At 64.7% G+C, this 56,210-nt stretch carries 56 protein-coding genes; 18 read left to right on the forward strand and 38 right to left on the reverse strand.

Annotated features, from left to right (window positions below; all coding sequences use genetic code 11):
• Window positions 1-1,951, reverse strand: a 1,951-nt coding sequence (locus IC50_RS15225) for a putative bifunctional diguanylate cyclase/phosphodiesterase (protein ID WP_035705944.1), incomplete at its 3' end; no start/stop codon positions are given.
• Entirely contained in the window at window positions 1,951-3,099 is a 1,149-nt protein-coding gene (locus tag IC50_RS15230) for an ABC transporter substrate-binding protein (protein ID WP_035705946.1), read from the reverse strand. The genes IC50_RS15225 and IC50_RS15230, both read right to left, overlap by 1 nt.
• Before the next feature lie 193 nt (window positions 3,100-3,292).
• On the opposite strand from IC50_RS15230, the gene radA reads away from it, so the two are divergent.
• From radA to IC50_RS15255, 5 genes are all read left to right on the forward strand, one after another.
• On the forward strand, window positions 3,293-4,738 hold the full coding sequence (gene radA, locus IC50_RS15235; RefSeq protein ID WP_035705948.1) for a DNA repair protein RadA: 1,446 nt from the start codon (window positions 3,293-3,295) through the stop codon (window positions 4,736-4,738).
• Window positions 4,739-4,906: 168 nt separating this feature from the next.
• Window positions 4,907-5,536: a CvpA family protein gene (locus IC50_RS15240; protein WP_035705950.1), complete on the forward strand. Its 630-nt coding sequence runs from the start codon at window positions 4,907-4,909 to the stop codon at window positions 5,534-5,536.
• Between the two features lie 28 nt (window positions 5,537-5,564).
• Window positions 5,565-7,088 (forward strand): amidophosphoribosyltransferase, encoded by a 1,524-nt coding sequence (purF, locus tag IC50_RS15245; protein WP_035705952.1) that lies wholly within the window; start codon window positions 5,565-5,567, stop codon window positions 7,086-7,088.
• Window positions 7,089-7,227: 139 nt separating this feature from the next.
• The gene (locus IC50_RS15250) at window positions 7,228-7,968 is read left to right on the forward strand and encodes an SDR family NAD(P)-dependent oxidoreductase (RefSeq protein WP_035705954.1); all 741 of its coding nucleotides are present in this window, start codon (window positions 7,228-7,230) and stop codon (window positions 7,966-7,968) included.
• 270 nt (window positions 7,969-8,238) lie between these two features.
• Window positions 8,239-9,465 (forward strand): ABC transporter substrate-binding protein, encoded by a 1,227-nt coding sequence (locus IC50_RS15255; protein ID WP_035706075.1) that lies wholly within the window; start codon window positions 8,239-8,241, stop codon window positions 9,463-9,465.
• 147 nt (window positions 9,466-9,612) lie between these two features.
• Here the strand turns inward: IC50_RS15255 and der are convergent, their stop codons facing one another.
• From der to IC50_RS15290, 7 genes are all read right to left on the reverse strand, one after another.
• The gene (der, locus tag IC50_RS15260) at window positions 9,613-10,995 is read right to left on the reverse strand and encodes a ribosome biogenesis GTPase Der (RefSeq protein WP_035705956.1); all 1,383 of its coding nucleotides are present in this window, start codon (window positions 10,993-10,995) and stop codon (window positions 9,613-9,615) included.
• Between the two features lie 47 nt (window positions 10,996-11,042).
• Window positions 11,043-11,594 (reverse strand): hypothetical protein, encoded by a 552-nt coding sequence (locus IC50_RS15265; protein WP_035705958.1) that lies wholly within the window; start codon window positions 11,592-11,594, stop codon window positions 11,043-11,045.
• Window positions 11,595-11,641: 47 nt separating this feature from the next.
• Window positions 11,642-12,295: a tetratricopeptide repeat protein gene (locus tag IC50_RS15270; protein ID WP_035705961.1), complete on the reverse strand. Its 654-nt coding sequence runs from the start codon at window positions 12,293-12,295 to the stop codon at window positions 11,642-11,644.
• A 168-nt stretch (window positions 12,296-12,463) separates the two neighbouring features.
• A complete protein-coding gene (locus IC50_RS15275) occupies window positions 12,464-14,062 on the reverse strand; it encodes a class I adenylate-forming enzyme family protein (protein WP_035705963.1) in 1,599 nt (532 codons plus the stop codon).
• Between the two features lie 73 nt (window positions 14,063-14,135).
• On the reverse strand, window positions 14,136-14,720 hold the full coding sequence (locus IC50_RS15280; protein WP_035706078.1) for an NnrU family protein: 585 nt from the start codon (window positions 14,718-14,720) through the stop codon (window positions 14,136-14,138).
• Window positions 14,721-14,916: 196 nt separating this feature from the next.
• Window positions 14,917-15,459, reverse strand: a complete 543-nt coding sequence (locus tag IC50_RS15285) for a hypothetical protein (protein WP_035705965.1) — start codon at window positions 15,457-15,459, stop codon at window positions 14,917-14,919.
• A 158-nt stretch (window positions 15,460-15,617) separates the two neighbouring features.
• Entirely contained in the window at window positions 15,618-17,240 is a 1,623-nt protein-coding gene (locus tag IC50_RS15290) for a peptide chain release factor 3 (protein ID WP_035705967.1), read from the reverse strand.
• A gap of 156 nt (window positions 17,241-17,396) precedes the next feature.
• On the opposite strand from IC50_RS15290, the gene sugE reads away from it, so the two are divergent.
• The gene (gene sugE, locus IC50_RS15295) at window positions 17,397-17,711 is read left to right on the forward strand and encodes a quaternary ammonium compound efflux SMR transporter SugE (protein ID WP_035705969.1); all 315 of its coding nucleotides are present in this window, start codon (window positions 17,397-17,399) and stop codon (window positions 17,709-17,711) included.
• On the opposite strand, the gene IC50_RS15300 is transcribed toward sugE, so the two are convergent.
• From IC50_RS15300 to IC50_RS15330, 7 genes are all read right to left on the reverse strand, one after another.
• On the reverse strand, window positions 17,704-18,711 hold the full coding sequence (locus IC50_RS15300; protein WP_035705971.1) for an inorganic phosphate transporter: 1,008 nt from the start codon (window positions 18,709-18,711) through the stop codon (window positions 17,704-17,706). The genes sugE and IC50_RS15300 overlap by 8 nt on opposite strands.
• A 69-nt stretch (window positions 18,712-18,780) precedes the next feature.
• Complete coding sequence (locus tag IC50_RS15305; protein WP_035705973.1) at window positions 18,781-19,425, reverse strand: DUF47 domain-containing protein; 645 nt, start codon at window positions 19,423-19,425, stop codon at window positions 18,781-18,783.
• Window positions 19,426-19,581: 156 nt separating this feature from the next.
• Entirely contained in the window at window positions 19,582-20,550 is a 969-nt protein-coding gene (locus IC50_RS15310) for a branched-chain amino acid ABC transporter permease (RefSeq protein ID WP_035705976.1), read from the reverse strand.
• Between the two features lies 1 nt (window position 20,551).
• Window positions 20,552-21,415, reverse strand: coding sequence for a branched-chain amino acid ABC transporter permease (locus IC50_RS15315; RefSeq protein ID WP_035705977.1), 864 nt, complete (start codon window positions 21,413-21,415; stop codon window positions 20,552-20,554).
• A gap of 89 nt (window positions 21,416-21,504) precedes the next feature.
• Window positions 21,505-22,728: an ABC transporter substrate-binding protein gene (locus IC50_RS15320; protein ID WP_035705979.1), complete on the reverse strand. Its 1,224-nt coding sequence runs from the start codon at window positions 22,726-22,728 to the stop codon at window positions 21,505-21,507.
• A gap of 45 nt (window positions 22,729-22,773) precedes the next feature.
• Entirely contained in the window at window positions 22,774-23,520 is a 747-nt protein-coding gene (locus tag IC50_RS15325; RefSeq protein ID WP_035705983.1) for an ABC transporter ATP-binding protein, read from the reverse strand.
• Entirely contained in the window at window positions 23,513-24,268 is a 756-nt protein-coding gene (locus IC50_RS15330; RefSeq protein WP_035705986.1) for an ABC transporter ATP-binding protein, read from the reverse strand. The genes IC50_RS15325 and IC50_RS15330 overlap by 8 nt, the downstream gene beginning before the upstream one ends.
• Window positions 24,269-24,575: 307 nt before the next feature.
• Here IC50_RS15330 and IC50_RS15335 point away from each other — a divergent pair, with 307 nt between their 5' ends.
• Window positions 24,576-25,256, forward strand: coding sequence for a hypothetical protein (locus tag IC50_RS15335; protein ID WP_035705989.1), 681 nt, complete (start codon window positions 24,576-24,578; stop codon window positions 25,254-25,256).
• Between the two features lie 3 nt (window positions 25,257-25,259).
• Here the strand turns inward: IC50_RS15335 and IC50_RS15340 are convergent, their stop codons facing one another.
• Window positions 25,260-25,619, reverse strand: coding sequence for an ArsC family reductase (locus tag IC50_RS15340; protein ID WP_035705992.1), 360 nt, complete (start codon window positions 25,617-25,619; stop codon window positions 25,260-25,262).
• A 104-nt stretch (window positions 25,620-25,723) separates the two neighbouring features.
• On the opposite strand from IC50_RS15340, the gene IC50_RS15345 reads away from it, so the two are divergent.
• A complete protein-coding gene (locus tag IC50_RS15345) occupies window positions 25,724-26,095 on the forward strand; it encodes a tRNA-binding protein (RefSeq protein ID WP_035706081.1) in 372 nt (123 codons plus the stop codon).
• Window positions 26,096-26,097: 2 nt separating this feature from the next.
• Here IC50_RS15345 and IC50_RS15350 read toward each other — a convergent pair whose 3' ends face one another.
• From IC50_RS15350 to IC50_RS15375, 6 genes are all read right to left on the reverse strand, one after another.
• The gene (locus IC50_RS15350; protein ID WP_035705995.1) at window positions 26,098-26,802 is read right to left on the reverse strand and encodes a glutathione S-transferase family protein; all 705 of its coding nucleotides are present in this window, start codon (window positions 26,800-26,802) and stop codon (window positions 26,098-26,100) included.
• Window positions 26,803-27,020: 218 nt separating this feature from the next.
• The gene (locus IC50_RS15355; RefSeq protein ID WP_035705997.1) at window positions 27,021-27,686 is read right to left on the reverse strand and encodes a DUF429 domain-containing protein; all 666 of its coding nucleotides are present in this window, start codon (window positions 27,684-27,686) and stop codon (window positions 27,021-27,023) included.
• Between the two features lie 68 nt (window positions 27,687-27,754).
• Entirely contained in the window at window positions 27,755-28,939 is a 1,185-nt protein-coding gene (locus IC50_RS15360) for a serine hydrolase domain-containing protein (RefSeq protein ID WP_085973759.1), read from the reverse strand.
• 69 nt (window positions 28,940-29,008) lie between these two features.
• Window positions 29,009-29,701 carry a GNAT family N-acetyltransferase gene (locus IC50_RS15365; protein ID WP_035706002.1) on the reverse strand — a complete coding sequence of 231 codons (693 nt, stop codon included), beginning with the start codon at window positions 29,699-29,701 and terminating at the stop codon, window positions 29,009-29,011.
• Window positions 29,702-29,705: 4 nt separating this feature from the next.
• Window positions 29,706-30,053 carry a Lin0512 family protein gene (locus IC50_RS15370; protein WP_035706005.1) on the reverse strand — a complete coding sequence of 116 codons (348 nt, stop codon included), beginning with the start codon at window positions 30,051-30,053 and terminating at the stop codon, window positions 29,706-29,708.
• Window positions 30,054-30,264: 211 nt separating this feature from the next.
• Complete coding sequence (locus IC50_RS15375; protein WP_035706008.1) at window positions 30,265-31,929, reverse strand: acetolactate synthase large subunit; 1,665 nt, start codon at window positions 31,927-31,929, stop codon at window positions 30,265-30,267.
• 139 nt (window positions 31,930-32,068) lie between these two features.
• On the opposite strand from IC50_RS15375, the gene IC50_RS15380 reads away from it, so the two are divergent.
• Together IC50_RS15380 and IC50_RS15385 are read left to right on the forward strand one after the other, a co-directional pair.
• Window positions 32,069-32,941 carry a bifunctional helix-turn-helix transcriptional regulator/GNAT family N-acetyltransferase gene (locus IC50_RS15380; RefSeq protein ID WP_035706011.1) on the forward strand — a complete coding sequence of 291 codons (873 nt, stop codon included), beginning with the start codon at window positions 32,069-32,071 and terminating at the stop codon, window positions 32,939-32,941.
• A 55-nt stretch (window positions 32,942-32,996) separates the two neighbouring features.
• Window positions 32,997-33,383, forward strand: a complete 387-nt coding sequence (locus IC50_RS15385) for an ester cyclase (RefSeq protein WP_035706014.1) — start codon at window positions 32,997-32,999, stop codon at window positions 33,381-33,383.
• A 21-nt stretch (window positions 33,384-33,404) separates the two neighbouring features.
• On the opposite strand, the gene IC50_RS15390 is transcribed toward IC50_RS15385, so the two are convergent.
• Together IC50_RS15390 and IC50_RS15395 are read right to left on the reverse strand one after the other, a co-directional pair.
• Window positions 33,405-34,625 (reverse strand): MFS transporter, encoded by a 1,221-nt coding sequence (locus IC50_RS15390; protein WP_035706017.1) that lies wholly within the window; start codon window positions 34,623-34,625, stop codon window positions 33,405-33,407.
• A 269-nt stretch (window positions 34,626-34,894) separates the two neighbouring features.
• Complete coding sequence (locus IC50_RS15395) at window positions 34,895-38,227, reverse strand: DEAD/DEAH box helicase (RefSeq protein WP_050991009.1); 3,333 nt, start codon at window positions 38,225-38,227, stop codon at window positions 34,895-34,897.
• Between the two features lie 177 nt (window positions 38,228-38,404).
• Between IC50_RS15395 and IC50_RS15400 the strand changes: the two genes are divergently transcribed.
• On the forward strand, window positions 38,405-38,866 hold the full coding sequence (locus tag IC50_RS15400) for a cupin domain-containing protein (protein ID WP_035706019.1): 462 nt from the start codon (window positions 38,405-38,407) through the stop codon (window positions 38,864-38,866).
• 18 nt (window positions 38,867-38,884) lie between these two features.
• Here the strand turns inward: IC50_RS15400 and IC50_RS15405 are convergent, their stop codons facing one another.
• A complete protein-coding gene (locus tag IC50_RS15405; RefSeq protein WP_035706022.1) occupies window positions 38,885-39,463 on the reverse strand; it encodes a hypothetical protein in 579 nt (192 codons plus the stop codon).
• A gap of 88 nt (window positions 39,464-39,551) precedes the next feature.
• Window positions 39,552-40,136 carry a TetR/AcrR family transcriptional regulator gene (locus tag IC50_RS15410; protein ID WP_035706025.1) on the reverse strand — a complete coding sequence of 195 codons (585 nt, stop codon included), beginning with the start codon at window positions 40,134-40,136 and terminating at the stop codon, window positions 39,552-39,554.
• Window positions 40,137-40,215: 79 nt separating this feature from the next.
• On the opposite strand from IC50_RS15410, the gene IC50_RS15415 reads away from it, so the two are divergent.
• A complete protein-coding gene (locus tag IC50_RS15415; protein WP_035706027.1) occupies window positions 40,216-40,716 on the forward strand; it encodes a peptide deformylase in 501 nt (166 codons plus the stop codon).
• A gap of 78 nt (window positions 40,717-40,794) precedes the next feature.
• On the opposite strand, the gene IC50_RS15420 is transcribed toward IC50_RS15415, so the two are convergent.
• The 6 genes from IC50_RS15420 to guaA form a co-directional block, all read right to left on the reverse strand.
• Entirely contained in the window at window positions 40,795-41,157 is a 363-nt protein-coding gene (locus IC50_RS15420; RefSeq protein ID WP_035706030.1) for an ArsR/SmtB family transcription factor, read from the reverse strand.
• The gene (locus IC50_RS15425) at window positions 41,157-41,819 is read right to left on the reverse strand and encodes an SRPBCC family protein (protein ID WP_035706033.1); all 663 of its coding nucleotides are present in this window, start codon (window positions 41,817-41,819) and stop codon (window positions 41,157-41,159) included. Before IC50_RS15425 ends, IC50_RS15420 begins: the two co-directional genes overlap by 1 nt.
• 65 nt (window positions 41,820-41,884) lie before the next feature.
• Window positions 41,885-43,144 (reverse strand): serine hydrolase domain-containing protein, encoded by a 1,260-nt coding sequence (locus IC50_RS15430; protein ID WP_035706035.1) that lies wholly within the window; start codon window positions 43,142-43,144, stop codon window positions 41,885-41,887.
• A gap of 159 nt (window positions 43,145-43,303) precedes the next feature.
• Complete coding sequence (locus IC50_RS15435; RefSeq protein ID WP_244429594.1) at window positions 43,304-43,759, reverse strand: MAPEG family protein; 456 nt, start codon at window positions 43,757-43,759, stop codon at window positions 43,304-43,306.
• A gap of 13 nt (window positions 43,760-43,772) precedes the next feature.
• Window positions 43,773-44,153, reverse strand: a complete 381-nt coding sequence (locus IC50_RS15440) for a hypothetical protein (protein WP_035706038.1) — start codon at window positions 44,151-44,153, stop codon at window positions 43,773-43,775.
• A gap of 43 nt (window positions 44,154-44,196) precedes the next feature.
• Window positions 44,197-45,795, reverse strand: a complete 1,599-nt coding sequence (gene guaA, locus IC50_RS15445; protein ID WP_035706090.1) for a glutamine-hydrolyzing GMP synthase — start codon at window positions 45,793-45,795, stop codon at window positions 44,197-44,199.
• Window positions 45,796-45,942: 147 nt separating this feature from the next.
• Here guaA and IC50_RS15450 point away from each other — a divergent pair, with 147 nt between their 5' ends.
• The 3 genes from IC50_RS15450 (at window position 45,943) to IC50_RS15460 (ending at window position 47,298) form a co-directional block, all read left to right on the forward strand.
• On the forward strand, window positions 45,943-46,314 hold the full coding sequence (locus IC50_RS15450; RefSeq protein ID WP_035706040.1) for a nuclear transport factor 2 family protein: 372 nt from the start codon (window positions 45,943-45,945) through the stop codon (window positions 46,312-46,314).
• 182 nt (window positions 46,315-46,496) lie between these two features.
• On the forward strand, window positions 46,497-46,829 hold the full coding sequence (locus tag IC50_RS15455) for a DHCW motif cupin fold protein (RefSeq protein ID WP_035706043.1): 333 nt from the start codon (window positions 46,497-46,499) through the stop codon (window positions 46,827-46,829).
• 259 nt (window positions 46,830-47,088) lie between these two features.
• Complete coding sequence (locus IC50_RS15460) at window positions 47,089-47,298, forward strand: cold-shock protein (protein WP_015686739.1); 210 nt, start codon at window positions 47,089-47,091, stop codon at window positions 47,296-47,298.
• A gap of 225 nt (window positions 47,299-47,523) precedes the next feature.
• Here IC50_RS15460 and IC50_RS15465 read toward each other — a convergent pair whose 3' ends face one another.
• Together IC50_RS15465 and IC50_RS15470 are read right to left on the reverse strand one after the other, a co-directional pair.
• A complete protein-coding gene (locus tag IC50_RS15465) occupies window positions 47,524-48,825 on the reverse strand; it encodes an RsmB/NOP family class I SAM-dependent RNA methyltransferase (protein WP_035706045.1) in 1,302 nt (433 codons plus the stop codon).
• A 68-nt stretch (window positions 48,826-48,893) separates the two neighbouring features.
• Window positions 48,894-49,316, reverse strand: coding sequence for an MAPEG family protein (locus tag IC50_RS15470; protein ID WP_035706094.1), 423 nt, complete (start codon window positions 49,314-49,316; stop codon window positions 48,894-48,896).
• Between the two features lie 155 nt (window positions 49,317-49,471).
• On the opposite strand from IC50_RS15470, the gene IC50_RS15475 reads away from it, so the two are divergent.
• Window positions 49,472-50,101, forward strand: coding sequence for a hypothetical protein (locus IC50_RS15475; RefSeq protein WP_035706047.1), 630 nt, complete (start codon window positions 49,472-49,474; stop codon window positions 50,099-50,101).
• A gap of 69 nt (window positions 50,102-50,170) precedes the next feature.
• On the forward strand, window positions 50,171-51,013 hold the full coding sequence (locus IC50_RS15480; RefSeq protein ID WP_035706049.1) for a metallophosphoesterase family protein: 843 nt from the start codon (window positions 50,171-50,173) through the stop codon (window positions 51,011-51,013).
• A gap of 9 nt (window positions 51,014-51,022) precedes the next feature.
• On the opposite strand, the gene IC50_RS15485 is transcribed toward IC50_RS15480, so the two are convergent.
• The 3 genes from IC50_RS15485 to guaB form a co-directional block, all read right to left on the reverse strand.
• Entirely contained in the window at window positions 51,023-51,319 is a 297-nt protein-coding gene (locus tag IC50_RS15485; RefSeq protein WP_035706050.1) for a hypothetical protein, read from the reverse strand.
• 153 nt (window positions 51,320-51,472) lie between these two features.
• Window positions 51,473-52,495 (reverse strand): NADP-dependent oxidoreductase, encoded by a 1,023-nt coding sequence (locus IC50_RS15490; protein WP_035706052.1) that lies wholly within the window; start codon window positions 52,493-52,495, stop codon window positions 51,473-51,475.
• A 267-nt stretch (window positions 52,496-52,762) separates the two neighbouring features.
• Window positions 52,763-54,256: an IMP dehydrogenase gene (gene guaB, locus IC50_RS15495; protein ID WP_035706054.1), complete on the reverse strand. Its 1,494-nt coding sequence runs from the start codon at window positions 54,254-54,256 to the stop codon at window positions 52,763-52,765.
• Window positions 54,257-54,644: 388 nt separating this feature from the next.
• Here guaB and IC50_RS15500 point away from each other — a divergent pair, with 388 nt between their 5' ends.
• Window positions 54,645-56,135, forward strand: coding sequence for an MFS transporter (locus IC50_RS15500; protein ID WP_035706057.1), 1,491 nt, complete (start codon window positions 54,645-54,647; stop codon window positions 56,133-56,135).
• Window positions 56,136-56,210 lie beyond the last annotated feature (75 nt).

Here is a 56,210-nt window from a genome sequence, read left to right on the forward strand (position 1 = left end):
ATCCCTGCCCGAGCCTCACGCCCATCTCGCGCATGGCTTCGGCCTGCTCGGCGCGCTCGACGCCTTCGGCGACGAGGGTCAGCCCCAGCGTGCCGGCGAGAGATGCGATGACGCCGACGATGGCCTTGTCTTCCGCGCTGTCGGGAATCTCGCGGATGAACGCCTTGTCGATCTTGACCTTGTCGAGCGGGAAACGCCTGAGATGCGCGAGCGAGCTGTAGCCGGTGCCGAAATCGTCGAGCGCGATCGTGGCACCGAGGCGCCGCAGGCGATGCAGCGTTTCGGAGGCGCTGGCGATATTGTTGATCAGCGATCCCTCGGTGATCTCGAGCTCGAGTGATGCGGCCGCGACATCGAAGCGCGAGCAGGTGGCGCGCAGCTCGGCGGCGAGCGAATGGTCGGCAAGTTCGGATGGCGGCAAATTGATCGCGATCCGGATCTGCGCCCTGCCGGCGGCGGCCAATTGTTGCAACGCCCGGCAGGCATCGGTCAGCACGTAGCGGGTCAGTCGCGCATTGTTGCCGCTGCGCTCGATCAGCGGCAAGAATTCGCCGGGGCCGATCACGCCATGTTCAGGATGGCGCCAGCGGATCAGCGCTTCCAGACCGACGACCTCGCGGCTTTCGAGATCGACCTGGCTCTGGTACCAGACCTCGAACTGCCCCTCGGCGAAGCCGGCGGGAATGGCGAGCTCGAGATCCCTGCGGCGGCGATAGTCGCGCTGGAGCGCTTCGTCCAGCACGGCGACCGTGCCGGGGGCCTTGCTCTTGGCATGATAGAGCGCGATGTCGGCGAGCGTCGGCAGGTGCGACAGCTCCGGATCGTCGGCGCGGCGCACGGCAAGGCCGATGCTGGCGCGCGGCATCACTTGCTTGTCGTGGAGGCGGATCGGCTCGGAAATGGCGTCCAGCACCTGCTGAGCGAATGCGTGCGCTGCCTGCTCGTCGCTCACCTCGGGACGAATGACGACGAACTCGTCGCCGCCGAGCCGGGCAACCCAGTCCTCCGCTTCGACCGCGCGACGAAGACGCTCCGAAATCTGAACCAGGAACTCGTCGCCGGCCTCATGGCCGAAGGTGTCGTTGATGCCCTTGAAGTCGTCGAGATCGATGAAGCAGAACGCGACCAGCGTGTCAGGCGAGCCCCCGTCCCGGCTTACCACGGCAAGGCGCTCGGTCAGGGAGCGCCGGTTCGGCAGCCCGGTGAGCGGATCGTGTGTGGCCATGTGCCCGAGCCGGTCCAGCGCGCCCGACGTCGTGTGCTGCATGGCGTTGAAGGCGCGCGCGAGCTGGCCGAATTCGTTCGACGATGTGACATCCGCCGGATAGGCCCGACCGTCCTGCTTGCTGCGCTGGATCGCCGACATCATGGCCGCAAGCGGCCTGCCGATGAAGATGTTGGCGGAGATCCGCATGGCGATCAGAGTCGCAAACGTTGCGAGCAGGCCGACGACCAGCAGCAGCACCAGGCGGCTGCCCGCATCCGCGTACAGCGTCGATCGGGAATAGGCGATGGCGATGCGGCCGGCTTGAACGGCCATGTTGCCGTTGCTGTAATGGATCGGGCGCGAGACCTCCGCGACCGACTGGCCTTCGGGGCGCGCGACTACGCGGGCAATGGCGGCGCCGGTATCGTCATAGACGGCCGCCGCCGCGATGGTCTCGTCGTGCATGATCTCGTTGAGCACGCCCGTGACCTGGTCGTAGCGCATCTTCCAGAGCGGCTCGGCAATCAGCTCGGCCCGGCTCTCGGCGACGCGGGCCATGCGGGCGTCGAGCTGCCTGACCTGCGACCAGAAGCTCGATGCCTCGACGCCAGCGGAGGCGAGCAGTTGCACCAGCAGCAGAACGGGCACGGTGGCCCAGATCATCGCGTGGACGACCGAGCCCAAGCGCGGTGGCGCTGCCCGCTGGCTGCGATCCGGATCGGTCATCGCCTCATCCTTGCGCATCAGTCCGCGACGCCTTCGGGAAGCGGCAGCGACGAGATGAGCGCATCGAGCGAGAAGTCATATCGTCCGCAGCGCCCGGCCTTTGCCCGGAACCGAGTGAAGTCGATCCGGTCGAACGCACGCGTCCTGATGAGGTCGCCGACCGAAGCGAGATTGTCGCGCGTGATCGCCGACGTCTTGACCTCCACGTCGGGCGAAACGGCTGCGAAATCGCAGCCATCGGCATAGTCGCGCAGGAGAACGATCGACCAGCCGCCGAGCAGGAAATGCCCGCCGTCGGTCAGCAGCAGGCGGCCGGCCTCGATCTCGCGCAGCGCGTCCTCGGACCAGTTGAGACCCACCACCTCGATGTTCCGACCGGGCACAAGGCCGGCAGCGATCGCCGCACGTAACGCGCCAAGCGCCATCGGATCGTTTCCCGCCCATATGCCGGCGGGCCGGATCTCCTTGCGGGAGGCCCAGCCCAGATAATTCGTCGTGACCTGCTCGGCCTCCGACTGCGTCCAGTTGGCGAACAGCAGCCGGTCCACCACGACGTCAGGCGCGGCATCCACCGCGAGTTTGAGGCCGGTGTTACGCGCGATCGAGGCGGGCGTGATCTCGTCGCCGCCGATGCCGAGAATATGGATCTTGCCGTCCGCGCTCTGCCGTTTCTCGGCACGTGCCGCCGCGATCAGGGCGTTGGCCATCCGCGCGCCCGCGGTCTGAAGATCGGTCGTGATGTCGCCGAGCCAAGTCTTGAGCTTTTGCCGCGGCGGCCCAAGACGCGCCGCATCCTCGCCGATCAGTGTGTTGGAGAGCAGCAGCGTCTTGACGCCTGCGGCCTCGGCGGCCTCCAGGATCGGAACGGCGGCGGATTCCTCGTTCGACAGGATGAGGAAATCGGGCTTGTCGCGGCGTGCCACCACGCCGAAGCCGAGCTCCTGCATGGTGCGGTAATTGCGCTCGCTGGTCAGCACTTCGACACGCATGTCGAGCTTGCGGCCGGCGGCCTGCATGCTCTGCGCGACCATATCCCAGAACACCTCGCCGGTCTTGCCGGGACTGACGAAAACCACGTCGAGGGGCTTGGCAAAGCCGTGGCCGGCGGACGCGACGAGGCCGCAGGCCGTGCCTGCAACCAGCAATATTCGCAGAAATCCCGTCATTTCTCTTCGCCGCCCCTGATGGTTCCCAGACTGGACCGCCGTCCGCTAACACTTCGCAAAATCCGTCCGGCCACGGCGGCACAGAGCTAATGAAAGGTTATTTGTCGTGACGAATTGAGATATTCGGAGCGCCGGCGATCGCCCCGTCATTCCGTGCTATCAGCAAGCCGAACCCTCGACTCAACCGGTCCCCATGGCCAAGAACACGCTTTCCTTCGTCTGCCAGAACTGCGGCGCGGCCTACAACCGCTGGCAGGGCAAGTGCGAGTCCTGTGGCGAGTGGAATACGCTGGCGGAGGAAGACACCAGCGGCAGCGTGCCGGTCTCGATCCGCTCCAAGCGCAAGGGCCGGACGTTCGCGCTCGAGAGCCTCTCCGGCAGGAGCCCGGATGCGCCGCGCCTGTCGTCGGGGATGGCCGAGCTCGACCGCGTCACCGGCGGCGGCTTCGTCCGCGGCTCGGTGCTGCTGGTCGGCGGCGATCCCGGCATCGGCAAGTCGACGCTGCTGACGCAGGCCACCAGCCTGCTGGCGCGCGCCGGCCACCGCGTCGTCTATATTTCCGGAGAGGAGGCGGTCGCGCAGGTGCGCCTGCGCGCCGAGCGGCTCGGCCTGTCGGACGCGCCGGTGCAGCTCGCCGCCGAGACCTCCGTCGAGGACATCGTCTCGACGCTGTCGGAGGGCGCGGTGCCCCGGCTGATCGTGATCGACTCGATCCAGACGATGTGGACCGATACGGTGGAATCGGCGCCCGGCACGGTGACGCAGGTGCGCGCCTCGGCGCAGGCGCTGATCCGCTTTGCCAAGAAAACCGGCGCGGCCATCATCCTGGTCGGCCACGTCACCAAGGACGGCCAGATCGCCGGTCCCCGCGTGGTCGAGCACATGGTCGACGCGGTGATGTCGTTCGAAGGCGAAGGCTCGCAGCAATTCCGCATCCTGCGCGCCGTGAAGAACCGTTTCGGCCCGACCGACGAAATCGGGGTGTTCGAGATGACCGGTCTGGGCTTGCGCGAAGTCACCAATCCATCCGAGCTGTTCCTGTCCGAGCGCGATCTCGGCACGCCCGGCACTGCAGTCTTCGCGGGCATCGAGGGCACGCGGCCCGTTCTGGTCGAATTACAGGCGCTGGTGGCTCCGACCTCGCTCGGCACGCCGCGGCGCGCGGTGGTCGGCTGGGACCCGAGCCGGCTGTCGATGGTGCTGGCGGTGCTGGAGGCCCATTGCGGGGTCAAGCTGTCCGGCCACGACGTCTATCTGAACGTCGCCGGGGGCTTGCGCATCCACGAGCCGGCGGCGGACCTTGCCGCCGCCGCGGCGCTGGTGTCGTCCTTGGTTAATGCGCAATTGCCGACCGATGCGGTCTATTTCGGCGAGATCTCGCTGTCCGGCGTGGTGCGCCCGGTGGCACAGACCCCGGCTCGGCTGAAGGAAGCGGCAAAACTGGGCTTTCAGCGCGCCGTGCTGCCTGAATCGGCACGGGGCGAGCCCGGCGGCGATGCCGGATTGTCGCTGAATGCGGTGAACAGCCTGACGACATTGGTGGCCGAGATCGCCGCCCGCGGCTCCCGCCGGGGCGAATCGACCCCACCGGCAGAGAAAAATGCCACACCGGCAAGATTCCGCCGTGGAGAGGGTTAGCCGGAGGTGACGCCGGAGGCCCCCGCCGCTATACAGCCGTCACAAAAGCAGCATGGGATTGCGTGGTTGCGGCCTTGCCGGGAACGCCGTCTGCCCTTCCTTTAGGGCAGCGGCCAAACACCGATTCGGCTAGAGCACCTTCGAAGTACGAGCGGACCAGACCAGCCGATGCCAGTAACACTCCTCGACCTGATCCTGCTCGGTGTGATGCTGATCTCGGGCCTGCTCGCCATGGTCCGCGGCTTCATGCGCGAAATCCTGTCGATCGCGGCCTGGGGCGCGGCGGCGATCGTGACGCTCTACTCGTTCTCGAAACTGCTGCCGACCGCTAAGACCTATTTCAACAACGACACGGTGGCGAGCGTGGTCGTCGTCGCCGGTGTGTTCGTCGGCACCCTGGTCGTGGTCTCCGTGATCACGGTCCGGATTTCCGACATGATCCTGGATTCGCGGATCGGCGCGCTGGACCGCACTCTGGGTTTCCTGTTTGGCCTGGCTCGCGGGCTTTTGATCGTCGTCGTCGCCTTCCTGTTCTTCACCTGGCTGGTTCCGGACAAGCAGCGCCCGGACTGGGTCACGGCGGCCAAGTCCCGCGTGGTGCTCCAGGGAACCGGGGACTGGCTGATGGCCCTCTTGCCTGACGACCCCGAGAACACCATCTTGAAGAGATTCAAGAAAAACAAACCAGATGATGACCAAGCTGAATCCGAGCAGCAGCCTTCGGGCAGTGGCGACGGGTACAGTAAATCTGCTCGCGACGGCATGAAGAAGCTGATCGAGAAACCTGCGGCGCGTTGATAGAGCCCTAGAGAGAGGCGCGGACGAGATGCGACACCCTGACCAGGACGCCCAACTTGATCTCGATCCAAACGCCGGTCCGGGCCCGGCCGCACTGGAGGTTCAGGACGATCTGGAGGGAGATACGCTGCGCGAGGAGTGCGGCGTATTCGGCATCTACGGCCACCCTGATGCAGCCGCCATCACCGCGCTCGGCCTTCACGCCCTCCAGCACCGCGGCCAGGAAGCCGCCGGCATCGTCTCCTACGACGGCAGCCGCTTTCACTCGGAACGCCGCCTCGGCCTCGTCGGCGACACCTTCTCCCGCCGCGAGGTGATCGACCGCCTGCCCGGCAATGTCGCGGTCGGCCATGTCCGCTATTCCACCACCGGCGCCACCATCCTGCGCAACGTGCAGCCGCTGTTCGCCGAGCTCAATGCCGGCGGCCTGGCGGTCGCCCACAACGGCAACCTCACCAACGGCCTGACGCTGCGCCGCGAGCTCGTAAGGCATGGCGCCATGATGCAGTCGACCACCGACACCGAGGTGATCCTGCACCTGGTCGCGCGCTCCAGGCGCGCCCGCTTCATCGAGCGCTATATCGACGCGCTGCGCGAGATCGAAGGCGCCTATGCGCTGGTCTCGCTGACCAACAAGAAGCTGGTCGGCGCGCGCGATCCGCGCGGCATCCGCCCGCTGGTGCTCGGCGAGCTCGACGGCTGCCCGATCCTGACCTCCGAGACCTGCGCGCTCGACATCATCGGCGCGCGCTTCGTGCGCGACATCGAGCCCGGCGAAGTCATCGTGTTCGACGAGAACGGCCAGGACATCCACAAGCCGTTCCCGCCGATGGCGCCGCGTCCCTGCATCTTCGAATACATCTACTTCTCGCGGCCGGATTCCATCGTTCACGGCCGCTCGGTCTACGAGGTGCGCAAGGCCTTCGGCGCCCAGCTCGCGCGCGAGAGCCACGTGCCGATCGACGTCGTGGTGCCGGTGCCGGATTCCGGCGTGCCCGCCGCGGTCGGCTACAGCCAGCATTCGGGCGTGCCGTTCGAGCTCGGCATCATCCGCAACCACTATGTCGGTCGCACCTTCATCCAGCCGACCCAGGCGATCCGCGAATCCGGCGTGCGCATGAAGCATTCGGCCAACCGCGCCGCGATCGAGGGCAAGCGCATCATCCTGATCGACGACTCGCTGGTGCGCGGCACCACCTCGAAGAAGATCGTGCGCATGATGCGCGATGCCGGCGCCAAGGAAGTCCATTTCCGCCTCGCCTCGCCGCCGATCCTCTACCCCGATTATTACGGCATCGACCTGCCCGATCGCGGCGGTCTTCTGGCGGCGACGCATTCGCTGGAGGAGATGCGCGAGATCATTGGCGCCGACTCGCTCGCCTTCCTGTCGATCGACGGCATGTACCGCGCCATGGGCGAGCCCGGCCGCGACCCCGCCAATCCGAAATTCTCGGATCACTGCTTCACCGGCGCCTATCCGACCCACCTCACCGACCAGACCCAGACCGAGCAGCAGCCGCGGCAATTGTCGCTGCTGGCGGAGGCGAGCTGACGGCGCAGCCGTCATCCCGGGGCGGTCCGCAGGATCGAACCCGGGATCTCGAGATTCCGGGTCTGGTGCTTCGCACCATCCCGGAATGACGACCCAAGCGGGGGCTTGTCCCGGCCATCCACGCCTGTAAAACGCGGCCATGACAAAGCCTCTCGCCGACCGCATCGCTCTCGTCACCGGCGCCTCACGCGGCATCGGTTTCGCCACGGCACTCGCGCTCGCCAAAGCCGGCGCCCACATCGTCGCGACGGCGCGGACGCAAGGCGGGCTGGAAGAGCTCGACGACGAGATCCGCAAGGACGGCGGCAGCGCCACCCTGGTGCCGCTCAACCTCACCGATTCCGACGGCATCGCGCGTCTCGGCGCCGGCCTGCACGAGCGCTACGGCAAGCTCGACATCCTCGTCGGCAATGCCGGCGTGCTCGGCCCCTCCTCGCCGATCGGCCATATCGAGCTGAAGACCTTCAACGACGTGATGGCCGTCAACGTCTCCGCAAACTTCCAGCTGATCCGCTGCATGGAGCCGCTGCTGAAGCAGTCCGATGCCGGCCGCGCGGTGTTCATCACCTCGGGCGCCGCCAACAAGGCGACCGCCTATGTCAGCCCCTACGCCGCCTCGAAGGCCGCGCTGGAAACGCTGGCGCGCGCCTGGGCGCAGGAGACCGCGAATACGAAGCTGCGCGTCAACCTTTTCAATCCCGGCCCGGTCCGCACCCGCATGCGCGCCACGCTGATGCCGGGCGAGGATCCTGCGACGCTCGACACCCCCGAGCAGGTCGCCGAGTTCATCGTGCCGATGTGCGCGCCCGACTGGACCGAAACCGGCAAGTTCTACGACTACAAGACGCGCAGCCTGATGAGCTTCCGCGCGCCGGCCTGATTGGCATCATGGCGATCGCGCGACGGGTAACGTCTATACCGCCGAGGTCGACACCGGAAAGCGCAGCCAGAAATTCAAGCTGACATCGGACGCGCTCAAATAGCGTCTCAACGCATTTTGTCCCAAAAGTTAACCGACGGATGACGCTACGACGCAGCGCCATCCGGCTTTAGGCGCATTGCCGCCAGCCGTGGGACAGGCTAGAGCCATCAGCCGGAACAAGGCTCCGCAAGAGGGCCGTCCGCATATTTGACAATGGAGGAAACTTTCATGACGACGACGTTCGCACGCCGCTCCGCGGCTCTTCTGGCCTGTGCCGCCTTCGGTATTGCAACATCCGCCTACGCGCAGGACAAGACCGTCAAGATCGGCGTGCTCAACGACATGTCGAGTCTCTATGCCGACATCGGCGGTCCGAACTCCGTGGTCGCGGTCAAGATGGCAGTCGAGGACTCCGGCCTGCTCAAGAAGGGTTGGAAGATCGACGTCATCAGCGGCGACCATCAGAACAAGCCCGACGTCGGCGTCAACCTCGCCCGCCAGTGGATCGACACCGAGAAGGTCGACGCCATCGCCGACACGCCGAACTCCGGCGTGGCGCTGGCGGTCAGCAATGTCGTCAAGGAGAAGAACGCCGTGCTGCTCAATTCGGGAGCGGCCTCGGCCGACCTGACCGGCAAGGCTTGCACCCCGAACACGATCTCGTTCACTTACGATACCTACATGCTCGCCAACGGCACCGGCAAGGCGCTGACCAAGGCGGGCGGCGATACCTGGTTCTTCCTGACGTCCGACTATGCCTTCGGCCACGCGCTGGAGCGCGACACCTCGGCCGTGGTCACCGCGAGCGGCGGCAAGGTGCTCGGCAGCGTCAAGCATCCGCTGAACACCGCCGACTTCTCGTCCTTCCTGTTGCAGGCGCAATCCTCCAAGGCCAAGGTGATCGGCCTCGCCAATGCCGGCGGCGACACCACCAATGCGATCAAGCAGGCCGCCGAGTTTGGCATCGTCGCCGGTGGCCAGAAGCTGGCGGCATTGCTGCTGTTCATCAACGACGTGCATTCGCTCGGGCTGAAGACGGCCCAGGGTCTGACCTTCACCGAGTCCTTCTATTGGGACATGAACGAACAGACCCGCGCCTGGTCGAAGCGCTTCTCGGCGCAGGCCAGCAAGAACGCGATGCCGTCGATGACCCAGGCCGGCAACTACGCGATGGTGCTGCATTATCTCAAGGCGATGGAAGCACTCGGCGGCAATCCCCATGACGGCGCCAAGGTCGTCGCCAAGATGAAGGAGCTTCCGACCGACGATCCGCTGTTCGGCAAGGGCCCGTTGCGCGCCGATGGCCGCCGTCTCATTCCGGCCTATCTGTTCGAGGTGAAGAAGCCTGAGGAATCGAAGGGACCGTGGGACTATTACAAGCAGATCGCCACCATCGCGCCGGAAGACGCGGCCAAGCCGCTCAAGGACAGCGACTGCCCGCTGGTGAAGAAGTGACCGCGTAGCTCTTACGCAACATCGCCACACGTCATGCCCGGGCTCGTCCCGGGCATTGGCGTTTCAGGCCGTCTTCGTCGCCGCGAGCGACCGCCCCGCGCCGGACTGGCGCCGCGCCCTGCGCTGTCGCCTCGCCGGAGCCGTCGCTCACGACGGCCGCTTGCGCTTGTGCGCGAAGGGATTGGCCTTCTCGCGCAAGGTGATCCGCACCGGCGTGCCCGGCAGATCGAAAGTCTCGCGCATGGAGTTGGTGAGGTAGCGCAAGTAGGACTGCGGCACCGCGTCCGCGCGCGAACAGAACAGCACGAAGCTCGGCGGGCGCGCCTTGTTCTGCGTGATGTAGTTCAGCTTCAGCCTGCGGCCGGACACCGCCGGCGGCGGATTGGCCTGGATCGCCTGCTCGAACCAGCGATTGAGCGCGGAGGTCGGAACGCGCCTGTTCCAGACCGCATAGGCGTCCTGGATCGCCTGCATCAGGCGGTCGATACCCTCCCCCATCAGGCCCGACACGGCAACGACCGGCACGCCCTTGAGCTGCGGCAGCCAATGGTCGGCATCACGCCGCAGACCCGAGATCGCGCCGCCGCCCCTGGTCTCCATCAGGTCCCATTTGTTCACGGCAAGCACGACCGCCCGTCCCTCGCGCTCGATCAGGTCGGCGATGCGCAGATCCTGCTCCTCGAAGCGGTTCTGCGTGTCCATCATCAGCACGACGACTTCGGCAAAGCGCACGGCGCGAAGTGCGTCGGCGACCGAGAGCTTTTCCAGCTTCTCCTCGATCCGCGAGCGGCGGCGAAGGCCTGCAGTATCGAACACGCGAAAGTCGCGGCCCTTCCAGTTGATCTCGACCGCGATGGAATCGCGGGTGGTGCCGGCCTCCGGGCTCGTCAGCAGGCGCTCCTCGCCGAGCAGATGGTTGATCAGCGTCGACTTGCCGGCATTGGGCCGGCCGACGATGGCGACCCGGATCGGGCGCGTCGCGGCCTCTTCTTCGGAAAGCGGCGCGTCGTCCTCGGTCTCGTCTTCGTCGACGGGCTCCGGCATCAGCTTGGCGAGCGCATCGTAGAGCTCGCCCATGCCCTCGCCGTGCTCGGCCGAGATCTGGATGGGATCGCCAAGGCCGAGCGCGAAGGCCTCCATCGCACCGGCATCGCCGTGCCTGCCTTCGCTCTTGTTGGCGATCAGCAGCACCGGCTTGTTGGCTTTGCGGGCGAAATCGGCAAAGGCGCGATCGGTGGGTGTGAGGCCGATGCGGGCATCGATGACGAAGAACAGCGCGTCGGCCTGCGCGATCGCGGTCTCGGTCTGCTCCTGCATGCGCGCGGTCAGCGAGCCCTTGGCGCCCTCGTCGAGGCCGGCGGTATCGATGATGGTGAACTGGAGGTCGCCGAGCCTGGCCTCGCCCTCGCGGCGATCGCGGGTAACGCCCGGCAGGTCATCGACGAGCGCGAGCTTCTGGCCGACCAGACGGTTGAACAGGGTCGACTTGCCGACATTGGGCCGGCCGATGATGGCGATCGTGAAGGACATCGGTCATTCGTGCGCTGCGGGGACTGCGCCTGTCAATGCAGTGAAAATTATCGCGAGAAGCTGCCGCTCGGCAGCGGCGCCGGGAAGGCGCTCTGCGACTGCTGCTGCGCGGGCTGGGCCGGCTGCGCCTGCTGGACGGGCTGATCCGGCGGCGGCGCGGTGGTACGCCTGCGGACGATCTTGTGCTTGGGCGGCGGAGCGGATGTCGCCGGCGCGGCCTCTGGCTGGGCCTCGCCGTCGACCTCACCGGCGGGCGCTTCAGCCGGCGCGACTGCTGCGGCGGCCGGCTGTCTCGCGTGCTTCGCCTTGGCACCCTGCGCCGGCTTGGCCGGCTCCGGCGGGGGCTCCGCGGGCAGAGCTGCGACCGCAGGCGCGTTCGGATCGGGCTGCTGCTGCGCCCCCTTGTACAGCTCCTTCGGCACGCCCTGCTCGAGACCCGGCACGCCCTCCGGGAAGACCGGCTTGCGGTCGCCCGGCAGCTTCTTCTTGGTGTCGAGGAAGTCGAGCATGTCGCTTGGATCGAAGCTGGAGCAGCCGCCCAGAACGCCCGTGAAGGCGATCAGGACGGCGGCTGCGATCAAGCGTGGCGTGCGGCGCATCTTGTGTCTCGTCTTCGGGTCGGAGGGCCGTCGTCAGCTCTTCTTGCTCAGCTCTTGGCGACGGGCGGCAGCAGGGCCTGCAGCGCCTCGGCGCGCGAGCGCAAGCCGGGCGGCGTTTCCCCGTCCTCGCTAATCGCGTCGAGCCATTTGCGGGCTGCGGTCATGTCGTTGTTGCGCCAGGCAGACAGTGCCAGCATCTCGCGGGCGCTGTGGCGGAAAGTGGATTTGGGCGTCGCGGAGGACTCCAGCCGCTGCTGCATGTCGGCGTAGCTGGCGCTGTCGAGCAGCAAGCCTGCGGCACGGATCTTCGCCAGATCCTGCCACTCACCGCCAACGCTGCGGTCGGCGGCAATGTCGTCATAGATCTTCGCGGCGGCCTTGGGATCGCGGCTGGCAACCTCGGCTGCTGCACGCAGCCGTGCCAGGGTACGATAGCCGGACGGAGCCGTGGCGGCGAGCTCGGTGAAGGCCTTCTCGGCGTCGGCATGCTTGTCCTGCTCGGACAGCTCGACGGCCTTCTCGAAGGCGGCGCCGGCCTCGGCGGCCTTCTTGCCCTCCAGATATTGATAGGCGCGCCAGCCGCCGACGGCCGCCACGATCAGCACCATCAGGGCGATGAAGTAGATCGAATACTTGTCCCACAGCTTCTTGAGCTGTTCGCGACGTACTTCCTCGTCGACTTCGTCAAATAATTCAGACACTTATGCTAATCCCATGCCCGTCCGGGTGCGCGCGCCGAAGCATTCGCGTCAGGAATCCCGTCCCCACGTGGCGGCGAGGTACCCTAACGATATGGCGGTGGCAAGGCAAAGCGAGCCCGATCAAGGCGTTAACCACCCGGCAGAGGCCCTGGGTGAACGCCGGCCGGCTCAGGTCCCCAACAGCTCCCGCAGCTGCCGCTTCAGCACCTTGCCATTGGCATTGCGCGGCAACGGCTCGGCGGTGATCGCCATCGTTTCCGGCACCTTGTAGTCCGACAGTCGCTCGGCGCACCAGGCGCGCAGATCGTCGCTGCCGACCGGGATACGCGTCACCACCACGGCGTGGACGCGCTCGCCCAGCACGGGGCATGCTTTGGCGATGATCGCACTCTCGACCACGGCGGGATGCCCCGCCAGCACGGATTCGACCTCGGCCGAATAGATCTTCAGGCCGCCGCGGTTGATCATGTCCTTTTGCCGGTCGAACACGCGGACAAACCCCTCCGCGTCGACCGAGCCGAGATCGCCCGAGCGCCAGAACCCGCCGGTGAAGCTCTCGGCCGTGGCTTTGGGGTTGTTCCAATAGCCCTTGATGACGGAGGCGCTCTGAATCCAGAGCTCGCCGATCTCGCCAGCAGGCAGCTCCCGCCCGTCCGGTCCCATCGCAATGATGCGCGCGCCGGGGCACGGCAGGCCGACGCTGTCGATATGGCTCTCGGTCAATTCGCCCGGCATGATCGTCGAGGGCGACGTCGTCTCGGTCGCGCCGTAGCAGTTCATCAGCTTGAGGCCGGGAATCTTCGCCTTGAGCTTCTCGATGGTCGCGACCGGCATCGGCGCGCCGCCGAAGCCGCCGATGCGCCAGCTCGAGAGATCGTGGCTGTCGAAATCCGGCTGCAGCAGGCAGAGATTGTACATAGCCGGCACCATCACCGTGTAGGTGACACGCTCGCGCGCGGCGAGCCTGAGGTAATCAGCGGCCTTGAATTCCGGCATGATGATCAGCGCCCCGCCGCAGCGGATCATCGTCGTGATGTTGGCGACGACGCCGGTGACATGGCCGAGCGGCACCGCAGCGATCGAGCGATCCGCGTCCGTCAATTGCAGGCAGGACACGAAGACCATCGAGGAATGAACGATGTTGCAATGGGCCAGCATCGCGCCCTTCGGCTTGCCTGTCGTCCCCGAGGTGTAGAGGATCATCGCGGTGTCCTCCTCGCTCGTCTCGACCGGCGCAGGCGCCGGCGGGTTGTCGGCGAGCACGGCGAAATGCGACCGAGCCGAATCCTCGTCGATGGCAATGCGATGGACGACATCAGGCACATCCTGCGCATCCGGCAGCCGCTCGGCGAGCGCCGCTTCGTGGATCAGGATCTTTGCGCCGCAATCGGTCAGCACATAAGCGATCTCCGGCTTCTGCTGGCGCGTGCTGAGCAGCACCGTCACCAGCCCCTCATGCGCGGCGGCGAACAGCAGCAGCGGAAATTCGATGCGGTTGCCGAGCAGGATGGCGACACGATCGCCGCGCTGCAGTCCGAGCTTGCGAAATCCCGCCGCGATCCGTGCGGCCTGCTCCACGGCCTGCTGCCAGCTCAGGCGGACATTGCCTGCGATCAGCGCTTCGCCGCCGGCGTTGCGGTCGCGGGCGCTCGCGATCATCGCCCAGAGGGTCGCCGGCCGATCCGAAAACGCCGGCACCACGCGATCGCCAAAGCGCGCCTCGAGCCGCATCGGCGGGATCTGAGGATGCGACCAAGACCAATCCATCGAAGGGCCCTCTGCTTGTTGCTCTTACCAGCTTCCGCGCATGACCATCCAGGTCTCGTCTTGTGCTGACCGGCTACGCGCCGATCACGGGAACGCCGATCACGACCGGATGGAACGCGAACGCCAGCGCCAGATAGGCGACGATTCCGACCGCAACCGCGATCAGATCGTTGGTAATGCCACCCACCGGGATGGGCGGGCCGCCGCGGTCGGTGCGATGCTTGAGCGTAACGCGGTCATACACCGCCCAAGCGAGGAACGAGCCGAACAGGATGATGGAGCCGAGGTCGCCGTTGGCCAGAAGATGCGCCGCCGCCCACAGCTTGATGCCGGCCAGCATTGGATGCTTCAGCGTCGCATAGATGCGCCCGCGCAGATATGACGCCACGACCAGGACGACGGCGGGCAGCATGAGTGCGAGCGTGATGTGCTTCATCGCCTTCGGCGGATACCAGACGTCGATCCAGCCGGTGGCGCGATAATGGGCAAAGCCCCAGATGATCAGCGCAAGCCCCGCCAGCGAGACCAGCGAATAGAGGATCTTGTAGGTCCCCTCGCCCAGCCTTGCGATCGCCTCGGCGCGCATCTCGCGTTTGGTGGTGAACACATGCGCCGCAAAAAACAGCGCAAGCCCCAGGATCATGACAAGCAGACCCACGAAATTCTCCCCTTTGGCCAGCGCCTCCGCCTCTGAGGTATCATCGATTGGCCGCCGCTCGCAACTCTTCCTCCTCATGGTGAGGAGGCGCATCAGCGCCGTCTCGAACCATGTAGGCCCGGTTGTTGCGACAGCGGGGCCTTTCATCCTTCGAGACGCGCGCGGTGCGCGCTCCTCAGGAGGAGACAGAGCCGTGCTACTTCGCAAGCTCGCGATTATCGATATAGCGGATCGCGATCGGCCTGCCCGCCAGCGCGCCGCCAAAGCCGCTGGTGAATTTCAGCGGCAGGCATGCCTTCAACGATGCGTTGATGGCGTCGAGATAGGTCGTCCTGGTGTCGGCGGGGACGCCCGCGGTCGCAAATGTCATGCGCGGCGGGCCGATCAGGCCGCCCGATCGGTTGAGGCTGAACCGCACCGACATCTGCATGCCCGCCCGCGCATGGTCCGCGGAGGGAGGTGACCAACACGAGCGCAACTCGGCGAAGAGATCACCTATCGTATTCAGCTCATGATCGGGCCGCCGGTACTTCGCGCCGTCCGCTTGCGATGGAACGCTCTCGACCGTGAGCTGGAGAGTCTCGCCGAATTGAAACGGGATCTCGGTGATGCAAGGCCCCTGAAAAGGCCCGCCGCACGGCTCGTACGAGAACGGCTCCTCTTCGAGAGGGCGGCGCCACGCATCGGCCGGTGCCGGCAGAATTGCCACAAGGAGGAACACAAGGATGGAACGCCACATGACCACGAAACCGCAGGACCCGCTCCGATGGAAATCGGCACCGGCCGCCCCCGTATCAAGCCTGCGCTCGTTCACATGCGCGTTCAAATCCGCTATTGAGGTCAAGCCGGGGCATGACAGCGGAGGGTATGGCTGCACGGCGGAGGGACGTGGCTGCCCTACCCCTTCTTCTTGACGTCCTTGACGTTGGAGAACTCGATGCCCTCGGCGCGCTCCTTGGTATAGCCGAGGTAGAACTCGTTCCGGGCGAGATAGACGGGATCGCCGTCGACGTCGTCGGCGATGCTGGAGGTGTTGGCGGCGATGAAGGTGTCGAGCTTCTTGCGGTCCTCCGAGGAGACCCAGCGCGCCAGCTGAAATTCGCTGACCTCGAACTCGACCGGCAGCGAATATTCCGCCTCCAGCCGCGCCTTCAGCACGTCGAGCTGGAGCGCACCGACCACACCGACCAGCGCCGGCGCGCCGTCGCGCGGGCGGAACACCTGCACCACGCCCTCCTCCGACATCTGCTGCAGCGCTTCCTTCAGCTTCTTCGCCTTCATCGCGTCGGTGAGACGGACGCGGCGGACGATTTCCGGAGCGAAGCTCGGCACGCCGACGAAGTTGAAATCCTCACCTTCCGTCAGCGTATCGCCGATGCGCAGCGTGCCGTGATTGGGAATGCCGACGACGTCGCCGGCGAAGGCTTCGTCCGCCACCGAACGGTCCTGGGCGAAGAAGAACTGCGGGCTCGAGAGCGGCATGCTCTTGCCGGTGCGTACGAGCTTCGCCTTCATGCCGCGGCTGAGCTTGCCGGAGCAGAGCCGCGCGAAGGCGATGCGGTCACGGTGGTTCGGATCCATGTTGGCCTGGATCTTGAACACGAAGGCGCTCATGCGCGGATCGGTGGCCTCGACCTTGCGCTGGTCGCTGTCCTGCGCACGCGGCTCGGGTGCGAACTTGCCGAGGCCTTCGAGGAGGTCGCCGACACCGAAATTGCGCAGCGCGCTGCCGAAATAAACCGGCGTCAGATGGCCTTCGCGGAACGCTTCGAGCTCGAACGGCTTTGACGCCTCGGTGACGAGCTCGAGCTCGTCCTTCACGGCAGAGACGTCGAGATGGGCGTTGAGCTTGGCCAGTTCTTCAATCTCGATCTGCTGCGCCGCGCCGGTCTTGGCGCCGCCGCCTTCGAGCAGGCGCACGCCGCCATTGACGACATCATAGGTGCCGAGGAAGTCGCGGCCGCGACCGACCGGCCAGGTCATCGGCGTGGTGTCGAGCGCCAGCGTCTTCTCGATCTCGTCGAGCAGCTCGAAGACGTCGCGGCTTTCGCGGTCCATCTTGTTGATGAAGGTGATGATGGGAATATCGCGCAGGCGGCACACCTCGAACAGCTTCCGGGTGCGCGCCTCGATGCCCTTGGCAGCGTCGATCACCATCACGGCGGAATCGACCGCGGTGAGCGTGCGGTAGGTGTCTTCCGAAAAGTCTTCGTGGCCCGGCGTGTCCAGGAGGTTGAACACGAGGCCTTCGAACTCGAAGGTCATCACCGAGGTCACGACCGAGATGCCGCGCTCGCGCTCGATCTTCATCCAGTCGGAACGCGTATTGCGGCGCTCGCCCTTGGCCTTGACCTGGCCAGCGAGATTGATGGCGCCACCGAACAGCAGCAGCTTCTCGGTCAGCGTGGTCTTGCCGGCGTCAGGGTGGGAAATGATCGCAAAGGTCCGCCGTCGCGCCACTTCAGCGGCAAGCGGGGAACGGGCCGGCGATTCGGCTGTGGTGATGGCGATGTCGGACATGGCGGGAGCGTGTGGCAGGGAAAACGGGCCTGATCAAGCCTCATTTGGTGATTGCGGAGCCATTCGGCCAGCCCCATATCGGCTTTCGGGAAGGACGGCCTTCCGTTTCTCAGCACATCAGCCGCGGGGACGACCCTGCCTAAATGGAGGGTCGTCATGGCCTGGAGCATCCTGTTTGTCGCCGGTCTTCTGGAGATCACCTGGGCAATCGGCCTGAAATACACGGAGGGTTTCACCAGGATCATTCCATCGGCGATCACCCTGGTTGCCATGGCCGGCAGCGTCATCCTGCTCGGACTTGCGCTCAAATCCCTTCCGGTCGGAACCGCCTATGCGGTCTGGACCGGCATCGGCGCGGTCGGCACTGCGACGCTTGGCATCGTCCTGTTCGGCGAGCCGGCAACGGCCTTCCGTCTTGCCAGCATCGCGCTGATCGTCGCCGGGATTGCCGGGCTGAAATTCGTCACCTGACGAAGATCTGGACCAGCCACCAGGTCAGCGCCGCGACGATGGCCGAGGCCGGGATCGTGATCACCCAGGCATAGACGATCGAGCTGGCGACGTTCCAGCGCACCGCCGAGACGCGGCGGGCGGCGCCGACGCCGACGATGGCGCCGGTGATGGTGTGGGTGGTCGAGACGGGAACCCCGAGATAGGTCGCCATGAACAGGGTCGCGGCGCCGCCCGTCTCGGCGCAAAAGCCCTGCATCGGGGTCAACTTCGTGATGCGCAGGCCCATGGTGCGGACGATGCGCCAGCCGCCCATCAGCGTGCCCAGCGCCATCGCCGCCTGGCACGACAGCACCACCCAGAACGGCACCGAGAAGTCGCTGCCGAGATACCCTTGCGAATAGAGCAGCACCGCGATGATGCCCATGGTCTTCTGTGCGTCGTTGCCGCCGTGGCCGAGCGAATAGAGCGAGGCGGAGGCGAATTGCAGGATGCGGAAAGCGCGATCGACCGCGAACGGCGTCGAGCGCACCGAGGCCCAGGACACGATCGCCACCAGCATCATTGCGAGCAGGAAACCAACCAGCGGCGACAGCACGATCGCCAGCACCGTCTTGGACAGGCCGCTCCAGACCGCCGCTGAAATCCCCGCCTTGGCCACGCCGCCGCCGACGAGCCCGCCGATCAACGCGTGCGACGAGGAGGACGGGATGCCGAGCGCCCAGGTCACGAGGTTCCAGACGATAGCACCCATGAGCGCGGCGAAAATCACCTGGGCATCGACGATCGCGGGATCGATGATGCCGGTGCCGATGGTCTGGGCGACGTGCAGCCCGAACACCATGAAGGCTACGAAATTGAAGAACGCGGCCCAGAACACCGCGAATTGCGGCCGCAGCACGCGGGTCGAGACGATGGTCGCGATCGAATTGGCGGCGTCGTGCAGGCCGTTCAGGAAGTCGAACAGCAGCGCGACGGCAATCAAGCCGACCAGGACGGGAAGACCCAACGCGGCATCCACGGCAACCCTGCCTTAAACCTTGCGCATGATCTGTGCGGAAAACCGCGGCACACTTTTCCGGATCATGCGTTACACCTGCTCAATGACGATGCTGTTGATCTCGTTCGCGACGTCGTCGAACCGATCGGCCACCTTTTCGAGGTGGTCGTAGATCTCGACGCCGACGATGAAGTCCATCGCATTGCCCTCGCGATGCTTGAGGAACAGCTCCTTCAGACCGATGTCGTGGAGATCGTCGACCCGGCCCTCCAGCTTGCCGAGTTCTTCGGTGATGGCGGACAGCATGGCGACGTTCGGTCCGATCGATTGCATCAGCGGCAGCGCACGCCCGACCAGATTGGCGCACTCGATCAGGAGCCCGCCGATCTCGCGCATGGGAGGCTCGAAGGTGCGAACCTCGAACAGCATGACCGCCTTGGCCGTTTGCTGCATCTGGTCGATGGCATCGTCCATCGACGTGATGAGGTTCTTGATGTCGCCGCGGTCGAACGGGGTGATGAAGGTGCGGCGCACCGCCGTCAGCACCTCACGCGTGATGTTGTCGGCATCGTTCTCGAACTGGTTGACCCGCTGGCAATAGACCGGCGTCTCCTCGCCTCCGTTGAGCATGCCCTGGAGCGCGATCGCCCCCTGGATCACCGTCTGGGCATGCCGGTCGAACAGGTCGAAGAACCGTTCCTCCTTGGGCAGGAACGCACGAAACCATCGCATCATGGGGATAGGCTACCGGTTGGAAATGGCCAGGCCCGAAGGGACCGTCACAAAACTGTCATAGACCATTTTCGATCCGCGCGCGTGTCATCTCACGCCCGCGGAGCCGGGTCATCCACCGCTTTCAAACGACCTATAAACCAATGTTGAATCAGATACTTAGAGCGATCGCCGGAAGTAATGCGCGATTTCGCCGACGACGCCCCGGCGGAACGTGAGCACACAGATCACGAAGATCGAACCCTGAATGACCGTCACCCACTGACCGAAGCCCGCCAGATATTGCTGCATGGCGATGATCACGAAGGCGCCGACCACGGGTCCGAAGATGGTACCGAGACCGCCAACCAGCGTCATCAGCACGACCTCGCCCGACATCGTCCAGTGCACGTCGGTGAGCGAGGCGTTTTGCGCCACGAACACCTTCAGCGCGCCGGCAAAGCCGGCCAGCGTCCCCGACAGGACGAACGCCAGGAACTTGTACTGGTCGGTGCGGTAGCCGAGCGAGATCGCGCGCTGCTCGTTCTCGCGGATCGACTTCAGCACCTCGCCGAACGGCGAGTTGATGATGCGGAAGATCAAGAGGAAGCCGGCGAGGAAGCCCGCCAGCACGACATAGTACAGCACCGTGGGCTTGGACAGATCGAAGACGCCGAACATGTGCCCCTGCGGAATGCCCTGGATGCCGTCCTCACCGTGGGTGAACGGGGCCTGGAGGTAGATGAAATACAGGAGCTGCGACAGCGCCAGCGTGATCATCGAAAAATAGATGCCCTGGCGGCGGATCGAGATGTAGCCCGTGATGATCGAGAGCACGAAAGCCGCGGCGATGCCGACGAGGATGCCGAGCTCGGGCGGCAACGCCCACACCTTCAGCGCATGCGCGCTGCAATAGCCGGCGGTGCCCAGGAACATCGCGTGGCCGAAGGACAGCAATCCGCCATAGCCGATCAGCAGATTGAAGGCGCAGGCGAGCAGCGCAAAGCACAGCGCCTGCATCACGAAGAACGGGTAGACTCCCGTGAACGGCACCGCTGCCAGCAGCAGCGCCATCATCACGAATACGATCATCTCGTCGCGCACCGCGCGAGGGGTTGTCGGCAGCGTGTCGTCCGTCAGGGTTGTCATGTCAGGCCGCCCTTCCCGTCAATCCCGTTGGCTTCACCAGGAGCACCAGCACCATCAGCACGAACACGACGGTGTTGGAGGCCTCGGGGTAGAAATATTTGGTCAGGCCCTCGATCACGCCGAGCGCAAAGCCGGTGATGATGGAGCCCATGATCGATCCCATGCCGCCGATCACGACCACCGCGAACACGACGATGATGAGATCGGCGCCCATCAGCGGCCGCACCTGGTTGATCGGCGCCGAGAGCACGCCCGCGAGCGCGGCCAGACCGACGCCGAGGCCGTAGGTCAGCGTGATCATGCGCGGCACGTTGATGCCGAAGGCGCGCACCAGCGTCGGATTTTCGGTGGCGGCGCGCAGGTAGGCGCCGAGCTGCGTCTTCTCGATCAGGAACCAGGTCGCAAGACACACGACCAGCGAGAACACGACCACCCAGCCGCGATAGACGGGCAAGAACATGAAGCCGAGATTCATGCCGCCCCTGAGCTGGTCCGGAATGGCGTAAGGCAGGCCGGAGGAGCCGAAATAGTTCTGGAACACACCCTGCACGATCAGCGCGATGCCGAAGGTCAGCAGCAGGCCGTAGAGGTGATCGAGCCCGGTCAGCCATTGCAGCATGGTCCGTTCCAGGATCATGCCGAAGATGCCGACGATGATGGGCGCCAGCAGCAGCGCCCACCAGTAGTTGATCCCGCCGAGGTTCAGGAGGAAATAGGCGACGAAGGCCCCCATCATGTAGAGCGCGCCATGGGCGAAATTGATGATGTTGAGCATGCCGAAGATCACGGCGAGCCCGAGACTGAGCAGCGCGTAGAACGAGCCGTTGATCAGTCCCACCAGTAGCTGAGCGAATAGAGCCTGCATCGATCCCGCACCCGGTCCCAATTATCTCGTTCGGCTTGCGTCGAAGAGGCCGCAAGCGTCTCTCGAACGCCGACGGCCGCAAGCCATGTTTACTTCTTCACCAGCGGACAGGCGCTCTCCGAGAGCGGCCTAAAGGCCTTGTCCGCCGGGGTCGTGCCGACCAGCTTGTAGTAGTCCCAGGGTGCTTTCGATTCCGAAGGCGCCTTCACCTCAAAAAGATATGCAGGATGCAGTGCACGGCCGTTCGGCTCGATGCTTCCTTTGCCGAACAACGGATCGTCGGTCGGCATCTCCTTCATCTTCGCGACCACCTTGGCACCATCGTGCGGATTTCCGCCTAGGGCCTCGAGCGCCTTGAAATAATGCAGCAGGCCGGAATAGACGCCCGCCTGGACCATAGTCGGCATCGCCTTGTTCTTCGCACGCTCGGCGAACCGTTTCGCAAACGCCCGGGTCTGATCGTTCATATCCCAGTAGAACGTCGAACTAAGATTCAGGCCTTGCGCGACATTGAGACCGAGCGAGTGGACGTCGGTGAGAAACAGCAGGAGGCCCGCCAGCTTCTGACCGCCTTTGACGATGCCGAATTCCGCAGCCTGCTTGATCGTGTTGGTGGTGTCGCCGCCGGCATTGGCCATGCCGATGATCTTCGCTTTCGATGCCTGGGCCTGCAGAAGGAAAGAGGAGAAATCAGCGTTATTCAGTGGCGCCTTGACGTCTCCGAGAACCTTGCCGCCGGCTGCCTTGACGACTGCCGCAGTGTCGCGCTCGAGCGCGTGACCGAAGGCATAGTCGGCCGTGATGAAAAACCAGGTATCGCCGCCGGCCTTCACCAACGCCTGCCCCGTGCTGTGTGCCAGCATGTACGTATCGTAGGTCCAGTGCACGGTGTTGGGCGTGCACTGCGCGTTCGTGAGATCGGACGTCGCCGCGCCCGAATTGATCATGACCGAGTTCTTTTCCTTCACGACGTTATTGACCGCCAGCGCCACGCCGGAGTTCAGCACATCCATGAAGACGTCGACCTTCTCCACGTCGATCCATTGTCGCGCGATCGCGGTGCCAATGTCAGGCTTGTTCTGATGGTCGGCCGAGATCAGATCGACCTTCCAGCCCTTGGTGGCAAGCTTGGAATCCTCGATTGCCATCTGTGCGGCCAACGTCGAGCCCGGGCCGCCAAGGTCGGCATAGAGGCCGGAATTGTCGGTCAAGACACCGACTTTGACAGTCTTGTCCTGCGCGAGAGCGCCGCCGGTCGCGGTAATCGCCAGCGCCGTACCGAGCAAGAATGCAGCGATTGACTTGGTGTGCATGCGGCTTCTCCTCAAAGTTTTTGGTTGGTGAAATTTCCGATCGCCCTAGACACCGAGATAGGTGTGGAGCTTGTCCATGTTGGCGGCAAGCTCGGCGTTGGAAAATCCGTCAATGATCTTGCCGTGCTCGACCACATAATAGCGATCCGCGACGGTGGACGCGAACCGGAAGTTCTGCTCGACGAGGAGGATCGTGAAACCCTCCTTCTTGAGCCGCGCAATGGTGTGGCCGATCTGCTGGATGATGACGGGCGCGAGACCCTCGGTCGGCTCGTCCAGCATCAGGAAGCTCGCGCCGGTGCGCAGGATGCGCGCGATCGCCAGCATCTGCTGCTCACCGCCCGACAGCTTGGTGCCCTGGCTGCCCAGCCGCTCTTTCAGGTTCGGGAACAGCTCGAAGATCTGATCGAGCGGCAGTCCGCTTTCACGGACCACCGGCGGCAGCATCAGATTCTCCCGCACGTCGAGGCTGGAGAATATGCCCCGCTCTTCCGGGCAGAACGCGATGCCCATCCGCGCGATCTTGTCGGAGCTCGCGCGGATGATGTCCTGGTTGTTGAACTTCACCGAGCCCGAGCGCTTGCCGATGATGCCCATGATCGACTTCAGCGTGGTCGTCTTGCCGGCGCCGTTACGCCCGAGCAAGGTGACGACCTCGCCCGCGTTCACGTCGAAATTGATCCCGTGCAGGATGTGGGACTCGCCGTACCATGCTTCGAGGTTGCGGACCTGAAGGATGTTTCCGCCGCTCGCAGCCCTGGCCGGAGCCTCGGCAATCGCAGTGTCAGGCATGACCGGCTCCCAGATAGGCTTCCTTGACGCGCTCGTCCTTGGTGAGCTCGGAGTAATGGCCCTGCGCGAGCACCTGCCCGCGCGTCAGCACGGTGATGATGTCGGAAAGGTTGGCGACGACGCTCAGATTGTGCTCGACCATGAGGATGGTGTATTTCGCGGAGATGCGCTTGATCAGCGCCGCGATCTTGTCGATATCCTCGTGGCCCATGCCGGCCATCGGCTCGTCGAGCAGCATCATCTCTGGGTCGAGCGCGAGCGTCGTTGCGATCTCCAGTGCGCGCTTGCGCCCATAAGGCATCTCGATCGCGGGCGTGCCCGCAAACTCGCTGAGGCCGACATCGCTCAGCAGCTCGCGCGCGCGATCGTTGAAGCGATTGAGCACGGACTTGGAGCGCCAGAAATCGAACGAAGAGCCGTGCTGACGCTGAAGCGCGACACGGACGTTTTCCAGCGCGGTGAGATGCGGAAATACCGCCGAAATCTGGAACGAACGCACAAGACCCATGCGGGCCACGTCGGCCGGCGCCATCGCCGTGATGTCCTGCCCCTTGTACAGGATTTTTCCGGCTGACGGTTTGAGAAACTTGGTCAGGAGATTGAAGCAGGTCGTCTTGCCGGCCCCGTTCGGGCCGATCAACGCGTGAATGCTCCCACGGCGAACCTTGAGCGCAACGTCGCGGACCGCGAAGAAGCCCGCGAACTCCTTGGTCAAGCCTTCCGTTTCGAGAATGAACTCATCGGCCAAACAGATTTCCCCCTGCCCGCAAGGCGCGTGGCTGTCCTTGTTGCTTCGGCTGTCCGGAGGCCCTTGGGCCCACCCGGGGGCGCCGCCTCCGGGCGCGGAATATGCCGGAGGTGACGGGGGTTAGGCAAGGTGGAAAGCTGAGCAGATCAAGCCTCCGGCTGGGGTACGAATGCTCCCTTAGTCGGAGATGTCTTGATGCGTGCCTGCCCGGCCTCCCGGTTCGCAAGGCACCGGCCATCAAGCCGTCGTTAACGGTCTTTCGTTCCGTGCGCCAGCCTTCATCAAAAATTTTCTCGCAAGCGGGATCATGCGAGGGTCTTCACGTGCGGAGAATATTGCTTTGGACTTTGCAAGCGCCGCTCCCTCCGTCGTCAAGTCGATCCGGCAACGAGATCTCCTGAACACGTGGCTGCGACTTTATGCGCGCCAGCAGATCGCGCCCGCGATCTGGGAGTACCAGCCTGCACGGCTCGAGGACGAGCTGTCGGATATCATCTACTATACGGTGGAATTTTCAACGCCGACGCCCCGCCTCATCATCCAGAGCGAGGGTACGCGCATCTCGCGCGCCTATGGACATTCCGGCAAGGGCGTTCTGCTCGACGATTATGTCGGGCCGCGGCTCGTTCCGTTCGTGATGCCGATCTATCATGAATGCGTGGCGCGCGGGCTGCCCGTCTACAGCGTGGCCAACGTCGAAGACAGCAGCGGGCGCATCGTCGCCTATGAACGGCTGCTGCTGCCCTTCCAGATCGACGGGCGGGTCTGTCACGTCATCGCCTCGATCAAGACGTTCTGCGAGGACGGCGGCTTCGAGATCAAGAATCTGATGCGCGGAAATGACGCGCTGCCCCGCCCAAAGATGCGCGCAGTGATCGATCGCGAGCTGTTTCATCGCGCTCCCGGCCGCATCGCACCCGCCGAGGCGGTCGAGTTCTCCGACCAGCCGGATCAAGGCATCACCACCGAGATCATCGAGCTGAACTAGCAGTCAGCGCGCTTTGCCACCGACCTCCCTGGCATAGATGTCCGGCTTGAAGCCGACCAGCAGCTTGCCGCCGAATTCCAGCACCGGCCGCTTGATCATCGATGGTTGCGCTAGCATCAACGCCAACGCCTTCTTCTCGCTCAAGCCTTCCTTGTCGGAGTCGGGGAGCTTCTTGAAGGTCGTCCCGGCGCGATTGAGCAGAATCTCCCAGCCGACCTCGTCGCTCCACTGCTTGAGCCGGTCCTTCTCCACGCCCGCCGCCTTGTAGTCGTGAAACTCGTAAGCCACGCCATGGGCATCGAGCCAGGCGCGGGCCTTCTTCATGGTGTCGCAGTTCTTGATGCCGTAGATGATGTTGGGCAAGACATTCCTCGCGCATGGCGTATCGTGATGGACGTGGCGTTGTACGAAACTCCGGTTCGCGCGACAATATTGCGAACGACGCCAACTCGCCGAACGGACATCCCATGCACGTCACCCACGATCCCGCAGCGGCCGCCTCGCCGACGATCGACTTCAACAGCTTCCTCGCCGTCGATATCCGCGTCGGCACCATCGTCGACGCCAAGCCGTTCCCCGAGGCGCGCAAGCCGGCATGGCGGCTGTGGATCGATTTCGGCCCCGCCATCGGCGTGCGCAAGAGCTCGGCCCAGATCACTGAAAACCACCCACTCGATACCCTCGTGGGGCAACAGGTCGCGGCCGTCGTCAATTTCCCGCCGCGCCAGATCGGCCCAGTCGTCTCCGAGGTGCTGACGCTCGGCTTCCCCGATGCGAACGGCAAGGTCGTGCTGGTGCAGCCGAGCAGACCCGTGGCGAACGGCGGACGGCTGTTCTAGGATCACGGCCGCTTCGGAATGTTCAGCCCGCGTTGCACCGCCGGACGCGACAGCCCGCGTTCGAGCCAGTTGCCGACCGCCTTGAACCGGCTGAACTCGACGAGATCGCCGGCGCCATAGAAGCCGATGAGATTGCGCACCCAACCGAGCATGGAGACGTCGGCGATGGTGTAGTCGTCATCCATGAACCACTGCCGGCCGGAAAGATGCGTCTCCATCACGCCGAGCAGGCGCTTGGACTCATTGACGTACCGTTCGAGCGGCCGCTTATCCTCGAAATCCTTGCCGGCGAATTTGTGGAAGAAGCCGACCTGGCCGAACATCGGCCCGATGCCGCCCATCTGGAAGTGCACCCACTGGATGGTCTGGTAGCGGCGCGCGGCGTCCTCCGGCAGGAGCTTGCCGGTCTTCTCCGCGAGGTACTGCAGGATCGCCCCGGACTCGAACAGCGGCAGAGGCCTGCCGCCGGGGCCATTGGGATCGAGGATCGCCGGGATCCTGCCGTTCGGATTGAGCGAGAGGAATTCGGCCGTCTTCTGGTCGTCCCTGCCGAAATCGACCAGATGGACCTCGTAGGGAAGCCCGATCTCCTCCAGCATGATCGAGACCTTGACGCCGTTCGGCGTCGGCAAGGAATAGAGCTGAAGCAGTTCGGGATGTTTGGCGGGCCAGCGCTTGGTGATGGGAAAGGCGGACAGATCGGACATCGGCACTCCGGCTGCATTCGCGAGACGTCGCCCAATCTAGGCGAGCCGGCGAACGGCGCAAGGCGATACGGATTTCACAGGGACCATTGGCCGTGCTGCGCATCGGAGACGGACGAACATCGAGAAGCGCAAGACTGGATGACGAGCATGACTCCGTGAAACCGAGCCGTAAACGCGGGCATTTTGCAGGTGAAAGCGATCGAGAGGCTCGATCGGTTTCAATAGTTGATCTCCATCCGCAAGCCGCGCGGATCGACCTCCTCGCCGCCGACACGCTGCGCGCTGTCACGTGCCGCGACCGCGCAGGCACAGGCGTCGATGAGATCGTCGCTGCCGATGCCAGTGCCGTGGCGTTGCGTCAGCCATCCCTGCAGTCGCGTGAAACCGCGCTGCGCCAGGAGCGCGGTGCGCTGCTCGCGGCCTTGCGCCGATGTCTTCCTCGCGAGACGTGCTCTCCCTGCCAGATTCCAGAAGATCAATTCCGGATGCGCCTCGCCGACGACCGCTTGCCGCGCCGGCGTCATGATCGCATCCACGTCCCGGATCTTGTCCCTGATGTTCCAGAGCTGGGCGGATACACCCCTGCCCGCCCCTTCGTGCTGCCAGTAGTGGCGGTTGGCAGTCGCCATATCGGGAAACGTCCAGAGGTCGCGGCGCGCACCGAGAAACACGGCGGGGCCGACCAGCTCGCGTGCACGCAGGTCGCAAGCGCGGTATCCGCGCGGATTCAATCCGATCGGCATGTCGATCATCGTGCGCGCATGCGGCATCGCGAGCAGGCGCGTCAGGCCCGGCGAATAGTCGAAGCCGTGATGGCCGCGCTCGTCGATCCACGCTGCGACCCAGCCGAAGCGAAAACCATCGAGGCCGAGATAGTTTGGCAATCTATGGATTCCGATATCTGGAAGTCATCTCGGTCACCACTGCGCGGCGGTGTCCAATTCTTTCGGGATCAGCCTCCGACCGCCTGATAGGCCAAGCGCTTGAACTCGAAGAAGAACGGATTCCAGAATCCCATGTAGCGCTGCGTCATCAGCACGCCGGCGGTATCGGCCTCAGGACAGATCCACCAATGGGTGCCGGCAAGGCCGCCCCACTGGAATTCGCCGATCGAGTTCGGGGGATCGAACGGCGTCGGCGCGAAGGTGACGGCGCCGCCGAGGCCAAACCCTTTTCCGGGGCTCGGACCGAGATTGGCAAAGCGGATGGTCTGGCCTGCGGGCAGCTGGTTCGTCATCATCTGCCGGAGCGTGTCCGGCCTCAACAGCGTATCCGAACCCGGCAGCAGCGCGCGGGCCAGCGCCAGCATATCGGGCAAGGTCGAGACCAGACCGCCACCGCCCGACAGGCGCGGCAATTGCCGCCGATAGGCCTGCGGATAAGGCAGATGGTCGGCCCGGGTGAGGCCAGGCTTCATGGGATCGAGCACATCGGTGCCATTGTAGAGCGCAACCAGCCGGCCTTGCTGCGCCTCCGGAACGTGGAAGCCGGTATCGGTCATGCCGAGCAGATCGAAGATGCGCAACTTCAGAAAGACATCGAGCGCCTGGCCGGAGACGACCTCCACGACACGGCCGAGCACGTCGGTCGCCACCGAATATTCCCAGGCCGTACCGGGGTGATAGGACAGCGGCAGCTCGGCGAGCTGGTCGATCAGGTCGGCGAGCGGTGTCAGCGGATTGAGCACGCGCGCCTCGTTGTAGGCTTTGAACAGCACCGTGCCGGGATCGAAGATGCCGTAGCTGAGACCGGCGGTGTGGGTCAGGAGCTGGCGGATCGTGATCGGGCTCTTCGCCGGCTCGACGTCCGACAGACTTGCCGCACCCTGCTTCAGCACCTTGCGATTGCCGAGCTGCGGCAGGAATGTCTCGATCGCATCATCGAGCCCGATGCGGCCTTCCTCCACCAGCAGCATGATCGCGCAGGTGACGAAGATCTTGGTGTTCGAGAACGCGCGGAAAATATGGTCGGGCCGAAGCGTCGTGTTCGCCTCGCGGTCGGCAAAGCCGACGCATTGCTGGTCGACCACCTCGCGCCCACGCAGAACCGCCCAGGATGCGCCCGGAATGATCTCCTGATCGACATAGCGCTGCATCGCCGTTCGTGCGGCGGAAAAATCAGGTGTTCTCGCGTCCATGTATTCCCCCCAATTGTGGTTGGCATCGATATAGCGCGAATTCGCGGGATATGAAGCCCGCCGCGCAGCTCATCCCTGTTTCATCAGCACTGTGACGTGCAGGCGACGCCGAATCCGCATTCCCTGCCGCTGGTACAGCGCAATCGCAGACGTATTGTTCGAAAACACGTGCAGGAACGGAATCTCGCCGCGCGCCTCGATCCGGCGCGCGACCGCCGCGAGCAGCGCCTGTGCATAGCCGCGGCCGCGATAGTCCGGATGCACGCAGACGGCCGTCATCTCGACGAACCTTCCCGGCTTCATCCGCTCCCCCGTCATCGCAACCAATTCGCCACCGGCTCGGATGCCAAGGAAAGTGCCGAGTTCATGGGTCCGCAGCGCAAATGGACCGGGCTTCGTCAGCTCAGTCAGTGCCATCATGGCGGGAACGTCGGCAGCACCCAATGTGACGATCTCGGCATCGCGAAGCGGACTGTCGGCGGGCGAGCCGATCATCTGCTCACCCGTCTCGGCGAGCACCACCTTGAAGCCGGAAGGAATTTCGACCGGCTCCGGCGTGAATAGCGCAGCGACCCGAGTGCCGGACAGTAGATCGCCGAGCGCGGCAAAGCTTGCGGCGGACATGTCGACCATGTCGGCAAAGGGCGTCATGTCCACGGGGTAACGCAGCGCCCGCGGACCACCCTCGGCCAGGTGCTTCTGGCGCGTCGTCAGTGCGCTCCAGATTGGACGATCCAGCAGCGCCAAATCGCTATCGGACACCCGCCTAATCCTTCTCAAAGCTGACGATCACCGCCGCATTGGCGATGAGAATGGGGTCGTTGGCCACTTCCGTGGCCGAGGGAATCTCCAGCCCGCCCTTGACGGCGTTGACGGTCACCGTGCCGTAAGGCAGCTCCTTGGCGACGGCTTCCTTGTCGACGCTTTCCGGATTGGGCACCGCGATCGTGACATCGACGAACATGTCGTTAGCGGTCTTGCCGATCATCCGGAAGAAGCCGAGGCTCGAATGCCTGATGGCATCCGACACCGCCCGCTTGGCGGCCTTGGTGGCGTCCCTGCCGTGGACGTCGACGCCCATGCCCATCTCGGTGACGCAGCGAACACGTGTCATTTCATATTCCTGTGGTTGGTTGGGTGACTGGAAGTGTCGGCGATCGGGGAGTGCAACAAGTGCGGTTGTCATATTGGAACGAGGCGTCTGCCGCAGGCTCCGTCATTGCGAGCGCAGCGAAGCAATCCAGACTCTTTCCGCGGAGACAGTCTGGATTGCTTCGTCGCAAGGGCTCCTCGCAATGACGAACGGTGAGAGCGTCGCACAAAATTCACGCCTTCCATTTCTCGTGCATTCGCAGCTCGTCGACGAGCACGCGCACGTTCTCCGAATAGTCGATCGGAATCGAGACGAGGTGTACGCCGCCCTCCTTGAATGCCGCCTCCAGAGTGGGGACAAAGCGGTCGATGCTCTCGATCCGATGTCCTTTCGCCCCATAAGCCTTCGCGTAGAGAACGAAGTCAGGATTGCCAAAGGTCATGCCGTAATCGGCGAAATGGTCGACGGCCTGTTTCCAGCGGATCATGCCGTAGGCGTTGTCCTCCAGCACGAGCACGACCAGATTAAGCTTGAGGCGGACGGCGGTCTCCATCTCCTGGCTGTTCATCATGAAGCCGCCGTCGCCGGCGACGGCAAGCACGCGGCGGTCGGGATAGAGCATCGCCGCCATCATCGCCGACGGCAGGCCGGCACCCATGGTCGCCAGCGCGTTGTCGAGCAGGAGCGTGTTGGCGACGCGGGTGCGGTAGTTGCGCGCGAACCAGATCTTGTACATGCCGTTGTCGAGCGCGACGATGCCGTTCTCGGGGATCACCTGGCGGATGTCGTGCACGATGCGCTGCGGCGTCGGTGGCCAGCGCGCCTCGGTGGCGCGATCGGCGATATGCCTCAGGATCTCTTCGCGTAGCGGGAGCAGCGCTGCGGCCTGCGGCAGCTTGCCTTCGAGCCGATCCGCCAGCAGTTCCAGGCTCGGGCCGACGTCCCCGACGACCTCGGCATCGGGAAAATAGACCTGCTCGACGCTCGCCGGCGTGTAGCTGACGTGAATGACCTTCGGGCCCGAGGGCCCCATGATGAAGGGCGGCTTCTCGATCGGATCGTGACCGATCGCGACGATCAGGTCGGCGGCGTCGATCGCGTCGTGGACATAATCGCGCTCGGACAATGCGGCGGTGCCCATGTAGAGATTGGTGCCGCCGGGTACGGTGCCCTTCCCCATCTGCGTGGTGAAGAACGGAATGCCAGTCCGCCGCACGAAGCTGGCGATACCGTGGGTCGCGCGCGGCCGGCTGGTCGCAGCCCCCATCATCACCAGCGGGTGTTTCGCGGCTATGATCATCTCGGCGGCGCGGTCGAGCGCGGCGCGGTGTGCGACGGGGATTTCGATCGGATGGACCGGGATCACAGGGACATCGGGCACTTCATCACCGGCGATATCTTCGGGCAGTTCGAGATGCACCGGCCCCGGCCGTTCCTCCATCGCCACACGAAAGGCATCGCGCACCACCGTCGGAATGCTGGAGGCACTGACGATCTGCCGCGACAGCTTCGTCAGCGGCTTCATGGTCGCGACCACGTCGACGATCTGGAAACGGGCCTGCCGGCTGCTCATGATCGGCTTCTGGCCGGTGATAAGGATCATCGGCATCGCACCGAGATGCGCATAGGCGGCGCCGGTTGACAGGTTGAGGGCACCGGGGCCGAGCGTCGACAGACATACGCCGGGCTTGCCGGTCAGCCGCCCATGCGTGGCGGCCATGAAGGCGGCGGCCTGCTCGTGGCGGGTCAGGATCAGCTCGATCCTTGAGGTGCGGAGCGATTCCACCAGATCGAGATTCTCCTCGCCGGGGACGCCGAAGATGCGATCGACGCCCTCGTTTTCGAGCGCCGCGACAAACAGGTCCGATCCCTTTGCCTTGCGTTCCTGCCCGCTCAATGTCGCCTCCGCTTGTTGTAGACCCGAACTCCCCGCGCGGGCGCATGGTAGCGGCTCGCGGCACGGGAACAACTCACAATGAGGCGCGCAACCGCGAGCGCGATTGACAGACCCTGATATCTGACTAAGGTCAGACATCATGCTCGATGCCGTCTCCCGCGTCCGCCGCTTCAACCGGGCCGTCACGTCTGCCGTCGGTGCGCTCGATACCTCGTTCCTCGGGCGGGGCCGGCCGCTCGGGGCGGCGCGCGTGCTCAATGCGATCGGGCACGGGCGCTCGGACGTGGCGGAAATCCGCGACTATCTCGGTCTCGATTCCGGATTGATGAGCCGCCTGCTGCGCAGCCTCGAGGACGAAGGCCTGGTCGAGACCACCGCGCGCGAGGACGATGCGCGCCGGCGGACGGCAAAGCTCACGCGGACGGGCCGTCGCGAGTTCGCGGCCTACGAGGCGCTGTCGAACGCCCAGGCCGAAGGCCTCCTCGCGCAACATTCGCAACGCGAGGCGCTGCTGGCGGCGATGGACCTGATCGCTTCCGCGCTGACGCGCGAGCGAATTGCGCTGGACGAGATGGATCCGCGGCGCGAGGAAGCGCGCTACTGCCTCGGCGAATACTATGCCGAGCTCGGCCGCCGCTTCAGCCAAGGCTTCGACGTTTCGCTGTCGCGCGATCCCGATGCCAAGGACATGCGCCGTCCGCGCGGCACCTTCATCGTCGCGACGTCGGATAGCCTGCCGATCGGCTGCGTGGGTTTGAAGGGAACCGATCACGGCTATGCCGAGATCAAGCGGCTGTGGGTGGCGCCTGCCGCGCGCGGATTGCGGCTCGGCCGACGGCTGATGGACGCGGCCGAGAGCGCGGCGCGGGAACTCGGCATCACGCTGCTGCGGCTCGACACCAACAGTGCGCTGCCCGAAGCCGGTCAGCTCTATCGCAGCACGGGCTGGCGCGAGATCCCCCGCTTCAACGATGATCCCTATCCGGACCTCTTCTTCGAGAAACGCCTCTGAGCTGGACCGGTGCTCGATCCTCGTGCGTTATGGTCGAAGCCGCAGGAGCTTCGATATGATGAGAGACGACCTTGCCGCCATCTACCGCGACTACGTCGCCTGCCTGAACCGGCGGGACTGGCCGGCCCTTGGACAATTCGTGCATGAGGAAGTCGTCCACAACGCGCAGCCTCTCGGACTGGCGGGCTATCGCGCGATGCTGGAACGAGACGTTCGGGAGATCCCGGATCTGCAATTCCACATCGAGATGCTGATCTCCGATCCTCCCCGCATCGCCGCCCGACTGAAGTTTGATTGCGCGCCACCCGGGACATTCCTCGGCCTTGCGGTCAATGGGCAGCGCGTGTCCTTCGGCGAAAACGTGTTCTACGAATTTCGCGACGGCAAGATCCGGCAGGTCTGGTCGGTGATCGACAAGGCCGCGATCGAGGCGCAGCTCTGACGCCGCGCCTCGATCCGGAGCTCACGCCGCCGCCGGCGCCACGTCACCTTGCGGCTTTGCGAAGGGACGGAACGTCATCGCCATCAGGAAGGCACCCAAGCCCATCGCCCAGGAGGCGATGTAGAGCCAGGCATAGCTCGAGAAGGCGTCATAGATCAGGCCGCCGGCGAGCGGGCCGGTCGCCATGCCGAGGCTGCCGGCCATCGCGGTGCCGCCGATCACCGTGCCCATCATCTTGAGCGGGAAGTTCTCGCGGATGAGAACGGCGTAGAGCGGCATGGTGCCGGCATAGATGAAACCGAAGATCGCGCCGACGGCATAGAACGTCGTGAGCTGATGTGCGAAGACATAGGCGAGCGCGCCGAACGCCTGCAGCAGAAGGCCCGAGACCAGCACGCGCTTGGCGCCGAAGCGGTCGCCCATCAGGCCGAAGGCGATGCGCCCGCCGAGGCCGGCAAACCCCTCGACGCTGTAGATCGTCACCGCCGCGACCAGCGGGATGCCGCAGCTCACGGCATAGCTGACGGTGTGGATGATCGGGCCGGAATGGGTCGCGCAGCAGAAGAAGTTGGTGGCCAGCAAGATGAGGAATTGCGGCGAGCGCAGCGCTTCGCCCATCGACATCTCGCCTGGCGCAGCGCCCTCGCCGGCCGGTGCGGCCGCTGCATGCTCAAGCGCAGGCGGACGGCGCACCAGGAACGAGACCGGGATCATGATGGCACCGACCACGAGCGCGACGATCTGCATCGAGGTGCGCCAGTCGTGGCCGGAGACGAGCCAGGCCGCCAGCGGCGACATCGTCATCGGCGCCATGCCCATGCCGGCCGAGACCAGCGACACCGCGAGGCTGCGGTTGGTGTCGAACCAGCCGGTGACGGTCGCCATCATCGGCGCGAAGATCGCGGCACATGAGGCGCCGACGAGAAGGCCGAACACGATCTGGAACACGATCAGCGAGGTCGCGTGGCTCGCCGCGAACAGGCTGAGCGCAAGCACGGTCGACCCCGTCAGCACCACCGGCAGCGGCCCGAACCTGTCCGTCGCCGTGCCCCAGGCCATGCTGGTGAAAGCCATCGCCAGAAAGCCGATCGTCATCGCGCTGGAGATTCCGGTCACCGACCAGCCGGTGTCCTTGGCGATCGGCTGCAGGAACACCGGCAGCGAAAACATGCCGCCGATCGCGACGCAGCCGAGCAAGCCACCGGCGGCGACAATCACCCAGCGATAGTTGGAAGAAATCATTTCGGCCTCCGTCAGGTCTGTCTCACGTGGAAGACGAACGGGAACAGCACCGGCCGACAAGAGTGACGTGATTTTTGCCGCACGCTTTTGTGACCTGAAGCAAAAATGAAAAAACAACCCCATGCACAGTAGCCGGCACCAGCGGGATCAATGACTTACGAGGACAGTCATTTGCGATGTCGGGCAAAACACCGGCATAGTGGCGTCTTCCCCATTTGACAGCATCGCGCCCTAGAGTCCAACGCCGGACACCGCAGCGCCGCGCTCGGTCAAGCCTCGAACAAGGCCTTGACGTCGTCCTCGGTGAGCGCCGAAGCGATCTGTCCCTCGCGTTCGAACAGGCTGTCGGCCAGAGCCCGCTTTCGGGCCTTGAGCTCGTCCATCTTCTGCTCGATGGTGCCGGCAGCGACCAATCTGTAAACGAACACCGCCTTGTCTTGCCCGATCCGGTAGGCACGATCGATGGCCTGCTCCTCGACGGCGGGATTCCACCAGGGATCGAAGATGATCACGGTGTCCGCGGCGGTGAGATTGAGGCCCACCCCACCCGCCTTCAGACTCACGAGGAACACGTCCGCCGCTCCGTTCTGAAAGGCTTCGATCGCTGTCTTGCGGTCCTTGGTATCGCCGGTGAGGAGGCTGTAATGCAGGCCGTCGGCGTCGAAGCGGCGCCGGATAAGATCGAGCATGGAGGTGAACTGGGAGAAGACGATGATCTTCCGGCCCTCGCTCAACAGCTCCGATACCATCTCGATCAGACGCTCGAGCTTGGCCGACGGCCGCTCCACGCCGTCCCGCAACTTCAGCAGCGCCGGATCACAACAGGCCTGCCGCATTCTCAGCAGGGCCTCCAGCACCACGATGTGGCTCTTCGCCAAGCCACGCTCTGCGATGGCCTGGCGAACCCTGCGCGACATCGACAGCCGTATCGAGTCATAGAGGTCGCGCTGCGGCTCTTCGAGCGCGATCGTCTCCAGGATCTCGCTCTTGGCAGGCAGTTCCGTGGCCACTTCAGTCTTGGTCCGGCGCAGCAGGAAGGGCCTGGTCCGCTGCGCCAGCGCTGCGGCACGAACCTTGTCGCCACGCTTCTCGATCGGCGTGCGCCATTGGCGCGAGAACGTCGCCTTGTCCCCGAGATAGCCCGGATTTGCGAAGCTCATGATCGACCACAGCTCGCCGAGATGATTTTCCATCGGCGTGCCGGTGAGACAGAAGCGGTGCGCTGCCTTGATGTCGCGCAACCAGCGCGTGGTGGCAGCGGCGGGATTCTTGACGGCCTGCGCCTCGTCCAGCACGGCGATGTGCCATTCCCGCGTCAGAAGCACCTCCCGGTCCCGCGCGATCAAAGGATACGTCGTCAGCACGAGATCATGCTCGGCAACGGCCGCGAACTTCTCCTTGCGGGCTGGCCCCTGGAGCACGAGCACCTTCAAATCCGGCGCGAATTTCTGCGCTTCGGCCGACCAGTTGGTCATCAGGCTCGTCGGCGCGACGACCAGCACGGGGCTGGTGAGCCGCCCCCGCTGCTTTTCCAGCATGATCAAGGCCAGAATCTGAACTGTCTTGCCAAGGCCCATGTCGTCGGCGAGGACACCGCCCAATCCGCTCTCGCGGAGCAGATCGAGCCATGCCACACCCTGGGCTTGATAGGGCCGAAGCGTCGCGCGAAAGGTCGGCGGAAGCTCAGGCACGGTCAATCCCCGTACCCGAAGCAGGCTGGCGAGACGACGGAGATTATCGGCGCCGCGGAAAACGAAACTCTCGTTCTCCACTCCCAGCAGCGGAACGACCTCCGCTTGCGATAGCCTGATCTGCTTCGAACCATCGGCGAGCGTACCGTTCAGGTACAAACCATGCAGCGCCAGCACCAACGGAAGGAAGCGATCGGCGGCCAGCGCCAGCTTGCGGCCGTCGCTCAGCGGCAGATAAAATCGATCGCCCTTTTCAGCGAGTTGTCTCAACCGGTCTGGCGTGAAGTCGGGCGCCGAGACCAGCGCGGCCACGTGCGGGGCAAGGTCGTGGCGCTTGCCGTCGATGTCGATGCCGAGCGCGAGCTCGAACCAGTCGATGCCGCTCGATTCAATCGCGGCATCGAAGTCGCCCGAGGAGTCCGCGAGCCGGAACGGAAAATCCTCGTCGACCACAATCTCGAAGCCTTCCGATCGCAACTGCTCGGCATGCTGGGCGAGAAAATCGAACCAGCCGCCCTGGTCGGTCAGCGTGAGATCCGCGGCATGACGGTAATCGAGCGTCGGCAGCGCCGCCCTCGCATCACGAAGACCGATATCTGCCAGCCGCTTGCGTGCCTGCTTTTCCTTGCCTTGTCGCCGCGCGATCGCGAACAACTTGCCGGCTTGAAACAGCTCCACCCGGCTCGCTCGCTGGGTTGGATCGATGTCGAACCCGCCATAGCGGAATCCCAGGCTGGCGACGGCCGCCGGCCCGCGCTCTTGGGTCCCGCCGCGAGAGTGGAAGTAGTAGCTCGCGAGGTGACCTTGCCGCAGCCGCAGCACCGGACGAGGGTCCTCTTCGATCGTTACCGCGACAGTCGGCGGCGCCGGCAGGAGGCCATGATGAAGCTCGGGCAGCTTCTGACCGAGCCGGCGCGAGACCTCCTCCACCTGCGCGCGCGGAATGGCGGGAGCTGACAGGATCTGGAAGGCCAGTCGTGGCGGCACGCCCAGCTGCACCGGTCCGATCAGCCCGGACGCCACATCGACATAGACCGGTGGCTCGGCGTTGAGAGCGACCGCTGCCGCGACGGCGAGACGAGGTGTGAGGCCGCGTTTTCCAAACTGCTGCCATTCGAGCCGGCCTTCGCGCGCGTCTCCCCACTTCAGCGGCGCGCCCTTGTGGTCGCGCCAGAACGCCCGTCCGGTCGCCACGATCCGCTGCAGCAGTTCCTCCGGATAAGGTCCCTGCTCGTAATAGCTGCGGGCGCCGGCCACCACTTGCGTCATGATGTCGACGTCGACATCGCGGAAGTATTTCGGCGCCCGCTCAGGCTTGAACTCGTGGAGGCTGGGGCTGCTATAATTATCGGCGAAGCCGCCGTCCTTGAGGACGCGGACGGACCGCAAGGACAGTTCCAGCCGCGGCATTGCGTGATCGGAGGGCTCCAGGCAATACAGCAGGCACTGGCTCTGATCCCCACCGCTGCCTCGTGCCGCCCGGCCGACACTGTCGATCCAGCTGTTGAGCTCGGACGAGAGAACCGGAGGTGCCGAGGGGGCGCTGTGGACGGCTTGTGTGTGCGTTGCCGGGGCCTCCTTCCCGCTCAGCGCCTCGAGCATGGTTGCGGCGACATGCTTGCAATTGTAGTCCATCGGACAACTACAATCGCCATCGAGGTCGGTGAGCTCGTCACCGCTGAACCCCAACAGGATGTCGACGCGATATCTGTTGGCTCCGCTGCCGCGCACCTGCGCGCTGACGTGCTTCAGGTCGGCGCTGACGTTCACGTTCGAGACGCGGCGCTGGGCCTGATAGGCGACCGCCTTTTCCATCGCCGACCGGCTGAAGTAATTGTAGATCGACTTGCGCTTGAGAACGTCCGAGAGCACTTGCAGCAATTCCAGGATCCGGTTTTGAGCTTTCAGCATAGCCGCTTGGCCCGGGTCGTTGTAGCCGCAACGTCCCGGTTCCCCACAGTCCGCCGCTCCTGCGTTCTCAAGGGCTTGCCGGCCATGGATTGATCCTCTCGACGGCGCGAGGCCTCGCCGAGGCCTGACGCCATCGGTGATTTGACACTTCGGGCAAAGCACCTGCACAATCCCATCATGCCAAAGATCGACATCGCTGCCGTGCCGGCCCGCAAGGGCTCCGGCTATCCGGCGCCCTTCGACGCGCCTTGCGCCGAGCGCATTCGCAAGCGGCTCGGCGATGCCGGAAGCTTGTCGGATTTCGGCGTCAACCTGATGCGCCTGCCGCCGGGCGGCTGGTCGAGCCAGCGGCACTGGCATTCGCATGAGGACGAGTTCGTCTACATCCTCGAAGGCGAAGTGACGCTGGTCGAGGATGATGGTGAAACCGTGCTGCGCGCCGGTGATTGCGCGGCCTTCCCCAAGGCAAGCGGCAACGGCCATCAAATGATCAACAGGTCGAGCGTGACGGCGGTTTATCTCGAAGTCGGCTCGCGCTCGCAAGCCGACCTCATCACCTGTTCCGACATCGACATGATGAGTCCGGCGTCCGACGGCCGCTTCCTGCACAAGGACGGCACGCCTTATCCTGACGCGTGAAGCGTCTGGATCAACGCCTCACATGGCCGCGCTGCGGCGCCACGTGCTCACGGTCAGCCAGACCGCCGAGACCAGGAAGTAGAGCGCGCCGACCGCAGCGTAGCCCGCGACATTCGCAATCGAAGGCACCGCAGGCATCGAGGCCTGGAAGATGAAGAAGCCGCCCGCCAGGGCCGACTGGCCACCGCTGAGCACCATGGCCCACTGCGCGCCGAAACGCTTCCAGCGCCGCACAGCCGTGCCGAGCTGGAGCACTCCGGACAGGATGGCCCAGGTCCCGAAGATTCCGAGCACCCAGTTCATGCTCACCTGCAAGGCCAGGACGACCGCGACGGTCGTCGCCAGGCTGACCAGCACGTTCAGTCCCTGCGTGCGGTTCTGGCTCAACCCGCCGCTGCAGAGCGCGTCGAGATAATTGGCCGCGGCATCCCATGCCGGATAGGCGACGAGCAGCGCCGCTGCGATCACCGTCGACGAGGGCGCGATCGCGAAGGCCGCAATCACCCAGGCGACGGAAAACGCGGCACGCAGGAAGTAGTAGTGTTTCAGCCATTGCGCCTGGTCGGCCGCGCCCAAAACCATCTCGCCATCTTTCATTGTCCTATCCTTACCTACTAGTTGGTAGTCTTGCACGCGAAACAGAAAGCCCGAGCCGCCCTGACCGGCATCACCCGTGTCGACCTCGTCAGTGTCTGGTGGAAAGCCGGTCCAGCAGCGGCCGGGTGATGATCCCGAACATCTTGGGATCGCCATAGGCGCGCGCCGACAGCATCGCGCCGTGGACGGTCGCCATGAATCCCTCCGCCTCGACCCGTGCCGTGCTGGAGAGGTGAAGCCGCCCTTGCCGCTTGCCGCGCTCCATGACCGATGTCAGCCAGGACGCCAGGGAACGGAAATGCGCGCGGACTTCGAGCGCCACCTCCTCAGGCAGGATCGGAAGCTCGCTGGCCAGGAGCGCGCAGACGCAGAACGGGGCCGTCGCGTTCCTGATGCACGCCTCCCAATACGCGACATAGCTCTTGAGCTGCTCGCCTGGGTCTGCGACATGGCGTTCGAGCGCCGACAGTCCCGCCTGGGCCTCCTCGCGATAGCGGGAGACAAGGGTGCGGACCAGGTCGACCTTGCTGGCGAAATGGTGGTGGATGCTCGGCTTGCGGATGCCGACGACATCGGCGATGTCGGCGTAGCTGAAGCCGTTATAGCCGCCCGCGATGATCAGCGTGCGGGCGCAGGCGAGAATGTCGTCGGCGGTCGAGGAAACAGTGCTCATGGCCTTTAACTACCTTCCAGTAGGTAGACGGTCAAGCGGAATGGCTTCAATGATCCGTGAGTGAGTGGTAGGAGCCTGAATGACCATTCGCCCGATCGTCCGCTATCCCGACCCCCGGCTTGCGCTGCCGGCCCGCCCCGTCACTGCATTCGACGATTCCTTGCGCCACCTTGCGAACGACCTGCTGGAGACCATGCGCGCCGCGCCCGGCATCGGCATCACCGCGCCTCACATCGGCGTCCCCTTGCGCGTCGTGGTGCTGGAGCTCGACGCCAAGGACGGCGCGCGGACCTACGTCAATCCGGAGATCACATGGGCCTCGCCCGAGATGATCCTGCATCGTGAAGGCAGCGTCTCGATGCCTGGGGTCAACGACGAGGTGCAGCGCCATGCACGGGTGCGGATCAGCTATCAGGATGTCGAGGGCGACAGACGAACCGAGGAATCGGACGGCTTGCGCGCGGTGTGCCACCAGCACGAGATCGACCAGCTCGACGGCGTATTCTGGATCCAGCGGCTGTCGCGGCTGAAGCGCGAGCGGCTGGTGAAGAGATTCGAGAAGATGTCGCGGAACTCGTAAGGTGGATTGAAGCGTGATGGGATCAGGTTGGATTGCTCCAGGGAAGTGCACTCCCTCTCGCTGACGTGCCCAACGAGCTCATGCCCTCTTCCCGCTCCGCCCAGTGATCGGAGCCTTGCGACGCTCGCGTTTGCCGCGCGCGATTTCGGTTGCCAGCGCGTCCAGCTTCGGCTCCCAGAAATTCCTGAACTGGCCGATCCATGCATCCACGGCGCGAAGCCCGGCAGCGTCGACCGAATAGAGCCGCCTTTGCGCCTCCGCCCGTACGCTGGCAAAGCCGCTCTCGCGCAGCACCTTGAGGTGCTGCGACACGGCCGCCTGGGTGATGCCGAACTCGGCCCCGACCACTTCGACGACCTCACCGGACGCCATTTCGCCGGGCGCGAGCAGCTCGAGAATGCGGCGGCGCACCGGATCGGCGAGGACCTCGAAGGCGTGCATCAGCTTCCTGTGCCGGGATGAGCGATGTCGGGCGGCACCTCGCCACGATAAAAGGCAATGGTGCGGTCCGAACGCTGCTTCGCCGTGTCGGGATCGACCCCGCTTGCGACGTGCGCTGCGCGCCAATACTCGCCGCTTGTCGTCATGAATTCCTTGCCCTCGGGCGAGCCCATCCAGGCCTCGGCCGTCTCATGATCGACCGATGCCCCGGTCGCAAGATATCGGTCAAGTCCCGCAAGCGCGAGGTCCCAACCGATGCCCACCGCACCCGGGCCGAACTGATTCCAATGATCCTCGATGATCGCGGTGTGCTCAAGCGTCAAGCGCGCCTGGCTTCGTTCTGCTGTCAGCTTGACGTCGATCCAGCTCGTCGCGCCACCGAATTCCCATGTCGCGGCAAAATGGGTCGGCGGCGTACACGCCGTAATGGTGCCGCCCGCATTGCCCTTGAGCTGGTACTTGCCGCCGAGTTTGAGGTCTCCCTCGACCGGCAGAAACCAGCGCGGAATGCGCTCCTTGCTAGTCACGGCATCCCAGAGATCGTCGACGCTGGTGTCGTAGAGCCGCGTCAGCGTCACCGCACTCGCCGGTTTCCCGTCCTTCTCGAAATTCGTCACCGAACGCGTGACGAGCCCCAACACCCTGGCGACGTCGATCTGCATTGGATTCCTCTTGATGGTCTCTCGTTGGAGGAGGAATATCGATCTTCACTAATATAAGTCAATACTTATATTACGCCCGCCATCAGCGCCTTCGCCAGCGCCATATACGCCGGCAGCGTCACGGGATCGTTGGCGGCATTGCCCGCCATGGGGTGCGAGGCGTAGCGCGCGATCACCATCTCGGCCTTGGGATCGACATAGATACCCTGGCCGTAGACGCCGCGCGCCATGTAGGCGCCGTGCGCGTTGTGCGTGACCCACCATTGATTGCAATAGGATGCGCCTGGCAGCGTGGTGTAGCCGGCCGGTTTGAACTTTTCGACGTCGCCGCCGCGCGCGATGTCCTCGACCACCTGTGACGGCACGATCTGGCGGCCGTTGAAGCGGCCGTGATTGCGCATGGTCTCGCCGAAGCGGGCGAGATCGCGCAGCGTGGTGGAGAGGCCACCACCGCCGCTCTCGGTGCCGATGCGGTCGACGTGATAATGCGCATCCTCCTCCGCCCCCATCGGCTGCCAGATGCGCTCGGAGAGCAGGTCGGACAGCGTCATGCCGCTGGTGCGGCGGCAGATCCAGGCCAGCACGTCGGTGTTGACGGTCTTGTAGGCGAAGGCCTTGCCGTGCTCGCCCTGCTTCTTCTGCGCGATGAGGAAATCGAAGATGGTGGTCGGGCCGTCATAATCTGCCGGGATCGGCGCCATGCCGTTGGCGCGCCGCAGGCCCCACACGTCCGAATTCTTGTCGGTGTAGACCTCAGTGTAGGCGAGCCCCGTGGTCATATCCATGACCTCGTGCACGCGCGCGTCCCCAAACGCGCTCGCCTTCAACTCCGGCACGTAGTCCGCGACCTGTGCCTGCGGATCGATCTTGCCCTCGGCGACCAGAATGCCGGCGAGAACGCCGGTGAAGGACTTCGTCACCGACATCCCGATATGCGGCTTGTGCGGCTGCAACGCGCCGAAATAGCGCTCATGGATCAGCCTGCCCCGATGCAGCACGGCGATGCCGTCGGTGTAGGTCTCCTCCAGCATCTTTGCGAAGGTCATGGGCCGGCCGTCCATCGTGGTCGAGGCCACCGCGCCGATGTCGTGATCCTCGCGCGAAAACACCGACGCCGGCCCTGCCCCGCGCCAGACGTTCACCGTCGGCACCAGCTGACGGATGTTGCTCCAGGCCCAGCGGAGTTCGGGGAAGCTGCGGAAGGAGCCGTCCTGGAAGGTGATGGTGCGGTCGGGCGACGGCGGAAAGCCGCGCATCCAGCCGAGGGTTTCGGGGTCGGTGGCGGTGGAGGATGCAGGTTGGCTGGCGGTGGGCGCGACGGACATGAAGGGAGCTCCGGAGGGCACGATATCGGCGTCGTACCATGGGAGCGCGCGGCCCACATCCGGCGTTTGCGCCGAGGTGATCGTCGTTACGCGAAGCCTGGCTCCGACTCGGAGGTTGGAGCGGAACGACGGGTTGCGCTGAACCCGAATGCACGAGCCTCAGTATGGCAGGAAAGGCGCAGCCAACACTGCGAGCATGCCAAAAGCCGCAACGTTCCAGAACAGAGAGCGGATGAGCGGGACGCCGGAGACATAAAGCACGCTGTAAGCGATACGACCGCCGATATAGGCGATCGCCCCCCAACGGGTCAGCTCATTGTGGACGCCGGCCGCCTGAGCGACGAGGATCGCCGCAGCGAAGAATGGAAACGTCTCCATGTAATTGCGGAAGTTGCGGTTGATCCGCCCCGGGATCGGCCTAAGCGGAGGTATCTCGCGATCGCGCGGGCTTGCAGCCCAAGTCAGGCCGTACTGCGCGTTCGCAGCTTGTGCTGCGGCGACGAGTTGAAGGAAGCCCCAAACGATTGCGGCTGCCAGCATCATGAGTTCGAAGCTCATGCCATCCCGTCCTCTTTCAAGATGCTTCTTGAGGGCGATGGATTTCGCCGCGCTCAACCCATCCTGCGGGCTAGAAAATCCACAGCTTCCCGTTGCCTTGGATGGAGCCAGATTCGTATGGCCCGCCAATTTCGAACGAGATCGTCAGCGTTTGGCCATCGTCAAATTTGAGCGAAGGCTGATCGCCCTCAGGTGTAACGTCTAGAACACATAGCTTCTGCCCAAGCAATGCGTGGAAACGTACCGGATTTTGAGTTCGACAACCCTTGTTCGGCTCGAACGTCTCTTCCACACGACGATCGCTATAGTAGAAAGGCGCGCTAACCGTGATGCCCGCGTCAACATTGGGTCCACTTAGCAAGAAGCGGACCTCATAGTGACCAATAGTGAACTGCGTGAGTTCTGAGCCCACGAGATAATCAAGCTGATCTTTGTGCGGAAGTGGATGCATCCCCACACCTTGCCACTCGGTATGATCTTAAGGCTAAAGCCCCTCATTCCCACTCAATCGTCCCGGGCGGCTTGCTCGTCACGTCATACACCACCCGGTTCACGCCCTTCACCTCGTTGATAATGCGCGTCGCGGTCTCGCCCAGAAACTTCATGTCGAACTGATAGAAGTCGGCGGTCATGCCGTCGGTGGAGGTGACGGCGCGCAGGCCGACGACGTAGTCGTAGGTGCGGCCGTCGCCCATGACGCCGACGGTTTTCACCGGCAGCAGCACGGCAAAGGCCTGCCAGATCTCGTCGTAGAGGCCGTGCTTACGGATCTGGTCGATATAGACGGCATCCGCCTTGCGCAGGATGTCGAGCTTGTCCTTCGTGATCTCGCCGGGGCAGCGGATGGCAAGGCCCGGGCCCGGAAACGGGTGGCGGCCGACGAAGATTTCGGGCAGGCCGAGCTCACGGCCGAGCTTGCGGACCTCGTCCTTGAACAGCTCGCGCAGGGGCTCGACGAGCTTCATGTTCATGCGCTCGGGGAGGCCACCGACATTGTGGTGCGACTTGATGGTGACCGAGGGGCCGCCGGTGAAGGAGACGCTCTCGATCACGTCAGGATAGAGCGTGCCTTGCGCCAGGAAGTCGGCGCCGCCGATCTTCTTGGCCTCGGCCTCGAACACCTCGATGAAGAGGCGGCCGATCGTCTTGCGCTTCGCTTCCGGATCGGTGACGCCTTCGAGCTCGCCGAGGAACTGCTTGGACGCATCCACGTGCACGAGCGGGATGTTGTAGTGGTGGCGGAAGAGGTCGACGACCTGCTCGGCCTCGTTGAGGCGCATCAGGCCATGGTCGACGAAGACGCACGTCAGCTGGTCGCCGATGGCTTCGTGGATCAAGACCGCCGCGACCGCTGAATCGACGCCGCCGGAGAGGCCGCAGATCACCCTGCCCTTGCCGACCTGCTGGCGGATCTTTGCGATCTCCTCCTCGCGGAAGGCGCGCATGGTCCAGTCGCCGGTGAGGCCGGCGATCTTGCGCACGAAGTTGCGGATGAGTTTCGCGCCGTCGGGCGTGTGCACCACTTCGGGGTGGAACATCAGGCCGTAATACTTGCGCGTCTCGTCCTGGATGATCGCGAACGGCGCGTTCGGCGAGGTGCCGGCGACGGAGAAGCCCGGCGGCATCCTGGTGATGCGGTCGCCATGGCTCATCCAGACCTGATTCTTGCTGCCTGACGACCAGACGTCCTCGAACAGCTTGCTCTCGGCCTTGACCTCGACGTCGGCGCGGCCGAACTCGCGGTGATGGCCGCCCTCGACCTCGCCGCCGAGCTGCGCCGCCATGGTCATCTGGCCGTAGCAGATGCCCATCACGGGCACGCCGGAGGCGAAGATCAATTGCGGCGCGCGCGGCGAGCCGGCTTCGTGCACCGACTCCGGGCCGCCGGAGAGGATCACCGCCTTAGGCTTCATCTCCTTGAAGGCCTCTTCGGCCTTGTTGAACGGGACGATCTCGCAATAGACACCGTCCTCGCGCACGCGACGCGCGATCAGCTGCGTCACCTGGCTGCCGAAGTCGACGATGAGAATCTTGTCATGCGCCGAGGCCACGGAGGGCGTCGACGCGGAGCGGTCGTTCTGTGCTGCTGTCATGGCCAGCAGATACGCTGGCGCGACCCGGGCCGCAACCGCGGTGGCGGCGCGCCCACATGCTTCTTTGGGCATGGACAGGGGCATATAGGTAAGTAATATTGACCTATTGTGCTCCACTCTCAAACAGGGGCGATCACGGAGAATGCCATGTCACAGCATCATCAGCCATCATCGCTTGCCGCGCTCGGCCGGACCTGGATCGAGGCCTGGAATGCGCGCGATCTCGATCGTGTGCTTGCGCTCTATGACGAGGCGGCTGTGATGACCTCGGACCGCATCCCCGCCCTGGGGTTCGACGCGAGCGGCACCGTCCGCGGCAAGGACAGCTTGCGCGCCTATTGGGGCAAGGCGCTCGCCCTGCTGCCGGAACTGCATTTCTCGCTGATCGATCTGTTCGTCAGCCCGGACAGTGTCGTGGTGTTCTACGAGAACGAGCGGGGGAAGAAGATTTGCGAATACCTGCGGGTGAACGACGCCGGGCTGATCGTGCAGGGTTCGGCGAATCATTTGGTGCACTAAGCCTATCCCCGTCATTGCGAGTTTAGCACCGGCCGAGGGCCGACCCCTCTTGATGTAACGGCGTCCAGAATCGTTCCGCGGATCCAGTCCTAGATTGCTTCGTCGTAAGAGCTCCTCGCAATGACGGAGTTTGCTGCTAAGAGCTGGGCAAAGCAGCGCCGCTCTCACTTCAGGGCCTTCCCATGAAACTCCCCACCTCCCCCTTTACCGTCACCGACTGGAGCCGGATCGAGGCGACCACGCATCCCGGCGAGAGCGGTGAGGCCAAGTGGCGCACGCTCAATATCGGCGATCTCCGGGTGCGGATGGTGGAATACTCGCCGGGCTACCTGGCCGACCATTGGTGCGATCGCGGCCACGTGCTCTACGTGCTGAAGGGCGAGCTCGATTCCGAGCTGCGCGACGGGCGCACCTTCAAGCTCACCGCAGGAATGAGTTACCAGGTGTCGGATTTCGGCGACGCCGCCCACCGGTCCTCGACGGCCACCGGCGCCACGCTCTTTATCGTGGACTGATGCGCCGGGACGGTTTATTTGCACCGCAAAATAGCAAAGAGGGGCGACATCCCGAGCCACGGGTGGTGCCTTGAAGTAGCCCCAAATTCTCGCTATATTGTGATCATCGATACTTGGCCGAACGACTGGGCCGCTTCGCTTCGTTACCGACGGGCGCGCACGCTTCAGATGACTTCTCCAAACATCGACTGAACAGGATCAAGGGCGCAGCGACGCGTACCGGTCCGCGTGCGTACCCTCTCTAACAAAGGAAATTCCCATGGCTATGGGCACCGTGAAGTGGTTCAACACCCAAAAGGGTTATGGTTTCATCCAGCCGGACGACGGCCAGAAGGACGTGTTCGTGCACATCAGCGCGGTCGAGCGCGCCGGCCTCTCCACCCTCAACGAGGGCCAGAAGGTCTCGTTCGACATCGTCGCCGATCGCCGCAGCGGCAAGTCCTCGGCTGACAATCTCCGCGTCGGCTAACGCCCGCGCACCGGCGCTTCTGACCACGGACGTACCGGCAGAAGCGCTAGAAACGAAGAAAGCCCCGCGAACCGGGATTCGGTTCGCGGGGCTTTTGTTTTGGCCCCCTGTCGTTCCGGGGGCGCGCGGAGGGGCGACCCCGGCATCAGTCGCACGGTGGTTCTCTGCGCCTCGATGGATTCCGGGTTCTCGCTTCCCGAATTCCGGAATGACGGCGGAGTGCGGTCAGCCCGCTTTCCGCAGCACCGACACGAAGAACCCGTCCGTTCCCGTACGGAGCGGCGTCATCAGCCAGCCTTCCGCCGACTGCAGCGCGGCCTCGCCAAAAGCTTCCGCCTTGTCCCAGAGCACGCTGGCGGTCTGTTCGGGCGGGACGACCGCGAACTCGCCATGGCGCGCGACGAACGCCCTCACCTGCTCGCCGTTCTCTTCCGCCAGCACCGAGCAGGTGATGTAGGCGATGCGGCCACCCGGCTTCACCAGTGGCACGGCGCGCGCGAGCACCTCGGCCTGGTCGCGCAGGCGGATCTCGAGCGCGCCGGGGCGCATGCGCCATTTGGCATCGGGGTTGCGGCGCCAGGTACCGGTTCCCGTGCAGGGGGCGTCGATCACGACGAGGTCGGCCGAGGCGCGAATGTCCGCCAGCGGATCGGTCTCGCCCTTGGGCGTGCGAACGTCGGCATTGTGGACGCCGGCGCGCAACAGCCGTTCGTGAATGGGCGCGAGCTGGCGCTTGTCACGGTCGGTCGCGATCAACCGGCCCTTGCCCTGCATCAAGGCCGCGAGCGCCAGCGTCTTGCCGCCGGCGCCGGCGCAGAGATCGATCACCTGCTCGCCGGGTTTTGCCGCGGTGAACTGGGCCGCAAGCTGCGATCCTTCATCCTGCACTTCAATTGCGCCCTTGATGAAATCCTCTTCCGCCTGGATGCCGGGGTTGCGCGCATCGGCCGAAAGCTCGATGCGCAGGCCCGTTGCCGACCACGGCGTCGGTTTCGCATGAAGATGAGCAAGCGCCTTCAGTACCTTGTCGCGATTGGATTTTAGCGTGTTGACGCGCAAATCGAGCGGGGCCCGGCTGGCCATTGCGGCCGCTTCCGCGGCGCGGGTCTCGCCGAAGACTTTTTCAAGGTGCGGATCCAGCCATTCGGGATAGTCGCCGGCCACGGCGGCGGGCGCGTCCTTGAGCGAGCGCGAGGCGAGCGCGGTCTGCTCGGCCTCGGTCAGCGGCGCCGGCGCAAACCGGCTGCCGTCGAACAGCGCGGCCATGGTGGCCGTGTCCAGGTTGCGCTCGAGGCGAAGCATGCCGATCAGCCGTCCCCGCGCGGTATCGGAATCCATCAGATGCGCGCTCGAAGCGTAACGACGCAGCACGTCCCAGACGAGACCGGCGATCGCGGCGCGGTCGCCGGAACCGGCGAAGCGGTGCGCGGTGCCCCACTCCTTCAGCGCCTTGGCCGCGGGGACGCGATCCCTCTCGATGGTGTCGATCAGTTCAATGGCTGCGGACAGCCGGGCAGCGGGGGTCATTTAAGTCTTTCAGTTTTGCGCATGAACCTATCGGAAAACCGGCATCCACTTTTCCGGATCATGCGCGATCAGATCAGCAGCAGCAGCTTCAGCGCGAAGTAAATCCACATCGCCAGCAGCACCAGCACGCCGGCAAGCCAGACGGTGGAGCGCCGGCCCAGATCGTTCGAGGACACGAAGATCCCGGCATGGGCAAAGCGCGTCACGACGAACACCCAGGACATCAGCACGATGAAGAGATCGGCGCGACGCAACGGCAATGCCAGCGCGATCAGGACGTAGAACAGGACCGGCAGCTCGAACTGGTTGCGGTAGCAATTGGCGATTTGTGTGGCGCCCTTCGGCCAGTTCGGCTCGCCCAGCGCAACGTCGCGAATCCTGGTTTCGCCGGAGACCAGCGTCTTGCGGCGCGCGACGACCATGCCGATCAGAAGCGCGAAGGTGAGAGCGACCTGCACGAAGACCGGCAGCAAAACCATTTGAACGGACATCGGAACTTTCCCGAGAGGCGAAATGCCGCCGACCGTCATTAGCCGCGACTTTTGCCGCTGACAATGAACGACTTGAACCGGCGTTCCCGGTCTTGCGACCAACCACCGACAGTTAAAGCGATTTCGGCCCTTGAGACCCGCGGCGAGATAGCGCCATGAATACCTTGTCCAGCCTCTTCACCGAATCCGCCGACGGCCGGCTCGGCATCCTGATGTCGACGCTATCCGGTATCGCCGCGGCGCTCGCGGTCGCGCTGGCGATGACAGTCTATTTTCGCTTGAGCTACCGAATGATCTACGTGACTTGGCGCGACTTCGCCCGGCACGGCCTGGCTGCGCTCACCGCCTTCGCACTGCTCGCCTTCGCCGCCTACGACATGGGCCACGCTGCGCTTGCCTATCTCGGCCTCAATCCGTCCAAGCCCGCCGTCGAGTTCGAGATTCGCATGCCCAGGGAGATGCTGAAGGCGGCGACGACCGACACCCAGATCGAGCTGCATACCGATCGCAACCAGACGCTGGCGCTGGTCGACGGGGTGCGCGATCTCTCAGACGGGCGGGCGGTGCTGCGCGGCGCAGTGGTGCTCAACCACCGCACCGCGGATCGCGTTCTGGTCGTGAACCTGCCCGGCAAGGGCACCTTCGAGTTCCGCCTCCGCCTGCCGGCTGAGCCGCGGCGCTCCGAGCAGTTCGGCCCCTGGCATCTCGCCGACCGCATCGCCTCGCCGATCGCCGGCCCCGTCGCCCCGCAGGACGGCTACACGATCCGCTACCGCGTGCTTTAAACTTTGTTCGTTGCGATCCATGCCCGCGCCGTCATCGTTCCGACGCGCGACGACGGGTAGGATAATCGCATGCCCGAATTTCGCCTGACCCAGATTTCCGACACCCATCTCGGCCGGCGCTTTCCCGGCCTCATCGCCAACTTCCACCGTATCAGCGAGCACATCGACGCCGACAGGCCCGATCTCGTCGTCAACACCGGCGACGTCTCATTCGACGGGCCGACCAACCGGGACGATGTCGAATTCGCGAAAGGCCTGCACGAGGCCCTGCCCGTCAGCTGCCGCTACCTCCCCGGCAATCACGACATCGGCGACAATCCGACCGCGATCGGGCCGGCGCCGAAGCCGCCGGTCAGCGAGACGCACCGCCAGCTTTTCTACGACATCATCGGCGAAGACCATTGGTCGTTCGAGGCCGCGGGCTGGCGCTTCATCGGCCTCAATTCGCTGGTGATGAATTCAGGCCTCGCCTTCGAGGCCGAGCAGTTCGACTGGCTCGCCTCCGAGATCGCGCGCACGAACGGCAGGCCGGTCGCGCTGTTCCTGCACAAGCCGCTGTTTCTCGGCCTGCCCGACGACCCCGAGACGCCGGAAACCTCGATTCGCTACGTGCCACAACCGGCGCGGGCGCGGCTGATCGAGATGTTCGGCACTATCGACCTGCGTCTCATCGCCAGCGGTCACGTGCACCAGCGGCGTGACTTTACCCATCGCCACACCCGCCACGTCTGGGCGCCGTCGGCCGGTTTCGTCATCAACGATCAGCGCCAGGACCGGATCGCGATCAAGGAAGTCGGCCTCGTCGAATACCGCTTCCAGCCAGACGGCCTCGAGGTTCGCCACGTCCGCGCGGCGGGCCAGGTGGACGTCGACATCGAGGAGCTTCTCGCGCAGATGGGCGGCGAGCACTGACGCGGCCACTCAGGCGACGCTCTTGAGATCCTGCTGGATGGCGGCGAGCAGGGATTGCAGCGCCTCGCTGTTCACCGGCCTGGCCGCGGGATCATCGGCAGGCGGCTGCCCGGCAGTTTGCACGGGCTTGCCCGGTCGCTTCGGAAATGGCGGCGGCGCCGGCATCGCGGGGCGGGCTAAATCGCCCTCCTCGTCGACATGGACGAACTTGCCATGGATGACGTCGTCGCGACGGCCCATGACGAACATGGTCGTCCAATAACCGGCGGCCAACAGGATTACGCAGAAAAAACCAATCTCTAACATCGCAGCACCTGAAATATGCGCGATGATTCAACGTCTTCGCCTTGGGGTCAATGAACCGGCGATCACACCTGCGGCTTTTGCGGAACAGGTGTGGCCGATCGGTCACTCTTTGTTAACCATGTCTCCCGCCGCCCCGGAGGCGGAAGCGGCGTGTCAGGCCCTGTCCGGTCCGACCCGGACCAGCTGCTTGCCGAAATTGGCGCCCTTCAACAGGCCCATGAAGGCGCCGGGGGCGCTTTCCAGGCCCTCGGTGACGAACTCCTTGTATTTGACCTTGCCGTCACGAACCCAGCCGGACATGTCGCGCAGGAAGTCGCCATGGCGGGCGGCGAAGTCGGAGACGATGAAGCCGCGGAAGGTCAGGCGCTTGGTCAGCGTGGCGCGCATCAGGCTTGCGGCCCATTTCGGCGGCTTGGCCTCGGTGTCGTTGTAATGGGCGATCAGGCCGCAGACCGGCACGCGCGCAAACGGATTGAGCAGCGGGAACACCGCCTCGAACACGGCGCCGCCGACATTCTCGAAATAGACGTCGATGCCTTTCGGGCAGGCGTCCTTCAGCTTGGCGGCGAGGTCGGGATCGCGGTGATCGATGCAGGCATCGAAGCCGAGCTGCTTCACCACATAGTCGCACTTGTCCTTGCCGCCGGCGATGCCGACCGCGCGTGCGCCCTTGATCCTGGCGATCTGGCCGACGGCCGAGCCGACCGCACCGGAGGCGCCGGCGACGACGACGGTTTCGCCCGGTTGCGGCTTGCCGATGTCGAGCAGGCCCGTGTACGCCGTCATGCCGGGCATGCCGAGCACGCCGATCGAGGTCGAGATCGGACCGAGCTTGGGATCGACCTTGATCAGCCCCTTGCCGTTCGAGATCGCGTGCGTCTGCCAGCCCGAGCGGATGCGCACGATGTCGCCGACCGCGAAGTCGGGATTGTTGGAGGCCGCGACCTCGCTGACCGCCTCGCCCTCCATCACGCCGCCGACCGGCACCGGCGCAGCGTAAGACGGGCCTTCGCTCATGCGCCCTCGCATATAGGGATCGAGCGACAGCCAGATCGTGCGCAGCAGAACTTCGCCTGTGCCGGGTGTCGGGACAGCGAATTCCTCCAGGCGAAAATCAGACGGCTTGGGCTCCCCGACGGGACGCGCGGCGAGAACGATGCGTTTTGCTTGGGACATGGCTTCCTCCTGATTGTCTTTCGACGTGGACGGAAGCGGAGGAAGGTAGCTGCGTCAATATAAAAGCAATGGAGCGGTTATGCAGAGACGTACACAGCTCTCGCGTCCCGGACGCGCTGCAACGTGAAACGTTGCTGCGCAGAGCCGGGACCCAGAACGCGACACGGCAGGAAGCGGAGACGTGGGCCCCGGCTCTGCAGCGCATCACCGAAGAGGCGCTGCGCTGCGTCCGGGGCACGAGACCGGAGCTGAAAGCGCGACCGGCGACTAACCCCCGCCCGGATAATTCGGGCTCTCGCGCGTGATCGTGACGTCGTGAACGTGGCTTTCGCGCAGGCCCGCGCCGGTGATGCGGACGAACTGCGCCTTCTCGTGCAGCTCCTTCATGTCGCGCGCGCCGACATAACCCATCGCGGCGCGCAGGCCGCCGGCGAGCTGGTGCATGACGTGGCCGACCGCCCCCTTGTACGGCACCTGGCCCTCGATACCTTCAGGGACGAGCTTGAGCGTGTCCTTGATGTCCTGCTGGAAGTAGCGATCGGCCGATCCCCGCGCCATCGCGCCGACCGAGCCCATGCCGCGATAGGCCTTGTAGGAACGGCCCTGCCACAGGAACACTTCGCCGGGCGTCTCGTCGGTGCCGGCGAGCAGCGAACCGACCATGGCGATATCGGCGCCGGCAGCGAGCGCCTTCGCAAGGTCGCCGGAGTATTTGATGCCGCCGTCGGCGATGACGGGGATGTCCGACTTCTTCGCCGCCTCCACCGCATCCATGATCGCGGTGAGCTGGGGAACGCCGACGCCGGCGACGATGCGGGTGGTGCAGATCGAGCCCGGGCCGATGCCGACCTTGATGCAATCCGCGCCTGCATCGATCAGCGCCTGCGCGCCTTCCGTGGTGGCGACGTTGCCGGCGACGACCTGCACCGAGTTGGACAGGCGCTTGATGCGGTTCACCGCGTGCAGCACGTGGCGGGAATGGCCGTGCGCGGTGTCGACGACGACGAGGTCGACGCCGGCATCGATCAGTCGCTCGGTGCGCTCGAAGCCTGTGTCGCCGACGGTGGTGGCCGCAGCGACGCGCAGGCGCCCTTGCGCGTCCTTGCAGGCGAGCGGATGGGCGACCGCCTTCTCCATGTCCTTCACGGTGATGAGACCGACGCAGCGATACTGCTCGTCGACAACGAGCAGCTTCTCGATGCGGTGCTGGTGCAGCATCCGCCGCGCCTCGTCCTGGCTGACATTCTCACGGACCGTGACGAGGTTTTCGTGCGTCATCAGTTCGGAGATCTTTTGCTGGCGATTGGTCGCAAACCGCACGTCACGGTTGGTGAGAATGCCGACCAGCTTGCCGGGCGTCGACTTGCCGGCGCCGGTGACGACGGGAATGCCGGAGATCCCATGGTCGCTCATCAGCTTCAGCGCGTCGTCGAGCGTGGCCTCGGGGCTGATGGTGAGCGGGTTCACCACCATGCCGGATTCGTAGCGCTTGACCTGCCGCACCTGGGCAGCCTGCCCCTCGGGATCGAAATTGCGGTGAATGACGCCGAGGCCGCCGGCTTGCGCCATGGCGATCGCCATGCGGGCCTCGGTGACCGTGTCCATGGCGGAGGCCATGATCGGGATGTTGAGCGGAATGGCGCGGGTGACGCGGGAGCGAATGTCGGCCTCGCCCGGCATGACGTCGGACAGGCCCGGCTTCAACAGCACGTCGTCGAACGTAAAGGCTTCGCGGATGCCTTGAAGTTGCACCGTGGCCATATGCCAACTCCTTCCTGCGGCCCTGCCGCAAATGCTTATGGATGAGCGCCGCCCTCGGCGTACCTTGCGGCATCGCCTTAAGAATCGGAGCCCATCGGTGGGGTTGACGCCGGTCGATAGCACGGCCGCGTGACGAATCAAAGCAATTCGGGCCGCCTGCCAGCCATGCACAGGCTTTTTTGGCCGATTCAGGCGGGATAGCCCGGTGCGGGCACCCCTCGTCATTCCGGGCCGCTGCGACGCCGCGAGCCCGGAATGACGAGGGGGAGGGTCACACCGCTGTTACGCGGGATCTAGGTGCCTTGCACCGATCCGCAATGGTCCCCGGCAGACGGCGGTGATAAGCCGCAACTCCGCCGGTCCTTCCGATTTCAATTACCAATCCGTCATGGTCGACAAGCAACGCGTCATTCCACTGATCGTGGCCACTGCTCTCTTCATGGAGAACATGGATTCGACTGTCATCGCCACCTCGCTGCCGGCGATCGCGGCCGACATCGGCACCAGCCCGCTGACGCTGAAGCTCGCGATCACGTCCTACCTGCTGTCGCTGGCGGTGTTCATCCCGGCGAGCGGCTGGACTGCCGACCGGTTCGGCGCGCGCATGGTGTTCGCGATCGCGGTCGGCGTGTTCATGGTCGGCTCGGTCGGCTGTGCGCTCTCGACCTCGGTCACGGATTTCGTATTCGCGCGCATCCTGCAAGGCATGGGCGGCGCGATGATGACGCCGGTCGGACGCCTCGTGCTGCTGCGCTCGGTCGACAAGAGCGCGCTGGTCAATGCCATGGCCTGGGTGACGGTCCCCGCCCTGATCGGCCCCGTGATCGGCCCGCCGCTCGGCGGCTTCATCACCACCTATGCGTCCTGGCACTGGATCTTCCTGATCAACATCCCGATCGGGCTGCTCGGCATCTTCATGGCGCTGCGCTTCATCGATCCCATCAAGAGCGAAACTCAGGAGCCGTTCGATCTCTACGGCATGGTGCTCGCGGGTATCGGGCTTGCCGGCATCGCGTTCGGCCTCTCCGTTGCCGGACTGAACCTTCTGCCGTGGAGCACGGTCGCCGCCCTGGTCGTGGGCGGAGCGATCTCGATGACACTGTATGTCCTGCACGCCCGGCGCACGGGCTCGCCGGCGCTCGACTTCTCGCTCCTGAAGCTGCCGACACTGCGCGCGGCGGTGTTCGGCGGCTTCATGTTCCGGCTCGGCATCGGCGCGCTGCCGTTCCTGCTGCCGCTCCTGATGCAGATCGGCTTCGGGCTGTCGCCGTTCCATTCCGGCCTCGTCACCTTTGCCTCTTCGCTCGGCGCCATGGGCATGAAGACGCTGGCGGCGCGGATCATCCGCACTTTCGGCTTCCGCAATCTGATGACGGTGAACGCGATCGTCAGCGCCTTCTTCCTCGGCGTCTGCGCGCTGTTCACGGTGACGACGCCGCTGCTCATCATCATGGTCATCCTGGTGGTCGGCGGCTTCTTCCGCTCGCTGGAGTTCACCGCGATCAACACGGTCGCCTATGCCGACGTCGAGACTGCGCAGATGAGCCGTGCCACCACGCTCGTGAGCGTCAACCAGCAGCTCGCGGTCTCCGCCGGCGTCGCCGTCGGCGCGGCCTCTGTCGAGACCACGATGTGGTTCAGCCATGTCAGCGAGCTCAACGCCACCGTGTTCGCACCGGCCTTCGTCGTGGTGGCGCTGACCTCGGCCGCCTCGAGCTGGTTCTTCTGGCAGATGCCTGCGGATGCCGGCCACGAGATCTCCGGCCGCAAGGCGGTGGAGATCGCGAGCCGCAAGGGCGCCGGCAAGGGCGCGGCCAAGGCCGCCGTCAAGGCGGCGAGCGAGGATACGCAGGACGTGCGGGATCAGCGGCTGGGGTAGTCGGCAACGGACGAAGACACCACACATTCGGTGTCGTCCCTGCGAAGGCAGTGCGTTCGCAGGGACGACAGCGGA

It is taken from the genome of Bradyrhizobium genomosp. I (2014), assembly GCF_000261685.1.
In the GTDB taxonomy this organism is placed as follows: domain Bacteria; phylum Pseudomonadota; class Alphaproteobacteria; order Rhizobiales; family Xanthobacteraceae; genus Bradyrhizobium.

Bases quoted from the DNA above. Each gene is read 5' to 3' on its own strand.
- IC50_RS15265 (WP_035705958.1), bottom strand. From the start codon at position 11,594: ATGCGCCGCACGCCACGCTTGATCGCAGCCGCCGTCCTGATCGCCTTC.
- IC50_RS15475 (WP_035706047.1), top strand. From the start codon at position 49,472: ATGAATACCTTGTCCAGCCTCTTCACCGAATCCGCCGACGGCCGGCTC.
- IC50_RS15485 (WP_035706050.1), bottom strand. From the start codon at position 51,319: ATGTTAGAGATTGGTTTTTTCTGCGTAATCCTGTTGGCCGCCGGTTAT.
- IC50_RS15385 (WP_035706014.1), top strand. From the start codon at position 32,997: ATGATGAGAGACGACCTTGCCGCCATCTACCGCGACTACGTCGCCTGC.
- guaB (WP_035706054.1), bottom strand. From the start codon at position 54,256: ATGGCCACGGTGCAACTTCAAGGCATCCGCGAAGCCTTTACGTTCGAC.
- IC50_RS15405 (WP_035706022.1), bottom strand. From the start codon at position 39,463: ATGAAAGATGGCGAGATGGTTTTGGGCGCGGCCGACCAGGCGCAATGG.
- guaA (WP_035706090.1), bottom strand. From the start codon at position 45,795: ATGACAGCAGCACAGAACGACCGCTCCGCGTCGACGCCCTCCGTGGCC.
- IC50_RS15470 (WP_035706094.1), bottom strand. From the start codon at position 49,316: ATGTCCGTTCAAATGGTTTTGCTGCCGGTCTTCGTGCAGGTCGCTCTC.
- IC50_RS15275 (WP_035705963.1), bottom strand. From the start codon at position 14,062: ATGGATTGGTCTTGGTCGCATCCTCAGATCCCGCCGATGCGGCTCGAG.
- IC50_RS15455 (WP_035706043.1), top strand. From the start codon at position 46,497: ATGAAACTCCCCACCTCCCCCTTTACCGTCACCGACTGGAGCCGGATC.
- der (WP_035705956.1), bottom strand. From the start codon at position 10,995: ATGTCCTTCACGATCGCCATCATCGGCCGGCCCAATGTCGGCAAGTCG.
- IC50_RS15410 (WP_035706025.1), bottom strand. From the start codon at position 40,136: ATGAGCACTGTTTCCTCGACCGCCGACGACATTCTCGCCTGCGCCCGC.
- IC50_RS15390 (WP_035706017.1), bottom strand. From the start codon at position 34,625: ATGATTTCTTCCAACTATCGCTGGGTGATTGTCGCCGCCGGTGGCTTG.
- IC50_RS15395 (WP_050991009.1), bottom strand. From the start codon at position 38,227: ATGCTGAAAGCTCAAAACCGGATCCTGGAATTGCTGCAAGTGCTCTCG.
- IC50_RS15460 (WP_015686739.1), top strand. From the start codon at position 47,089: ATGGCTATGGGCACCGTGAAGTGGTTCAACACCCAAAAGGGTTATGGT.
- IC50_RS15480 (WP_035706049.1), top strand. From the start codon at position 50,171: ATGCCCGAATTTCGCCTGACCCAGATTTCCGACACCCATCTCGGCCGG.
- sugE (WP_035705969.1), top strand. From the start codon at position 17,397: ATGGCCTGGAGCATCCTGTTTGTCGCCGGTCTTCTGGAGATCACCTGG.
- IC50_RS15255 (WP_035706075.1), top strand. From the start codon at position 8,239: ATGACGACGACGTTCGCACGCCGCTCCGCGGCTCTTCTGGCCTGTGCC.
- IC50_RS15250 (WP_035705954.1), top strand. From the start codon at position 7,228: ATGACAAAGCCTCTCGCCGACCGCATCGCTCTCGTCACCGGCGCCTCA.
- IC50_RS15500 (WP_035706057.1), top strand. From the start codon at position 54,645: ATGGTCGACAAGCAACGCGTCATTCCACTGATCGTGGCCACTGCTCTC.
- IC50_RS15430 (WP_035706035.1), bottom strand. From the start codon at position 43,144: ATGTCCGTCGCGCCCACCGCCAGCCAACCTGCATCCTCCACCGCCACC.
- IC50_RS15425 (WP_035706033.1), bottom strand. From the start codon at position 41,819: ATGCAGATCGACGTCGCCAGGGTGTTGGGGCTCGTCACGCGTTCGGTG.
- IC50_RS15490 (WP_035706052.1), bottom strand. From the start codon at position 52,495: ATGTCCCAAGCAAAACGCATCGTTCTCGCCGCGCGTCCCGTCGGGGAG.
- IC50_RS15420 (WP_035706030.1), bottom strand. From the start codon at position 41,157: ATGCACGCCTTCGAGGTCCTCGCCGATCCGGTGCGCCGCCGCATTCTC.
- IC50_RS15370 (WP_035706005.1), bottom strand. From the start codon at position 30,053: ATGACACGTGTTCGCTGCGTCACCGAGATGGGCATGGGCGTCGACGTC.
- IC50_RS15315 (WP_035705977.1), bottom strand. From the start codon at position 21,415: ATGCAGGCTCTATTCGCTCAGCTACTGGTGGGACTGATCAACGGCTCG.
- IC50_RS15345 (WP_035706081.1), top strand. From the start codon at position 25,724: ATGCACGTCACCCACGATCCCGCAGCGGCCGCCTCGCCGACGATCGAC.
- IC50_RS15240 (WP_035705950.1), top strand. From the start codon at position 4,907: ATGCCAGTAACACTCCTCGACCTGATCCTGCTCGGTGTGATGCTGATC.
- IC50_RS15310 (WP_035705976.1), bottom strand. From the start codon at position 20,550: ATGACAACCCTGACGGACGACACGCTGCCGACAACCCCTCGCGCGGTG.
- IC50_RS15450 (WP_035706040.1), top strand. From the start codon at position 45,943: ATGTCACAGCATCATCAGCCATCATCGCTTGCCGCGCTCGGCCGGACC.
- IC50_RS15285 (WP_035705965.1), bottom strand. From the start codon at position 15,459: ATGTGGCGTTCCATCCTTGTGTTCCTCCTTGTGGCAATTCTGCCGGCA.
- IC50_RS15290 (WP_035705967.1), bottom strand. From the start codon at position 17,240: ATGTCCGACATCGCCATCACCACAGCCGAATCGCCGGCCCGTTCCCCG.
- IC50_RS15320 (WP_035705979.1), bottom strand. From the start codon at position 22,728: ATGCACACCAAGTCAATCGCTGCATTCTTGCTCGGTACGGCGCTGGCG.
- IC50_RS15230 (WP_035705946.1), bottom strand. From the start codon at position 3,099: ATGACGGGATTTCTGCGAATATTGCTGGTTGCAGGCACGGCCTGCGGC.
- IC50_RS15380 (WP_035706011.1), top strand. From the start codon at position 32,069: ATGCTCGATGCCGTCTCCCGCGTCCGCCGCTTCAACCGGGCCGTCACG.
- radA (WP_035705948.1), top strand. From the start codon at position 3,293: ATGGCCAAGAACACGCTTTCCTTCGTCTGCCAGAACTGCGGCGCGGCC.
- IC50_RS15415 (WP_035706027.1), top strand. From the start codon at position 40,216: ATGACCATTCGCCCGATCGTCCGCTATCCCGACCCCCGGCTTGCGCTG.
- IC50_RS15360 (WP_085973759.1), bottom strand. From the start codon at position 28,939: ATGGACGCGAGAACACCTGATTTTTCCGCCGCACGAACGGCGATGCAG.
- IC50_RS15440 (WP_035706038.1), bottom strand. From the start codon at position 44,153: ATGCATCCACTTCCGCACAAAGATCAGCTTGATTATCTCGTGGGCTCA.
- IC50_RS15400 (WP_035706019.1), top strand. From the start codon at position 38,405: ATGCCAAAGATCGACATCGCTGCCGTGCCGGCCCGCAAGGGCTCCGGC.
- IC50_RS15350 (WP_035705995.1), bottom strand. From the start codon at position 26,802: ATGTCCGATCTGTCCGCCTTTCCCATCACCAAGCGCTGGCCCGCCAAA.
- IC50_RS15465 (WP_035706045.1), bottom strand. From the start codon at position 48,825: ATGACCCCCGCTGCCCGGCTGTCCGCAGCCATTGAACTGATCGACACC.
- IC50_RS15335 (WP_035705989.1), top strand. From the start codon at position 24,576: ATGCGAGGGTCTTCACGTGCGGAGAATATTGCTTTGGACTTTGCAAGC.
- purF (WP_035705952.1), top strand. From the start codon at position 5,565: ATGCGACACCCTGACCAGGACGCCCAACTTGATCTCGATCCAAACGCC.
- IC50_RS15325 (WP_035705983.1), bottom strand. From the start codon at position 23,520: ATGCCTGACACTGCGATTGCCGAGGCTCCGGCCAGGGCTGCGAGCGGC.
- IC50_RS15305 (WP_035705973.1), bottom strand. From the start codon at position 19,425: ATGATGCGATGGTTTCGTGCGTTCCTGCCCAAGGAGGAACGGTTCTTC.